This is a genomic window from Prosthecobacter sp., assembly GCF_044232965.1.
In the GTDB taxonomy this organism is placed as follows: Bacteria; Verrucomicrobiota; Verrucomicrobiia; order Verrucomicrobiales; family Verrucomicrobiaceae; genus Prosthecobacter.
Window position 1 is genome coordinate 1 of sequence record NZ_JBIIKX010000018.1, and the last position, 57,671, is coordinate 57,671.

Consider the following 57,671-nt stretch of genomic DNA (forward strand, 5'->3'; position numbering starts at 1 on the left):
TTTGTCATGCATATCCTCGGTTGAGCTGTCAACCAAGACTCCCGGAACAGCATGGGAACCTGATAGAATAAGGGCTCCAAGGCGATTTGATGCCTTGTCCCCGTTGTCGTTTTTGGAAGGCCGTTGGGCTTGGGAGTCGGCAAGTGCCGGGGGCATCTATTTCCGCTCGATCCAGCGATACGCCGCGAGAGACTTCTTCCAGAAGTACTTGTCGCATGCTTCGGAGACGCGTTCGAGGACGAGGTGCATGGTGATGTAACTCATTCACTAGGAACACGAATGATGTCGTCTGGTTCGACGGGCACATCTTTAATCGGATCACGAGTGAGTTCTTTAACATCAAAGGTCATGGTTTTACCACCTCTGATGATTTGCAGTTTGCGAGGAGCCTTCCAAAAGAAGCCTCCCGCTATGGCGACGGCTTTCAATGCTGTTAAACCCTTGGACCAAGGAACGGGGCCGCTGAGTCTCCCTCCAACGTCTATGAAAACCTGTTTAGTAGCATCCTTGCCGGAACGATTGATCCAGCGATACGCCGCGAGTGAGTTCTTCCAGAAGTACTTCTCGCATGCCTCGCTGCCTTTGGAGCGGAAGTATTCGTCCACGATCTTGAAGACGACGTCATACGGAGCGCCTTTGTCGGACACGGGCCAGTTGCTGCCGTAGATGAGGCGGTCGGGGCCGAAGGTTTCCCAGAGGTGATCGAGAATGGGCAGGTAGTAGGCGGTGTCGCGCGGTGCCTGGCCGGGTTCACACTTCACCTGCTCGACGAGCGCGGAAACTTTCATGAAAACGTTCGGCTGCTTCGCGACGATGCGGATGTTCTCCTTCCACTCGGGTTTCAAAGCCTGCGGATCGCCGGAGGCACCGAGGTGATTGATGAGGACGCGCAGGTCAGGAAGATCAGCAGCCAGTTTGGCCGCGTTCGGCAGGTAGGCCGGTGCGCCGTTCAAATCGAGTTCGAGACCGTGCTCAGCGAGCAACTTGGCTCCTGCGATGACGGAGTCGCGTTTCGCCTCATCGAGCAGGAACGCGCCGCTCCAGCGAATGCCCCGGAAGATCGGATTCGCGGCGAAGCGCTTCAAGTTCGCGGCAAACTCGGCCCCAGGATCGAGATGACCGACGAAGCCGACGATGCACTTCTCCTTCGCGGCGAGATCGAGAATCCACTGGTTGTCCTCCACCAGCGGACTGGCCTCGACGATGACCGTTTCCTTCACGCCATGCGGCGCTGCGACGGCAAGCCAGTCGGCGGGCAGCACGGTGCGATAGAGCTTGGTGCCTTTCCCTGGCCACGGCACACCGCCGGGACGCGAGGGATCGTAGAAATGCGTGTGCGTGTCGATGATGCGCGTCGCAGGCGGTGCTGCCTGGGCGGATTCATGGATTGCGGCGAGAGCGGCGGTGGTCTGGAGGAAACGGCGGCGGTTCATGGGAGAAAAACGTTAAACAATATCGATGTGCTGCGGCAAATCGTCCAACGCGCGAGCCAGCGCAGCTTTCGTGCGGGCGTGAATGCGGAGCAGCACATCGCCTGCACGGACCTGGGTGCCGGTTTTGGCGATTTGATCGCAGCCGACGGCGAAATCGACGGGATCGGCGGCTTTGGAGCGGCCGGCACCGAGTTCGAGCACGACGTGGCCGATGCCGCCGGCGTCCATGCGTTGCAGGATGCCGCTGGCGGGTGATTTGAATTCGCCGATGAACGGGGCGCGATGCACGGAGGTGATTTTTTCGAGCGCCTCGACGTTACCGCCCTGCAAGGCGACTATTTGCTGGAATTTGCGCCACGCATCGCCGCGATGGAGCATCTTTTGCAAATCAACGCGTGGTGAAATGGCGACGGCGGAGGCGAGATCGAGCACGATGTCCTCCAAGTCCTGCGGACCACCACCTTGGAGGCAGCGCACGCATTCGGCCACTTCGAGGGCGTTGCCAGCGGATTCGCCGGTGGGTTCGTTCATGGCGCTCAATCGCACGCTGGAACGCACGCCGAGGGCGTTGCCGACGCGGACCATGCTTTGCGCGAGTTCATGCGCCTGCTCCTCGGTTTTCATGAAGGCGCCGCTGCCGTATTTGACGTCGAGGACGAGGCGGTTGAGGCCTTCGGCGAGTTTTTTGCTCATGATGCTCGCGGTGATGAGCGGGATGCTGGGCACGGTGCCGGTGACATCGCGCAGGGCGTAGAGTTTTTTGTCGGCAGGGCAGATGCCGGCGGTCTGGCCGATCATGGCGCAGCCGACCTGATCGATGACGCTGTGGATTTCGACCTCGTTGAGCTGCGTGCGGAAGCCGGGGATGCTTTCAAGCTTGTCGAGCGTGCCGCCGGTGATGCCGAGGCCACGGCCGGAGATCATCGGCACCCAGACGCCGTCGCAGGCGAGCAGCGGGGCGAGGACGAGTGAGGTTTTGTCGCCAATGCCGCCGGTGCTGTGTTTATCGACGCGGATGGGATCGTGTTCGTTCCATGCGAGCATGGTGCCGCTGTGCAGCATGGCGTCGGTGAGCGCAGCGGTTTCCTCCGGCGTCATGCCACGAAAGAAGATCGCCATGGCCAGCGAGCTCATCTGATACTCCGGCATGTCCCCACGCGTGAATGCGGCGATGATGGCGTGGATTTCCTCATCGCTGAGGACTCCGCCGTCGCGCTTGCGCTCGATGATGGTCGGGATGTGCATGGGGCATGCTAGGTTCGGCCATGCATGCTTGGCAACAGTGAACCTGATGGCTTCGTATGGTTTCTGCCTCCGATCATGCGTCTTCTTTGCCTCCTCATCAGTTTCAACTCCGCGCTTTCAGCAGCGACGATTGAGTTCTCGCGCGACATCCAGCCGATCCTCTCGGAGAACTGCTATCATTGCCACGGTCAGGACGCGAACGAGCGCAAAGGCGATCTGCGGCTGGATGTGGAAAAGGAAGCAAAGGCCGCCAAGGCGGTCGTGGCGGGCAAAAGTCACGAGAGCTTGCTCATTGAGCGGATTTTTAGCGCTGACCCCGATGAGGTGATGCCAACGCCGAAGAGCAACCGCAAGCTGACCGAGGCGCAGAAGCAGCTTCTCAAGCAGTGGATCGACGAAGGCGCGAAATGGGGCAAGCATTGGGCGTTTGAGCGGATTGAGCGGACGAAGGTGCCGGCAAATGGCGCGAAGAACCCCATTGATGCCTTTGTGCGGGCAAAACTGGCGGAGAAGGGGATGAAGCCGTCTCCGCAGGCAGAGGCGGAGACGTTGTTGCGGCGTGTGTCGTTGGATTTGATTGGATTGCCGCCGACGTCGGAAGAGATGAGCGAACCTTATGAGAAAGCGATAGAGCGGTTGATGGCGAGTCCGCAATTTGGGGAGCGCTGGGCCTGGGACTGGCTGGATGCTGCACGATATGCGGACACAAACGGCTACCAGGGCGATCCCGAGCGCACGATGTGGCCGTGGCGGGACTGGGTGGTGAAAGCGATCAACGCGAACATGCGCTACGATCAGTTCACGATCTGGCAACTTGCGGGCGATTTGCTGCCGCAGGCCACGCAGGAGCAGAAACTGGCGACGGGATTCAATCGCAATCACATGATCAACGGCGAGGGCGGCCGCATCGCCGAGGAGACGCGGGTGGAAAATGTGATGGATCGCGTGGAAACGACCAGCACGGTATGGCTGGGCCTGACGATGGGCTGCTCGAAGTGCCACGATCACAAATTCGACCCGCTGACGATGCGCGACTACTACGCGCTCTACGATGTCTTCAACCAGACCAGCGAGGATGGCAGAGGTCGCAGCGGCCAGGCGGCTCCAGCGATGGACATTTCGACGCCATCGGAGTTGGAGCGCGTGAAGAAGGCCACGGCAAAGGTGGATGCCATCGCTAAGGAGGTGGAGACGTTTGAACTGACGAAGTTCCCGCGTGCCGCAGGCAAGCCGCTCACTGAATCCGATGCGATCAAGCTGCCGGGCAATCTGCCAAGCTACATCGCAAAGACGGAGCCGAAGAATCGTGGCGTCGATCCGCTGCTGGAGGCGGTGAGCTACTTCAAGGACAAGGACACTGCGTATTCAAAACTGCTGCAGAAGCTCCTCGCCGCTGTGCGGGAGAAGGTTTCAGCCACGAATGGTGTCACCAAGGTCATGGTGATGGACACGCTGCCGCAGCCCCGTGAGACGTTTGCGTTGGAGAAAGGCGCGTATGACAAGCCGACGACCACGAAGGTCAGTTTCTCGGTTCCAGCGGGCCTTCCGGCGATGGAGAAGGACGCGCCGAAGAATCGGCTCGGTCTCGCGCAATGGATCGTGAGCCGAGATAATCCGCTGACGGCGCGTGTCACGGTGAATCGCTTCTGGCAGGCGATTTTTGGCGTGGGACTGGTCAAAACGGCGGAGGACTTCGGTGTGCAGGGCGAGATTCCGATGCATCGCGAACTGCTCGACTGGTTGGCGGCGGAATTCATCGAGAGCGGCTGGGATGTGAAGGCGTTGATGCGGTTGATCGTGACGAGTGAGACGTATCAGCAATCGTCGAAGGTGGCGGATGCGCAGGTTGACCCCGAGAATCGCTATCTGGCGCGTGGGCCGCGTTTTCGCATGCCGTCGTGGATGATTCGGGATCATGCGCTGTTTGTGTCCGGCTTGATGAAGGAGCAACTCGGCGGCCCTTCGGTGAAACCGTATCAGCCAGAGGGCATCTGGGAGGAGGCGACGTTTGGGAAGAAAAGCTACGTGCAGGATCACGGTGACTCGCTTTATCGCCGCACGCTGTACACCTTCTGGCGGCGCATCGTGGGACCGACGATGCTGTTCGACAACGCGGCGCGGCAGGTGTGCGCGGTGAAGACGACGCGCACGAACACACCGCTGCAAGCGCTGGTGACGCTGAATGACACCACCTACGTCGAAGCGGCGCGTGCGCTGGCGCAGCGGGTGCTGCTGGCGAATCGAGGCAATGAAGATGCGGCGCTGGAGCAGGCGTTTCGGTTGGTGACATGCCGCCTGCCCTCAGGGGCCGAAAAAGCGCTGCTGAAGCAGCAGCTTGGCAAATTGCGCGCACAGCAGAGCGCTGATCGTGCGGCGACGCTCAAACTGCTCGCGGTGGGGGAGTCAAAGCGAGACGAGTCGCTTGATCCCGCTCAACACGCGTCCTGGACGAGCCTGTGCCTGATGCTGCTGAACCTGGACGAGACGGTCACGAAGGAATGAAGGCCCGGCTTGACTTCAAGACGGCGAGTTGAAGTCTAGGCGGCCTCATGTCCGACAACTCCAACGAACGCTCCGAACTCCTGCGCCTGCTGGCCGTGCTGGCGCTGGCCGGGGCGCTGATGGTGAGTTTTTTCGGGGACTGGAAGCTGGTGACGACCGGTGGCTCGATTGATTATCGCAACCGCATCACTGGTGCGCGCGTGATGGCGGAGGGACTGGACCCGTTTCACTACAAATGGCGGCGTGGGGCGGCGGAGGAGCTGTGTGATCCCTACAACAACCTGGCGGTCACGGTGAGCCAGACGACGGTGACGCCGACCTATTTGTTTTTGATGCTGCCACTGGCCGCGCTTTCGTATGACACGGCACAGACGGCATGGTTATTGATCGAGTGGGCCTGCCTGCTCGGCACGGGAGTGGTCTGGTGGCGGCTGCTGACGCCGGGATGGAAGCGTTGGGCTTGGGCGGCGATGGTGGCGGGCTTCAGCCACACGCTGGCGTGGAAGCATCATGTGGATCGTGGGCAGATGTATGTGGTGCTGGTTTTTCTGCTGTCGCTGTGGGTTGCGCTGACGCACTCAAAGCGTCCGAACTGGGCCGGTGTGGTGGCGGGGCTGCTGCTATGCGTGCGTCCGCCGCTGCTGCTGCTGCTCGCGCCGTTCATTGGTTTGCGTGACCGGGCGCAGTGGCGAGCGGCTTTGATCAGCTCGATGATCTTCGCGCTGCTGCCGATGGCGCTGCGTGGCGGCATCTGGCAGGATTATCTGAGCGCCATGAAGGAGTGGTCGGCGCTGCACCGGCAGGGGGACCGGCCACGGCCGCCTGCTGAGACTTATCCGGCCACGATTGAGGGCATCGAGCTGGACACGCTGGCGCGTTATCATGTGCGGCAGTACGCGGACTCCTCGATCATCCGTATTTTGAAAGGGCAGGGCATTCTGAATTTCCCTGACTGGCCGCTGGGACTGGCGCTGGCTCTAGGCGTCGGCGTGTGGTGGTGGAGCCGCAGGCAGGCGGATGTGATGGAACTGATGTCCGGTCTCATGGCTTGGGCGTTTTTGATGGACTGGTTCCTGCCGGCTTATCGCAATCCGTACAATGATCTGCTCGTGCTCAGCGTGTTTGCCTGCGCGTTGCTGGCAGGGCGGAGATCGCTGTGCATCGCGTTGCTGGGCATTCCTGCGGGCTGGGTGCTTTATCAGATCATGCCGACGGCGCGGTGGCAGATTCATGTGCCGACGGTGATCATGCTCGTGGCAGGCATTTGCCTGCTGCTGCCGAAACTCTCGCGCGGAAAGGCGGCGAGGGCATGAGGCGCGTGGGAATCATCGGCGCGGGGCCGGCCGGGCTGACCGCCGGGCATGAACTGGCGAGACGCGGCCTGGAGGTGGAAATTTTCGAGGCAGGGCCGCATGTGGGTGGCATGTCGCGCACGATTGAGCTGTGGGGACACAAGGTGGACCTGGGGCCGCATCGGTTTTTCACACGGGATGACAAAGTGCGGCGTTTTTGGACGGAGATGGCCGGTGAGGACCGCCATGTGATCAATCGCCGGACACGGATCTATTTTGGCGGCTTGTTTTATGACTATCCGCTGCGTCCGCTGAACGCGCTGGTCAACATGGGGCCGTGGCAGGCCGCGCGTTGCGTCATGAGCTACGCGGGTGAGAAGCTGCGGCGGAAAAACGAGCCGGAGAGTTTCGAGGAGTGGGTGGTGGGCGCGTTTGGCCGCCGTTTGCATGAGATGTTCTTCAAGTCCTACAGTGAGAAGCTGTGGGGCATCGGCTGCGATGAACTGGACGCTGATTTCGCGGCGCAGCGCATCAAGAAATTTTCCCTTGGCGAGGCGGCGCTCGGCATGCTGCGGCTGAAAAATGGCTCGCATGCCACGCTGGTGGATCAGTTTGATTACCCAGCCGCTGGCACAGGCTCGGTCTATGAGCGCATGGCGGCGAGTTTTCGTCGTCTGGGTGGGAAATTGAATCTTGCCACACCGGTTTCAGGTATGGCGGAGGACGGGCACTCGTTGCGACTCGAAAACGGCGAGGTGCGGCGCTTTGACCACCTCATTTCCACCATGCCACTGACGGCGTTGTGCGCCTCGCTGCCGGACCTGCCGGAAAAAGTGCGCAGCGCATGCACGGGGCTGGCCTATCGCCACACGCTGCTGGTTTACCTGCTGGTGGATCGTGAGGATTTGTTTTCCGACCAGTGGCTCTACATTCATTCTCCGGAATTGCGACTGGGACGTGTGACGAACTTCCGCAACTGGTCGCCGGGCATTCGTGGCGCGGCGGGTCAGAGCGTGCTGGCGCTGGAATACTGGTGCTCGGACGGCGACGAGCTGCATGGCATGAGCGCCGAGGTGCTGCAAAAGCTGGCGGTGAAGGAAATCCGCACGACCGGCCTGATCAATGACGCGCAAGTGCTGGATGCCACGGTGATCCGCATTCCGAAGTGCTATCCGGTTTATCGCAAAGGCTACCGCCGAGATCTGGCGGTGGTGGTGGAGCATTTGAAGTCAGCACTGGCCCATGTCACGGCCATCGGTCGGTATGGGGCCTTCAAATACAACAATCAGGACCACAGCATCCTCATGGGCCTGTTGGCGGCGGAAAATCTGGGAGAAAATGCAGGGCATGACCTGTGGGGCATCAACACCGACTACGGCGTGTATCAAGAGGGCGGGATGTGAGCCCTGCCAAGCGGCTCAGAACTCGATGTAGCCTGAGGGAACCTGGGCGTTGGGCTGCGGTTTGAAGTCACGGTCAATGACGCAGGGCACCTCGTTGATGGCTTGAATTTCCTTTAAGTACTTCGTGTTGCCGACCGGATTGGACTGGGAGAGCAACACGTTTCCGGCGGCGTCGAGGATGAAAAGAATGTAGCCATGGGGCAGCACTCCCGTGCGCGGTCCCTGTCCCTGATAGTAGCTCAGAAACACTTTCTCGGTTGATTGCACGATCTTGGACTGTGCGCGGATGGCGACGTCGAAATGCACTTTTTGCAGCACGATGAGATCTCCGCCGCTGCCCGTGGCGTCTTTGCCCAAGGTCAGAATCATGCCGCTGGCGCCTGCAAGATCGCGCTGCACCTCTCGGTTGTGCAGATGGAAGGCGTAGGAGATTTCGACGGTGCGCTGGCCGCCGTCCGGCGGACCACGGTTGCTTTTGGAGGACTGCACCTCGCAAAGCAGGTTGTATTTTTGCGCGGGCGCAGGAGCGCTGACCGTGGAAGCGGCGGGCGTGGTGGTCTTGTCCGGGTTTTCCGCCACCCAGCGGGTGATGTAGGCGTTATCCTCCTTGCAGAGCGTGCTGCGTTTCACTACGAGCGGCAGGTTGTCGTTGGCGCGTCGCAGCGTGACGTTGTCTCCCGTCAGGGCGGTGATCTCCGCCTCCAGCAGCGTTCCGGCGAGGCTGACGAAGACCCGGGCCTGAAGCTCCGGCGGGGCGCAGGCGAGCAGGATCAACAACGTAAGGAGCGGCGGTCGCATTCGGGTTGGGAATGGATACGGCAGGCGATGGCGGAGATTGCAGCGCGCCGTCATCACGCCTCCCGCAGCAGGATGGCATCGACGTTGACGCCGTCGTAAAGGGCGTCGCTGAGGATGACGAGGGGATCGCCGGGCTTGATGAGGTTTTCCTGGCGCAGGTGGTCGAGGGCGGCGCGGATGCTGGCCTCGGGCTCGCCTTCGGTGAACTGGAGGACGAAGGGCTGGACGCCGCGCGCGGTGACGAGGGTGCGGGAGACGTGCAGGTTCGGCGTGAAGGCGAAGATGGGGGCGAACTCGGGCCGCTGATGGGCCAGGAGATGCGCCATGACGCCGCGCAGGGTGAAGACGAGCAGCTTGGAGCCGGGGATGCTGTTGGCGAGGAGGATGGCGGCCTTGACGGTCTTGTGCTTGTTGGTTTTGAGCGGGGCGTCGCTGGCGAAGCGGCCGGAGGGGTATTTTTGCTCGATGCGGCTGATGACGGTGTCTAGCACCTCGACGCATTTCACCGGATAGCGGCCGACGCTGGTCTCGCCGCTGAGCATGACGCAATCGACCTGCTCGATGACGGCGTTGAAGATGTCGGTGACCTCGGCGCGGGTGGGCACGGGGTTTTCGATCATGCTTTCGAGCATCTGGGTGGCGACGATGACCTTGCGGCCGTGGTAGGAGCAGCGCTCGACGATCTGGCGCTGGATGAGCGGGAGATCCTCGATGGGGCACTCGCTGCCGAGATCGCCACGGGCGATCATGATGCCGCCGCTGGCCTCGACAAGGGCGTCGAGGTTTTGAATGGCCTGCTGGTTTTCGATCTTGGCGATGACGCGGGCCTTGCTGCGCTTTTGTTCGAGCAGGAGCTGGAGATGCTGGATGTGGCCGGGCTCGCGCGCGAAGCTGAGGGCGAAGAAATCGACGCCGAGCTCGACGCCGAGATCGAGGTCGCCGTAGTCCTTTTGGGTGAGGGGAGGCAGGCGCACGGGGACGCCGGGGAGATTGATGTGGCGGCGGGATTTCATCTCCCCCTTGGTCATCACGGTGCCAATGACGCGGGTGATGGAGACTTCGGTGGCCTTGATCTGGATCATGCCGCCATCGACCATGATGGTGTCTCCAGCTTTGAGATCCTTGCCGAGTTCAGCGTAGTTCACTCCGACGGAGTACTGCGTGGTGGCGGGAATCTCGGGCTTGCAGCGAAACTCGACGGTGTCGCCGACCTGAAGCTGCCAGGGCTGCTCGACATCGCCGGTGCGGATGCTGGGGCCGGTGAGGTCCATGAGCACGGCGATCTCGCGCTTGGCGGCGGCGGCGGCTTCGCGGACGCGGGCATAGACGGTGCGCACCCAATCGTGCGAGGCATGGCTCATGTTCAAGCGGATGACGTCAGCGCCTTTGGCGATGAGATTGGCAATGACTTCGGGACTCTCCGTGGCGGGGCCGAGAGTGCAGAGGATTTTGGTTTTGCGCATGGTTGGCATGTAAGAGCAGATGGCGGGCCAGATGAAGGGTGCAAGGAAAGGTTATGCCGCGCCGAAGAGGGCACGGTGATTGGCTGCGATCACGGTCTGGAGCTGCTGAAGCTCAATGCGATGCAGTTTGGCGAGGAGGTCGTAGCTGACAGAGAGGTTGGCGGGATGGTTCAACACAGCCCCGCTGGCAGACGTGAGCGGATGCGGATTCAGCTCCTCCGGCGGCCACATGTCGGGGGCGTCTGTCTCGGTGAGAAGGCGGTGGAGGGGGATTTGGGCGAAGGTGGCGAGCTGCGCGGCCTTGCGCGGATGGGCGAAATACGGGCTGATGGAAAAATAAGCGCCAAGCTTGATGAAGCCGGGCACCATCTCCGCAGGGCCGCCGTAGGAGTGCAGCAGAAATCCACGACGCGGCAGCGGGATCGAGCGGAGGGTTTCATCCAGCAAACCAAAGGCCCGCAGGCAGTGAATCGTGGCCGGCCGGTCCAATCCGACCGCGAGGGCCATTTGAGCACGGAAACAATCGAGCTGGGCGTCGATGTCGGGATTTTCAATCCAGCGGTCGAGGCCGATCTCGCCAACAGCAGCGCTTGGGCAGGCCTCAAGATGACTGCGGAGCGCGGAGAGCCAGTCGGGGCCGCGTTCTTTGACGTACCATGGATGCAGGCCGAAAGCGGGGCGTATCCATGAGTGTTGCCGGGCGAGTTCGGCGACTTGAGGCCAGTCTTCCTCACAGGAGCCATTGACGACCATCTCGGCGAGGCCGGTTTGCGGCATCTCGGCGATGATTTGATCCCGCCAAGGGTCGAGACGTTTGTCCTGGAGGTGATTGTGGGCGTCGTAGAGCATGGGCTGAATGACGAATGCGGAATGACGGATGTCGAATGGCAAAGTGGAGCGCTCGTCATGAGCCATTTACATGAAATCACGGCACAAAAAAGCCCGCGCACACCATTCGGCGTGCGCGGGCTAGAGAATCAACCGCGCATCAATTGTTGCCAATCATAAGCAGCATCGTGTCGCCTTTGCGCCAGACGCGGAGGAGGACGGTTTTATCACTGCCTTTGGCCAGGGTGCGGGCCTCAGCGGCGGTGGCGACGGCTTTGCGATTCACATGGGAGATGACATCGCCTTCTTCGACGCCCATGGCGGCGGCACGGCTGCTAGGATCGACCTTGGTGACGATGACGCCATTGACATCGGCAGGCACATCGTGGCGCTCACGCAGGGCTTTGGAGAGGTTTTGCACGGTGACGCCGGTGACGAGCTCGGAGGTGTTTTCCTGCTGCGGAGGGGCGGAACGCGGGATGCCACGCGACCCCGGGCCAACCTCAGCCAACGCTTCCTCAGGCAGGGCGTCGAGCGTGGCGGTGACGGTCATGGGCTGGCCGTTGCGCAGCAATTCGATGGGGATGGCAGTGCCCGGCTTGGTGCTGCTGACGATGAGGCGCAGGCGGCTGCTGCTGTCCACCTTCTGGCCGTTGATGGCAACGATGACATCCTCAAGCTGCACGCCGGCTTTTTCAGCAGGCGAACCCGCGCCGACCATCATGACCACCGCGCCTCCCTGCTCCTTCATCTTGAGGCGGTCCGCCAGTGCGGAGTCGAGATCGGCGATCTGTACGCCGAGGAAACCGCGCTGTACCGCGCCGTCATCGAGCAGGTCCTCGACGATGTTCATGGCCATGTTGATCGGAATGGCGAAGCCGATGCCCGCGTTCATGCCGGAGCGGGACAAGATCGCGGTGCTGATGCCGATGACGCGGCCCAGGGAATCGACCAATGGTCCGCCGGAGTTGCCCGGATTGATGGAGGCGTCGGTTTGAATGAAGTCCTCGTAGCCGCGCACACGTCCTTTGCCGACGATGCCCTCGTTGCTGCGGCCCAGGGCGCTGACGATGCCCTGCGTGACGGAGCGGCTGAGCTCCATCGGCGCGCCGGCGGCCAGCACGATGTCTCCCACACGAAGCTGGGCGCTGTCGCCGAGTGTGGCAGGCTTGAGGCCGATGGCATTGATCTTGATGAGTGCCACGTCGGTAAGCGGATCTGCGCCGATGACCTCGGCGGTATAATTTTTCGTGCTGCCACCATTATCGACGGCCACCTCGATCTTCTTCGCGTCGGCGATGACGTGGTTGTTCGTCATGATGTAACCGTCGGCGGTGATGATGACACCCGAGCCGACACCGCGCTGCTGGTGCTGCTCATCTTCCGGCGGAGTCTGCGGGCGCTGGGGCTGGCCGCGCCGGCGGGGATTGGGGCTCTGCTCCTCATCACCTTCGTTGCCGAAATCCTCAGGCGCGCCGAAGAAGCGGTAGAAGAACGGGCGGAGCTGCGGGGGGATCTGATCGATCTCCGGCGTCTTGATCGGCGCGGAGGAGTAGATGGTGACGACGCTGGGGAGGATTTTTTCCACCACCGTGGCGTAGCTCATTTGAAGCTGGCCGTTGTTTGGCAGCGGGCTGGTGTCCTTGGCGATCTTGGCCTGGAACTCGGCCGGGTTCACCTTGGGCGGTGTGGTTTCAGCGAGGGCTGGATGCCATCCTGGGGCCAGCATGCTGGCGCAGGTGAATGCGGTGCAGATGCGAGAGCGAGCGTTCATTGGAGTGTTTTGGGTTGGTTTTTTGGAATGCGCACGTTGGGCGTGGGCACGCCATACAGACGAGTCAGCGCCGGGAATGTTGAAACAATTTTGAGGGAAAGAAAGGGCGGGTTTTCCCTGGAAAAACTTACATACAAAGCCTCGGAACAGCATCGTTTACGCGTGTCATGCACCGCAGAGACGCATGCAACGCCGCTGCCTCATTTACGCGCCTCGGCTAGCGCCTTGTCCATCACTTCCTTGATCGTCACATCGGCTCCGTTGCGGCGTTTGCTTTCATCCGCGGCTTCCATGAAGGCATAAATCTCCAGCGTCTCCTCCGGCGTCACGGGCGTGATGCCAGTGCGGAAGAAATGCACGATGGAGAAGAGCAGGGGATCATAGCCCTCGTATTTGCCGACGGTGGCGTCCTCACCCTTGTCTCCCACAGCCTTGCCGCCGTAGCCTTTGGACTCGGTAAAGGTGCCGGTGCGCGCGCCCTCCCAGGTGCCGGTGACGGTGATCTTGCCGTCGGCGGTGGTGCCGCGTTTCACGCCCTGGCAGCCGGTGCCCATGATGGTGAAGAGAGATTCCACGCCGTGAATGCCATACCAGAAGAGATCAGGATGGTGTTCTTCGAGACTCGCCGGGCTGGTAGTCTCTGCTTTGCTGACACGGCCCACGCTGCCATTCCGCACGGCCAGGGTGGACTTGCCAAAACGCAGCGAGGAGGAGGAGAAGATCGGGATGCCAGCCTTTTTCGCGGCATCGAAGATTTTGATCGCATCGACGAGCGAGCCTGCGATTGGCTTGTCGATGAAGACCGGCTTATGCGCCTCAAGACAGGGCAAAATCTGCTCCAGGTGTGGGCGGCCGTCGTTCGTCTCCAGGAAGACGACGTCCACCTTGTCGAGCAACGCGTCGATGCTGGGCACGATCTCGACACCGAGTTCCCTCACTTTTTCGGTGTATTCCGGCACACGTTGCGTGCTGGACGGGATGTCTTTGGAACCCTGGGGATAAGCGGCGACGACACGCACGCCCATCACTTCCGGCTTCTGCGGCGTGGCGTTCAGCGTCTTCGTGAATGCGAGCACATGCGAGGTGTCGAGGCCGATGATGCCGGCGCGGATGTTTTGGGCGGCGGCATTGAGGGAGAAAAGCGCCAGGGCGCTGAAGGCAAGAAGCAGGGAGCGAGTCATGGGCCGATGACTACGCTTGCCGTGGCACGGCCTTTCGTTGTGGCGCGTCTTACTTCATGCCGATGCAGTAAACAGCCTTGTCGCTGCGCAGGAGGAGCTGATCTCCACTGACCGCTGGCGTGCCGTTGAACTGCGAACCATCGAGCGAGAGCACGTTGTGGCCAATGAGCTCGTATTTCGGCTTCGCGGCCAGGATGTAGGCTCCGTTTTTGCGCGAAACGCAGACGAGCTTGTCGCCAATGAGCACGGGCGAGGCATAAAACGGCTTGCCTCCGCCACGGCGTCCGCCTCCACCACCGCCATTGTTTTCGATGACACGCTCACGATACACATCGGCCCCGGTCTTGGCGTCGATGCAGGTGGCGAAGCCCTGGTCGTTCACGACATAAAGATGACCGTCCTTGAGGATGGGCGTGGGCACATACGAGCTCGTGTTGCTGCTCCAAAGGATCGCATTGGCCGTGATGTCGCCCTTACCGCCGAGTTTGATGGCGGTGCTGCGCGTGGCCGGATAACCGCCGAAAACATACGCGGTGTCGCCGCCAGGAATGACGCTGGGAGAAACGTTGCCGCTGAGGCCGTGCGTGGCATACCAGCGCAGCTTGCCAGTTTCGGGATTCAATCCCCACAACTCCTGCGGCACGGCGATGACGAGATCGGTCACGCCCTCGCGCTGAAACACATTGGGCGTGCCGTAGGCCATGCCAAACTCGCCCTCGGCCTTCCATACAATTTTTCCGCTCTTCTTGTCGATGCCGATGATGGCCTGCGCTTCATCGCTGGCGTTCACAATGAGCAGATCGCCCACCAGAACCGGACTCGCGCCCGAACCCCAGCGCATGCGGCCGGAGCCGGTGCCGCAGGAGGTCTGCCAGAGCTGTTTGCCCGTCATGTCAAAGGCCAGTGCCCCGCTTTTGCCAAAGAACACATACACATGCTCACCATCCGTCACCGGCGTGTGTGTGGCATAGCCATGCTCGGTGATGAAGCCCTGCCACGGATCTTCGGCGGCTGCGGTGGGCACTTTCGCGTCCCAGACGATCTTGCCATCGGCACGATTGAGACAAACCAGATGCCGCGTGAGTTTGCCGATGTCATTTGCGCCCTCTTTGTCGCCATAACCTGTCCAGCAGGTGATGAAAACTTTGTCGCCAAACACAACTGGGCTCGATGAACCCGGGCCGGGCATCTCCGCCTTCCACACGATGTTCTCCGAGTCGCTCCACTTCAGCGGTGTCTTTGACTCTGCGACGATGGCGGCCCCTGTGGGCCCCAGAAAGCGCGGCCAGTCGGTGGATGTGGCGGCATGCAGCGAAACGGAGGTGAAGACGAGAGCGAGAAGGGATTTCATGGCGACGGGGAAACCCCGTGTGACGGGAAAAGTTACGCGACACGCTTCCACCACAGCACATAGCCGCTGAGGATCTGCAAAACCAAGGCGAGACAGACGAACAGCGCGATCCAGCGCGTGGCTGCGCCACCCACGGCCCCGATGTGCAGCGAGAGCTGGAGGTTGTCATAGCGCTCCATGAATCCGCCTTCGCGTGCGCTGTGAACGGCGAGCGATTGGCCGCTCCACTGATCGACAAACACTACGCTGCGGCCTGCGGGCGTACCATCCTCAGGAAAAGCGAGCTGGATGCGATAGTTGGCATGCGGGTTCGGCGGTGGCATCTCCACAGCGGCCGCCCTGGCGCCTGGGAGCGCTTTTTCGGCGGCTTGGACCGCATGGTCGGCGCTGATGCGTTCTGCTCCAGCCTGGGGCGCATGTGAGCCAGGCGAACGCGGATGTTCCAGATGCAGATGCCGCATGGTGAGGCCGGTGATGCAGACCACGAGGAGAAACAGCGATGAGCACAACCCGGCCACGCTGTGCAAATCGAGGTTGAACCGGCGAAAGCCCGCCCCCTTGCGGAATCCGAAGATGCGCAAGGGCCACCACAGCCATAAGCCGAGCATGAGGTTCAGATGCAGTTTTACAAACGTCTGCCACCACAGTCCCCTGCGCGGCCGGGTGCCAAGCACCTCGCCGTTTTGCGGGTCGCAATGCACCATGAGATTTCCACCGGTCAAGACCAGCGCATCCTGCCCGTCACGCGGCATGCGGAGGCCCTGGATTCGCATGGAGGGAAATTTCTGGCTCACTTTGTCCAGCGCTATCGAGATGGGCGCGTGATTATCAAGGGAGGAGCTCCATTGTGGGTAAAGATGCGGATTCAGTCACCGGTCCTGTGTGTTTCGAAACACCAGCGCCCCACCCGTGACTGCGGTAAACAAAATGATCAAGCCTGCGGCAACGCCTGCCCAACGGTGAAGCTAAAGGAGAATGCGACGGAATTTCATAAGGGGGAAGCCGTTTGCATGAACCATTGTCTCGGAGCCATTTGCCGTGCCTTGTCCATCCATGATCGCGAAACTTGAAGAATTGCGTGCGTGGCTCGTGCCTGCGTGATGGCTGCGTGAAGGCAAGAACAGCTTCGAAGTCACGCAGAAGACCGGGAGGCTGGTTTCCGTCGTGTTTGTCGATCTGACGATGGAGGGGTGACAACCATGCATGTTTTCAAAGTGCTGGAAGGTGGAGCCTTCAAAATGGTGGATTGTCGTATGGCTGTGTTGTTGAAATTGGTTGCCAATGCGAAGGCTGGCCGCCTGTTCTCAAGTGTCTGACCCCGCTTCCTCACCCAGCCGATGAAAAATCCCACATGTGTTCAGTTTTGGGGGACGCGGGGTTCCATTCCGAGACCTGGCCGCAGCACGCTGCGATACGGCGGAAACACCTCATGTGTGCAGGTCACCTCACCGGGCGGCGCGGTTGTGATCATTGATTGCGGCAGCGGCGCGCATGATCTCGGGCAGCATCTTGTGGCACATGCCGCAGGCCCGCTGCGAGGCAGCATCCTGATCAGCCACACGCACTGGGATCACATCCAGGGATTTCCGTTTTTTGCGCCTTTGTTTGTGCGGGGTGGGCACTGGGACATCTACGGGCCGGCCGGCCTGGGCCAGTCGCTGCGTGAAACGCTCGCGGGTCAGATGCAGTACTCTTATTTCCCAGTCACGCTCGACGAACTGGGGGCGAGCATCCGCTTTCATGATCTGGCCGAGGGCAGTTTTGAGATTGATGACATCCGCATCAGCACGCGCTTTTTGAATCATCCGGCGCTGACCCTTGGCTATCGGCTGGAGACGAAGGATGCCTGCGTGGTGTATGCCTGCGATCACGAGCCTTACTCGCGCACCCCGGGGAAGTCCGCGCCGCTTCATGAGGATGACCGGCTGCACAGCGAGTTTCTGGCAGGGGCCGATTTGGTGATCCATGACGCGCAGTTCACCGATGCCGAGTACTCCAGCAAGAAGGGCTGGGGTCACAGTCCGGTGGAGTACGTCGCTGAAATCGGACGAATGGCGGGTGTGACGCAGATGGCTTTCACCCATCATGACCCAAGCCGGACAGATGCCGATCTCGACAAGATCGTCGAAGCCGTACGCTCCGACCTGAAAAAGGCTGGATCAGAGATGGAAGTCTTTGCCGCTGCCGACGGGCAGTTGGTGCAACTTCACAGTTCCAGCAGGCATGGCGAACGTGGAGCGGGCTCATCCAAATCTGCCGCCGCGCCCGCGATCAAAGACTCAGCGGTGTTGTTGGGGATTTCGGACGCTGGTCTGGCGGCGGTGCTTGCCGAGGCGGCTTTTGCAGAAGGAGTGCGCACGGTGCATGTCTCCAATGGAGCGGACACCATTCAGTCGGCGAAGTCCTCGCCACCGTCACTGATCATCGTCGAAGACAACCCGCCGGACATGGACGGTCTGAGTGTGTGCCGAAGCCTACGCATGGATGGTGATCATCGTCTCACCGATGTCCCCATCGTCATTGTCGGAAAACAGGAAAAAGAGCGTGAGGCCATGTCCGCAGGCGTGACAGGATGGCTGACCACGCCTTTCTCAGCCCAGTATGCCAAGGCGCAGATCCAGGCCTGGCTCATGCGTTCCGCCTGCCGCTGGCTGCGCGCCCCGCTGCCGCAGGATGAAGACATGCGACTGACCGCGCTGCGTGAGCTTTCGATCCTGGACACGCCTCCTGAGGAGCGGTTTGACCGTATCACACGGGTGGCGGCCGCGCTGGCGGATGTGCCCATCGCCTTGGTCACGCTGGTGGACGAGCACCGTCAATGGTTCAAGTCTTGCGTGGGGCTCGATGTGAGCGAAACTTCACGTGAGGTCGCATTCTGCGCCCATGTCGCCTTGAGCCGCAAACCGATGATCGTGCCGGACACACATCTGGATGAGAGGTTTGCTGATAGTCCACTGGTCACAGGCGGACCGCGCATTCGTTTTTATGCGGGGTTTCCGCTGTTTCACCAAAAGGGAGGCTGCCTGGGCACTCTTTGCCTGATCGACACGCGTCCGCGTCAGTTTTCCGAGACCGCAATTCAACGCTTTGCCGACCTCGCCAACGTGGTGCAGCAGGAGCTTAATTCCAGTCCGAGACAGGCGGCATCAAGCTGAGTGCGCTATTTGGGGATTTCGTTCAGCGTGTAATAACCCACGTTGTGCAACAGCGGCAGTTTTTCAGCGCTGCGGACGCCGTCGAGGTGGAGCTCGTGGATGTGGCCCTTGGTGAGCGGTGAGATCGTGAGGCGGACGGATTTACCATCTGCGGCGACTTGGGCGGCGGTGATATGCGGGAGGATCTCGTCGATCTCGTCGCCGCCGTATTGCTCGCGGTAGGCGTAGGTGAACTCGCGCATTGAGTAGCTCTTCACGTCGCCTGCGGTGGTCGGATCGACCGCGTGGGTGAAGGTAAGCTCAAAGCCGTCAGGCTTAGCTCGCATCTCATGCACCTCGAAGGGCGTTTTGCCGGTCCACTCGCATTTTTCAAAGCAGAAGGGCTTCCCACCACGCGCACCCCAGCCGCGGTCACTGCCGCCGACAAAGACGCGGCCTTCTTCATCCATGCGCCCGCCGATGAGGCCGCTCTGGAAGCCGCTGCGGAAGGGAAAGACGACGCCCTGCTTGATGCCGTTGATGGTTTCGAGGAAAACGCGGCTGAGATTGCTGTGGGACTGGTCGGCGACGAAGAGCTGCTTGCTGAACGGGCCGAATTTGCCGCCGCTGGTGTCGCAGATGATGGCGGTGGCGGAGTTGCCGATCTTGCCATGCACGAGATACACGGCGGGCGGCAGGAGTTCTTTGATGCGCTCTCGCTCCTTGACCATGCGGCCAGGATCACCACCGGGGCGCGCTTCTTTTCGGCCACGGTCGCCCTGAAATGCTTCGGGGATGGGGTCGATGGGCTTGGGTCCCATGTTCGGAGCTTGATCATACCAGACATTGCCGCCGGGATGGCCTTGGAAGGAGCCGGGGACGAGGTGCTGGAGCGTGCATGAGCCATGCCACGGGCCTTGGTTGTCGCAGTAATAGACCTCTCCATCGGCATCGAATCCCATGCCGCCGGGGCTGCGGATGCCGCTGCATGTAGGGACCATTTTGCCATCCGGCTTGATGCGCAGCGCCCAGCCACGGAAGGGAACCGCGCTGCTAAAGGAGCCGGTGAGACAGAGGGTGACCCAGAGGTCGCCCGCCTTGTCGAAACGGCTGCCGATGGCGTATTCGTGGTAGTCGCCGGAGACGCCCCAGCCATCGTTCACGTTGTCGAAGACGTCGGCGCGTCCGTCGCCATCGACATCTTTGAGACGGGTGATCTCGTAGCGTGTGGTGGCGTAGATGTTTTTATCCTTCGGGTTGTACGCGATGCCGAGAACCTCGTGCAGGCCGCTGGCGAAGAGTTTGTAGCTCACGCTGGAGGGATCATCGCTGCCTGCACCGCTGACGATCCAGATTTCGCCGCGGCGCGTGCCCATGACGAGCCTGCCATCTGGCAGAAGGTCGATGGAGCCGACTTCGAGCGCGGTTTCCGTTGGTGTTTGGAAGCTAGTGATCTTGTAGTAGTCGGCTTCGACAGGATCAGCGGCGAAAAGCGGTGCGCTGATGGCGAGTAGCAAAGAGAGAAGACGGTTCATGCGAGGTCGATGGCGAAGGATTATTGGGCCCACTGGTAGGTGATGGTCATCGTGCCGGGTTTGGCGGGGATGACGAGGTTGGAACCTGCGAGCTGTGCGTCTTTGGAGGCGATGCTGTATTTCTGCGGGCCTTTGAAGGTGAAAACGCCCTCCTTGGCTTCAAACGCGCCGACGCCGAGGCGATACCAAGCGTTTGCCGGCAGCTTGCCGTTGATTTTCACGGTGCGGATGAGTTTGGCGTTGCCGTCGGGCTTGTTGCCGTTGCCTTCGGCGGTGAAGGTCTCCTCGATCTCGGCTTCCTGCCAGGTGTAGCGGAAGGTCGGGGCGCGTTTGGTGTCGAGTGTGTAGCCTTTCCATTCAAAGCCGGCATGGCGTTTCGCTTTGTCGTAGGCTGGCCAGGCGGTCTCGGGCTTGTCAGTGATGTGGAACGCGGGCGTGACCTCGCCGGTGGGCTGGAGCACGTCGTAGCCGAGCGGGGCCTGATGGCCGCCGCCACGCGAGTTCCAGTGCTTGGCGGCGTCGATGAAAGCGCCGCGCCAGATGAGGACGAGGTTCATGCTTTCGGCGCTCCACGCAAGGTTGATACCGCCAGGATAGCCGACACCGATGCCGCGATTGCCCGCGCCCTGGATGAAGTTGCGGTAGATGACCGCCTCGTCCTTCACAACGAGGGGAATGGGATCGAATTCCTTCTGCTTTTTGGCTCCGCCTTTCCAGTTCGGATGCAGCCATTTCGACAGCGGCGTGATCTGGAAGTCCGCGCCTTTCCAGGCGGCGTAGAGTTCAATGTTGCCACCGCCCTGGAAGTATTCGAGGCGGAAGGTGTGCGCCCCTTTGTCGAGCGGGATGCCCTTTTCCTTAATATCGCCGGCGGGATGGATGCCGTCATAGGCGACGACTTCCTTGCCGTCGATGAGGATGCGCGCGCCGTCGTCGCTGGAGAGGAAGAAGCGATACGAACCTTTTCTTGGGGCGATGATCTTGCCGGTGAAGACGACACCGAACTCGTTTTTGTAGTCGTCGAGTTTCACCTGGATGAGGTTGTCATCGACTTGGCCCTCGCGGTGTGGCTTGAGCTTCGAGAAATCGGGCAGTTGGGACCAGTTGCCGAGGTAGAGGGCGAATTGGAGATATTTGAGGCCCTCGCCCATCGGGGCGACCTTCATCTCGCCACGCATGGTAAGCGCGTGGCCGGGGAAGGTGCAGACGTAGGGGTAGGTGCCTGGCTTTTCGGGCGCGGTGAAGGTCAGATTTTCCTTTTCATGAGGGTTGAGCATCTTCGAGTGCAGCCAGATGCGCGGGTCATCGGGCAGCCAGTTGCGCTTGAGCGCCTCGTCGGGCTTTTCCATCTGCTTCATCGCCATGGCGGCGGTGTCGGTGCCGGGTTGGCAGAAGACGAGGTTGTGCGGGAGGTCATCGCCATTCTCAAAGAGGATTTTCACCGGCTGGCCGGGCTGCACGAGCAGTTCGGCGGTGTCATACTTCATTTGCGCGGTCATCGTTTTAATCGTGAACGCGGCGGGTTCGATGGCGCGGCATGCGAGGGCGAGAAACAGGAACAGCAATGGGCGGGTCATGGGGGCGCGGAGTTACGGCAATAATGTGCCCGTCTTGCTTGGAAAAGAGGGCTTCGAGGGATTTCGTCCACTTTGGACTTGGCGAGGCGCGGCAAATTTGATTATCTCTGCGCATGCACGACCGCACCTGGCATCTGCTCAAGGCCTCCGACAAGGAAATCTTCGGCCCCACCGATCTCGAAACTCTGCGTGGCTGGGCCTCGGAGGCGAAAATCTCGCCACTGGACAAGATTTCGAGCGACAATCGCATGAGCTGGCAGCGAGCGCCGATGATCCCTGAGCTACAGATGGATTTGCTGGTGCAGATGCCGGACAACTACCTCTATGGGCCGACGAATGTGGCCACGATCCAGGAATTCCTCGCGACGGGCGAGATCGACGAGAATGTGACGATCATCAACTGCCTGGACAACACGGAGAAGCGTCTGGCCGATCTGTCCTGGTTTCAGGCCAGTCCGCAGCACATGCGCAGCGCGGCCACGACCTTTGTCGGCACCCAGTGGCCGGATGATAAAAAACTGCCGGGGGATGCCTCGCAGCAGTCGCGTATCGGTACGCTGGAGCGTCAGGTGATGGAACTACAGCGCGTGGTTGATGAATGGCAGCATGCCTACAACAGCCTGCGCCAGCAGTTCATTGAGGCGACAGGGCGGGAGCCGCTTTAGGCGAGGTCACGCGTTTTCTTTGGTCTCATCTCCGTTCAACCCTGGCAGCGACCTGGCTTTGTCAGCGTAGCGGTCGAAGCGGTTGGAGAGAATCAGCAACGTGGGCGCCCACAGGCCGACGAAAATGCCGAAACGTTCGGCGTGCGCCTGCTCCTCGGGAGAGTCGCCATTGAGGAACCACCAGATCCAGATGGAGAGCAGGATGGACAGGATGCCCCCTTGGAAACAAATCGTGCTGAGAGTGCGGCAGATGGAAGGATTCATGATGGAAAAACTGCCATGGTTTCCCGTCCCAAGGCAAGCATTCAGTGCCGCAAAGCAACGCACGCGGATGAAATCGCACTCATAGGCGTGCGGGGTGGCGCTTGAGAGAAGACGCGGACAGGGCATAATAGGAGGAGATGCCCTCCTCTGTTGAAATCCGCAGCGCACCGCCCGCGCCGCCCCGGCCCCGGGTGGCCCCGCACAAGCCGCGCTCGCTGCCGCAGACCGCGCCGCCTGCGTTGGAGCCGCCATGGCATGTGATCCTGTGGGATGACGATGTCCACACGCATGAGTACGTCATCGAGATGCTGGGCGCCATTTTCGGCCATGCGCAGGGACTGGCGCTGAAAATGGCGAAGGAAGTGCATGCCAGCGGGCGTGTCGTCGTTGCCACGGTTCACAAGGAGCTGGCGGAGTTGCGTCAGCAGCAGGTCGAGGAATACGGGCCCGACAAACGCGTGCCGGAGTGCCGAGTCTCGATGCGGGCGACCATCGAGTGCTCGGAGTGATTAGATTCTCCCGCTTTCACCACGCGGCTCGGCGATTCCGCGCAGGATCAAAATCGAAACCAGGGAAAACACCGCTGCGAGCGCCGCGACGAGGTGAAACGAGCCGCTGAGCGAATAAATCACGCCGCCCAGGCTCGTGGCCAGCAGCAGCGCCCACACGTTGCAGAAACCGAGCATGGCTTGAAGCGTGGAACGGCGTTCTGGCGGGCAAAGCTCGGCGGTGAGCGTCAGATCTCCCACACGGTCGAGGAACAGGCCGAAACCGAGCACGAAATAGGCGGCGGTGAAGCCGCTGAATGAATGCGTCAGGCACACCCAGGCGCAGAACACCACGCAGATGATGCGGGAGAGGATGAGCAGCACTTTTCCACCGCTGTGATAGCCCAGCCACGCGGCCAGCAGGCTGCCGAGGATGGTGCCGATGTTTTGAAACGAGACGAAGTGCCCCTCGTCCGCCTCCGGCCGGCCGGTGGTGTGCAGCGCATGCAGGGTGAGAAAAGAGACGACCATGAGATACCCCATGCCGGTGAAACGGACCGCGATCAGCCGTAGCAGTCTTGGCTGGGCTTTCAGCAGGCCTGGCAGGCCTCTCAAATAGCCCCAGTAGGAGCCAACGTGCGGGTGGTAATGATGCGCTGCGGGCAGTTCCCGCATGAACGCCTGCGAAACCCAAGACAGCAGAAGGAACGCGAAGGTGATGAGGTGCAGCATCGCGTAGCCGCGCTGCCCCGGTGCATGCGTGAGCACCTGCTGGATTACCGCGCCCGCTCCCATGCCGATGCATGCCTGGGTGATGTAGCGCGCCGCCCAACCCGCCGCACGAATACGCTCCGGTACCATGCGGGTGACCATTTCCATCCACGCCACGACACCCACACCGCCGATGAGGCCGGAGATGACCGGCGTGAGCACCACCACTGGCAGCAGCCACGGTCCCGCATCCTGCATGAACCACAGCAACAGTCCCGCGATGAGATACGGCAGCCGCTGCAACAGGCCAAAGGTCATCACCCAGGGTTTGAAGTTGGTCAGCCGCTCCACCAAGGGGGAGACAAACAGACCCGCCATCGCGAAGGCGGCAGGCAGGATTGCCGGCATGATGGCGATGATGGCCGAACGGCCGCCGAGCTGCTCCACCATCTTGGGCATGACCGTCTCCGGCTGGAGAAACGCCACGCCGCCCATGTACAAGCCGCCCTCCAGGCAGTGGCAGATGAAATTCCGCCGCACGACCTGGGGGTGATGTGTGTGTGGTTGGGAGGCGGTGTCGGCAGGCATCGCAGATGACGTTTATCGTGGCGCGGAGCGGCCCAAAGGAAAGCGATTCGTCCGTTACTCTGTCTTGCGGCGGTTCTTGAGCTGCAATAAAACCATCCGAGCAGCCTTGCTTTGCGTTCCCACTGCTGGTTCAATCACGCCACACTCAACCCAACGCACGTCATGACACTCAATTCCAAACTCACCAAGCTCCTCAACGAGCAGATCAACAACGAGATGAGCTCCAGCTATGTTTACCTCGCCATGGCAGCGTGGTTTGAGCAGACGCCGTATGCAGGCTTTGCCCAGTGGATGTTCACCCAGAGCCGCGAGGAAACCATGCATGCGCTGAAGTTTTACCAATATCTCGCCGACCGCGACGCCAAGGTCGAGCTGGAGCCCATCGCCAAACCGAAGGCGGACTTCAAGTCACCGCTCGATGTCTTTCAACAGAGCCTGAAGCAGGAGGAGAAGGTCACCCAGCAGATCAACGATCTCTACGAGGTCGCCGAACAAGTCAAAGACCACGCTTCGAAGAATCTTCTGCTTTGGTTCCTCAACGAGCAGATGGAAGAGGAGAAGATCGTGCGCGACATGCTCGACCGTCTCAAACTCGCCGGCAACGATCCCGCCAGCCTCCTCGTCCTTGACCGCGAGGCGGGCAGTCGTCCCGCTGGCGGCGGTGGCGGTGCTGATGCGGGGCGGACGGCCAGATAACCGACGCGGCTATGCCTTCAGCGCCCAGTCGAGCAGGGACTGGGCGTCCTTCCAGACGCCTTCGCTGGTGTCGTTGAGCACCACGACGATGCGGCGTCGTCCATTGCGCTCGCCAGTGGCCACGAGACAGTAGCCCGCGGCGTCGGTGTAGCCGGTTTTCATGCCGTCACAGTAGCTGGCGGTGCGCAGCACCCGGTTGGTGTTGGCCAGGTCGATGGATTTGCCGTCAGGTTTGGTGAACTTGTAGTTCTGCAGCTTCACGATCTTGCGGAGATCCGGCAGCTTGTCGGCCGCCTTGGCGATGGCGGCCAGATCGCGCGCGCTGCTGTAAGGATCCTTGTCGGTCGTGGAGGGAAGACCGTGCGGATTGACGAAGAAAGTGTTCTCCAGGCCGAGCGCCTTGGCGCGCGCGTTCATCTTGTCGGCAAACGCGGCGACGCTGCCGGCATTGTCACGGGCGAGCGCCTGGGCGATGTCGTTGGAGCTTTTCACCATCATGGCGGTGAGAAGCTGGCGGCGCGTGTAAGTCTCGCCGACTTTGAGGCCGATGCGCACCGGGGCGCACTGCGTGTCGCTCAGATCGACGGTGATGATCTTGTCCAAATCACCCGCCTCGACGACGAGAAGCCCGGTCATGATTTTCGTGGTGCTGGCGATGGCTCCCTTCTGATCCGGGTTCTTTTCAAACAAAACATCGTCACTCTCGGCGTCGATGACGATGCAGCGCAGGGCGGTGATCTGCGGGATGGGGCCGCGAAGGTTTTTGATCTCGATCTCGCGGCGGACTTTCTTCGTTTTCTCCAGTTCCTCGGCCAGTTGCGTCTTGAGTTGTTCCACCAGGGCCTCACGCGCGGCGATCTGGGATTTCTCCTGCTCGATGCGCTGGCGTTCGGCCGCCATGGCTTGCTCGCGCTTTGCGACGGTGGCGATTTTGGCCTCAGCCTCCTCCTCGCGCCACTGGAGCTGCTGTTCGCGCTTCGGGTCATCGCAGCCGGCAAGGGCGGCGCAGAAAAGACCGGCGGCCAGAACACGGCCTGCGTTTTGAAGAGGGAGGGGGAGAATCATTTTAAAGTTCGAGAAGAAGTTCCTTCAGGCGGGCGGCAGACCATTGGCCGGGCGCGTTTGATGTGCCAATGAAGCCGTAATTCAGCAGGCTGCCACATTTTGCCAGCACCAGTCGCGACACACGGCCCCACGGCCCCATGCCCATGACGGACAGGCGCAGGCGGTGCGTGCCTCCGGCCAGCCTCATGAGGCGGATCAAATCATTCTGCGTGTTCAGGTAGGTGGCGAACTTCACGGCATCGAGGCCGGCCTGTTGGGCGAAACTCACCGCGCCCAGCAGAACGTCATCGGAGGGGGTGGCCTGGAAATCGTGAAAGGAGCCAATGACCGGCACGCCAATAGCCCGCGCCTTCTGAATCGTGCCCTGCATCTGCATGACGCTGCGCAGTTCCAGGTCGATGAGCGCGGCGAGATCGAGCAGCGGCTCGATCATGGCGGCGCGGCCGGCCGGATCTTCCGGTCCTTGCCCGCCTTCTGCGGGATGTCGCGCGGTTAGCAGCAGCGGCACCTCGTTGCCAGCTAGTTGGGCACGCAAGTCCGCCGCAGGCAGCTTGAGCAGATCCAGCCGCAGTTCCGCCACATCACACAGCGCCGCCCGTGCGGTCGCATCTAGCGTGCAGAAGTGCTCCAAGCCCGCAGCATCGGAGATGGCCCCCACGGCAAGAGGCCGAGAGGACATGAGCAAGTTTTTGGAGGAAACGAGTTGTGCCATTGGCTAGGCTTAATATAATTTTAACACTAACTGACAAATTTTAAGCAGTAGTCTTCTTCACTATGCTTGGCCGGAAGCAAGAAATCAATTTGCAGCTCACTGAACTGCTCGATAGCGCCCTTCTGGCGTTTTGCTTGTGGTTTGGGCATTTCCTGCGCTCTGCGGTTGTTCCGGTGTTCATGCCGGAGGTCGAGGCGATTCCGCCGTTGGAGAAATTCTACTGGGTGATCGCGGTCGTGGCACCTTTCATGCCCATCGTGTTGGAGTCGCGGGGTTTTTACTCGAACATCCATCACAAGACGGTCGGCAGGTCGGTGTGGCAGCTCGTCGAGGGGCTGGTCATCATCGGGGTGGCGGTGGCCTTTTGCGTGGTGTTCTTCAAATGGTCGGTGGAAAGCCGGGCCGTCGTGGTTTTCTCAGTGGCTCTGGGTGCGCTGTCCCTGCTCTTGCGCGAATCTTGGCAGCGTGAGGCCTTGCACCGCCGCATGGCCTCCGGAAAGGGCCGCGAACGCGTCATCATCGCCGGGGAAAAGGAGGATATGGCGGCTTTTCTCGCGGGCATGGAAGCCGACCAGTGGGCCGGGATCGACGTTTTTGACCAGATCGATATCATGCAACGCCCCATCTCGGACTTGGTGGCGGCGCTGCACGAGCACTCGGTCAGCCGGGTGCTGTTTGCCGCGCAGCATGTGCATTTCAGCAAGATCGAGGAAGCCGTGCAGGCCTGCGAGACCGAGGGCGTCGAGGCCTGGATCGCCGCTGATTTCTTCCAGACCGCCATCGCACGGCCGACGTTCGACATGCTGGGAGGACGTCTCATGCTGGTGTTTCACACCACACCCCAGGCCTCTTGGGAGCTGCTGTGCAAGGCGATCGTTGATCGTGTGGGCGCGTTCGTCCTGCTATTGCTGTCGCTGCCGTTCTGGCTTGTCGCCATGGCGGGCATCCGCCTCAGTTCGCGTGGGCCGGTGTTTTTCCGGCAGGAACGCGCCGGGCACTATGGCAAGCCGTTCGTCATGTGGAAGTTCCGCACCATGCATGTGGATGCCGAATCTCAGCGCGCCGGACTCGAAGCGCACAACGAGATGGACGGCCCCGTTTTCAAGATCACCAACGATCCCCGCATCTTCGCCTTTGGACGCTGGCTGCGTCGCACCAGCATTGATGAGCTGCCGCAGCTCATCAACGTGCTGCGCGGAGACATGAGCCTCGTCGGCCCGCGACCACTGCCTGTTTATGAGATTCAGCGCATCGAAAAGCACGCGCAGCGCCGTCGCCTGAGCGTCAAACCCGGCCTTACCTGCTTGTGGCAGGTCACCGGACGCAACGGCATCAAGAACTTCGAGGAGTGGGTCGCGCTCGACCTCAAGTACATCGACAACTGGTCCTTCTGGCTCGATTTGAAGATCCTCGCGCAGACACTTCCCGCCGTGATTCGCGGTAGCGGCGCGAGTTGAGCGCAGAATTCACTGTTCTCGTCGTCTGAACTGCGGCACTGACGACGCACATGAAAGTAGAACGCCTCAAATACGTCATCTGGGCCGCCGACATGAACCGCGCCGTGAATTTCTACGCGCAGGTCTTCGGTGGCACCATTCTCAAGCAGAACGACATCATCAGCGAGGTGTCCATCTGCGATGGCATCATCGGCATTCACGGCGGCGGCGAAGGCAACCGCACCTGGACGGGCCTGAGCTTCCAGGTGCCGGATGTGATCGAAGGCGCACGCGAAATCGTCGCCGCAGGCGGCCAGCTCACGCGTGAGCCGCAGCCCGAAAACGGCGAGCCTCCGCATCTGGCGATGTGCGTGGACCCCGAGGGCAATGAGATCATGCTCACGCGCAAACGCGCTCATTGATTTCCGCGCATTGTAGTTCCGCGCATTGTAGTTCCGCCTTCAGGCGGTCAGGCGATGCGCCCGGAGCCGCCTGAAGGCGGAACTACAATACAAAGAACTTACGCCAGCGACGGCACGCGGACGTTCACATCGACATCCGCCTCGTAATCCACGCCTTCGAGACCGAAGCCGAAGAGACGCAAGAAACTGGACTGGTAGCCTTCGAAATCGCCGAGTTCGGCGAAGTTTTCGGTATTCACCTCGGCCCAGCGTTTGCCGACGAGTGCTTGCACGGCAGGAGCCATCTCCCAGTCATCGACACGGATGCGGCCGGCCTCATCCGGCTGCGGATTGCCGTTGTAGAGGCGCTCGCGGAAGAGGCGGTCCATCTGCTCCATGCAATCCTCATGAGTGCCGTCGGCCTTCATGACCTTGTAGAGCAGCGAGATGTAGAGCGGCACCACAGGAATCGCGGAGCTGGCCTGCGTGACGAGTGCCTTGTTCACGGAAACCCAGGCCTTGCCCTTGATGGCGGCCAGCTTGGTGTCGAGCACGCGCTGCACACGCTCCAGGTCTTCTTTGGCGCGGCCGATGGTGCCGTTCTTGTAGATCGGCCAGGTCACTTCTGGTCCGATGTAGCTGTAGGCCACGGTTTGTGTGCCTTCGGCGACCACGCCGGCGGCAAGCAGCGCATCAATCCACATCTCCCAGTCTTCACCGCCCATGACGGCGATGGTTTGGGCGATCTCGTCGTCGTTGGCAGGCTCGATGGTCACTTCATTGACCACGCCGGTGCCGGTGTTGAGGTTCTTGTTCGTGTAGGACGCGCTGCCGATGGGCTTGAGCACCGACTTGAAGACCTCACCGGTCTTCGGATGCGTACGACGAGGCGAGGCGAGGCTGTAAACGATGCAATCGACCTGTCCGAGGTCCTGCTTGATCGCTTCAATGACTTCCGCCTTCATCGCATCGGAGAAAGCGTCGCCGTTGAATGAACGCGCATACAAACCGGCGGCCTTGGCCTCGTTTTCAAAGGCGGCGGAGTTGTACCAGCCCGTGGTGCCGCAGCGATCAGCTTCTGCGGGTTTTTCAAAGAACACACCGATGGTGGCCGCGTTTGACCCAAACGCCGCCGCGATGCGAGAGGACAGGCCGTAGCCGGTGGAGGAACCGATCACGAGCACCTTCTTCGGCCCGTTGGCAATGGGGCCGCGTCCTTTGACGACAGCGATCTGGTCAGCGATGTGTTTGGCACAACCGGTCGGATGCGCGGTGGTGCAGATGAATCCACGGATTTTGGGGGCGACGATCATAGTTGGATGATTTGAGCGTTAGCAGCCGCGTGGGGGCTGGCAACTTGTTTTCCGGCCCACGCCCGCCATCGTCGCAGCATGCAAAGTCCCGAGCAACGCTTCTCCAGCCGCGTCGAGAACTACGTCCGTTATCGGCCCAACTACCCGCAGGAGATCATCGCGATGCTACAACGTGAGGCTGGCCTCACACCCGCCACGATCATCGCCGATGTCGGTTCCGGCACGGGCATCTCAACGGACTTGTTTCTGCGTTTTGGCTGCACCGTGCATGCCGTGGAGCCAAATCGCGAGATGCGCGAGGCGGCGGAGCGTCTTCTTAGCCACCATGGGGGCTTTCACAGTGTGAATGGCAGCGCCCAAGCCACCACGCTGCCGGACCACAGTGTTGATTTCGTCGTGGCGGCGCAGGCTTTTCATTGGTTCAACACACCCGAGACCCGTGCCGAGTTCAGCCGCATATTGAAACCACAGGGACACATCGTGCTCATCTGGAATGAGCGCAAACTCGACGCCACGCCCTTCCTGCGCGCCTACGAGAACCTGCTGCTCACTTTTGCCACTGATTACGCCCAGGTGCGGCATGAGAACATCGACGCAGGAGCGCTGGGCCGGTTCTTTGTGGGGCCACATGCCACCCACACGTTTCCGAATGAGCAGCACTTCGACTTCGAGGGCCTCAAAGGCCGTCTCCTCTCCAGTTCCTACGCTCCTGCCGAAGGTGGGCCGCGCCATGATGAGATGATCGTCAGGCTGCGCCGTATTTTTGACGCGCATCAGGTCTCTGGCCGGGTGTGCTTTGAATATGACACCCGGGTGCATGTGGGGCGCTAACCAGAGTCGGATTCTGTCTCTGGCATCGGCGGCACCTCTTCATGAAAGCGGTGCCGCAGCACATGGGCGCACTTGGCGTGGAGCTTGTCGTCCCCGAGCTTCTTCGCCACCTCCAGCAGCTCCACATAAGCGTCATGTTCCTGCGGATGGTAATGGATGATCTTTTCGTATTCGGCTGCGGCCTCCTCGAAACGCCGCGTGCTGGCATAGCGGCGGGCCATCTTGTAGGACAGCGGCGGCTTCTTGAATTCTTCGCTTGGAAAGAACAGCTCCGCGAACGGGCGGCTGATCCATTCGGCAATGCGGAAGGCCGTTTCAGGCGCGATCAGCAGAACCGCCATGATGAAGGCGGTCATGCTGAAGATGATGTGCCCCGCCGCCCCAAGGCCGTTGATCTTGAACGCGGCGGTCATGAGCCAGATGCTGACCAGCAGGCTCAGCAGGGCGAAGATCCAGCGCGTGCGAACGAAACGCATGACCATGGGATAGCGGAAGCAGGAAGCGCCGCAAGCGGAGGCTTCTATTTCACCCCGCGAACTTCAAAACCTTCAGCTTCGAGCACCGCACGAATTTTGGCGGGCTGATCGCCTTGAATCTCAATGCGCTTGTCCCGTACGGTACCCCCGCAGCCGCAGGCAGCACGCACGCGTTTGGCAATGGTCTCGATGACGGACACCGGCAGGTGCGTGGCGAAGTCTTTGATGACGATGACCGTTTTGCCGCCGCGATGCGCGGTTTCACGCTGGAGCACCACACGGCCCATTTTCCACAGGCGCTGTGGGGAGTCGGGATCGGCGTTCGGGTTCATGGGGCCTCAAAAAGCGATCAACTCGCGCTGACGTCTTTGTTGTAATAAACCTTCACGAACTTCATGCCCTTTTTGTCGTCGTAACCGCGTTCGATTTGGGGATCGGCGTCGCTGCTGCCGGGCTTGATGTGGATTTCGACGCCGGTGTCGAGGCGGAGGACGGCGGCGATGCGTTTTTTGGCCTTGGTGAGGTCTTTCTTGGAGATTTCGAAGCTGGTCTCCAGAGGTTGGCCTTGCTCTTCCTCGACGCGGGCGCGGTGCTCCTGGAATTGGGCGATGGCGTCGGGAGATTTGAGGACTTCCTGCTCGAACTCCTGGAGCTCGAATTTTTCGCGGTCTTCGAAGTAATCGAGCGCGTCTTTGGCGGCGTTCGCGGTTTCCCAGGGTGGTGTGTCGTCATCGGCGGCCTTTTGCTCTTCGAGGAAAGAGACGGCCATCTTCGCGTAGGCATTGGTGAGGAAGGCGGCGTCTGGCACGGCCTCCACGCCGAGGAATTCGCGGACCCAGAAGCGGGAGTCGCTGCCGCTGCGGTCGAAGGTGAGGACGTAATAACCTTTTTCGGCCCAGTGATCGAGGATGAGGCAGCCTTTGTCGATCTTGTCGGGATTGATGCCGTGCTCGGTGCTGAGCTGGAGGTCGCCATTTCGCGGCGTGATGGTGAGGAAGGGCACCACGCTGTCGCTTTTTAGGATGCAGAGGCCATTCACCAACTCGCCCTCGATGTGGACTTCCTTGAGCATGGCGATGCAGAGATCGCCGGCTTTGATGTTGGGGTGATTGGACTTGGCGTAGAGCCGCTGGGCGATTTCGACGCCTTTGGCGAGGAGATTGTCCTCGTCGGCAAAGATGGCCTTGGCGCAGTTGTTCACCTCGTGCTGGGCGAGCGAGGTGTGATGCGTGAAGCGATGGGCGATGCAGGCTTTAAAGGGCTTGATGAAGAGCGCGGTGAGGTTTTCTTGGTCTTCTTCGGCGACCTTGAAGACTTCGCGGGAGGTTTGCAGCGGCTCTTCGCGCTGAGGATTGCCGACCTTGGCGAGGACGACGTTGGTGACGGTGGCGGTGTTGAGGCGGAGCTTGACGGACATGCGGGGCGCGGAGGGTAGAAAGGGAATGGGATTCGCCAAGGATTAATGGCACCTGCTTGCACTGACCGTGTGCCGAGGCGAGTGCATGGGCACATGACGAACGCTGCCAATAACGAAGCCACTCATCTGAAGCCCTGGCTGGTGCGCATCCCGGAGATTTTTGAAGGGATCGCGCCGGAGGTGTTGCAGCGGTTTGGAGCGGTTTCGAGCACGCGGCTGGGGCAGGACTATTATTTGATCAAGACGGCGACGCCGGAGGCGGTTCAGCGCTCGGAGGCGGCTAAGTTTGCGCGGTGGAACCTGCCGATGGACCACACCTGGCCATGCAATGCGCAGAAGATGGACGGTTTCATCGAAAAGGCGGCGCAAACGCTCCTCAAGAAGTTTGGGGACAGGAATCCGCAGGGCATTTTCATCGGCACGCTGCAGCCGACGTCGCCGGACAAGTATTACAAGGGCCTGGCTTCGAATCTGCGTGGTCGCGTGCTGCAATTGTTCTCGAAATTGGCCGCAAACACGGTGGAGGAGCAGGATGCGACGGCGGAGACGCTGTTCTGCCTACTGGGCAAGGAGGGATTATTTTGCGGCATGCAGAGTCCGCGTGCCTCGAATGGACTTTATGCCGGCGGCAGCAAGTACATCGACCAGGACGCGCCGGACACGATCAGTCGTGCGGGCGCGAAGATCGCCGAGGCGCTGCATTACCTGCTGCTCTACCGACCGCCGCTCAAGGAAGGCAGTCATTGGCTCGAACTGGGAGCTTGTCCGGGCGGGATGACTTCCGAACTGCTCGCACGCGGCCAACGGGTGACGGCGATTGATCGTGCGCCGCTGGACAAGCGGCTGGATAACCGCCCGGGATTGAAGTTTGTGCTCGAAGACGTGGCGACGTTTCAACCGCGAGCTGGAACGACCTTTGACGCGCTGCTGTGTGACATGAACGGGCCGCCGGAGGAGTCCATCGAACAGGTCATCCGGCTCTCACGCTCGCTGAAGAAAGGCGGGCTGGTGGTCTTCACGCTGAAAGTGCCGCGCATCGAGAATGTGGAGGAGCCGTGCGAGCTGTTCCGGCTGATCGTGTCGATGTCGAAAGCGGCAGGGCTGAAGCCCTTTGCGCAGACGCACCTGACTTACAACCGGCATGAGTTCACGCTGTTCTTTGAGACGGTGTGATCAGAATCGCCTGCACAGGCCGATGATTCACTTGATGAACTCCATCAGCCATTCGGCATGCTTTCGATGTTTGAAATCGGAGCGGCTCATTAACTCGACGAGCTTCTGCCGGCATTTTTCCGGGTTCTGCTCGGCAAGCATGATGAGGCTGGTTTGAAGACCATCATTGTCGTGTCCTTCGGCGAAACCTTTGGAGAGAGCCGCAATCAACTCTTCCAAGCAGGCGACACCGCCAAGTCTGGCGACTGGCTGCGCGATGAGTTCACGCGTCCAAAAGTTGTTTTTTGGTGACTTGAGCGCGTTCAAGAGGTCTGGCAGGTCTTTTGGCGCAGCCGCAGCGTCAAGTCGGTTAAACGCTTCCAAGACGACATCCACATCACCTTCGTTGTTAGCATCGAAGATCAGTTCCAGATCGATGCGAATGCTGTTTTCTGGAGGAGGCATGACTTCTGAATGCTGGCGACCGGATTTACCGCAGGACAGGGCGGCAAAAATGAGGACGAACAGCAGGGGTGAGAGTTTTCTGGGCATGCGGGGCGTCCTGAGTGATGCGCAAAAAAATTGAGACGGTGGAGGCTTCTTGTCGAGATTTTTCATCCGTCCATCTTCATAGATTGATGAGACCGCAAGAACCGGGTGGCCTGGGCTTCGGGTCTCGTCACATTCGGCGCATGAATGATTATGAACGTGTGGCGGAGGTGATCCGCTATCTGGACGCGCATCACCTGGAGCAGCCGGGGTTGGAGGTGCTGGCGCAGGTGGCGGGGCTGAGCGAGGGACATTTTCACCGTTTGTTTTCACGCTGGGCGGGGGTGACGCCGAAGGATTTCCTGCAATGTCTGACGGCCGAGTTTGCACGGGAACGGCTGCGGCGGGGCGCGAGTGTGCTGGATGCAGCGTTGGACGCGGGTTTGTCATCGCCTGGACGGCTGCATGATCTGTGTGTGACGCTGGAGGCGGCGACGCCGGGGGAGATCAAGGCGGGCGGGGAAGGGTGGACGATTGACGCAGGCTTTGCGGAGACGCCGTTTGGGCTGTGTTGTCTCGGGAACGGGCCGCGTGGGGTGTGCCACCTGGGTTTTGTCGAAAATGAGGAGCGCGGGGAGATCGAGCGTGCGTGGCCGAGGGCGAAAGTGCGCTGGGACGATGCTTTTGCGCGGGAAATGGCGGCGCAGGTGTTTCAAATGGGGCAGAGGGCGGATTTGAAGGCGCTGGTGCGGGGAACGCAGTTTCAGGTTCGGGTCTGGCGTGCTCTTTTGAAGGTGCCGCCCGGGGCGGTGGTCAGTTACGGCCATCTGGCGGCGGCGATTGGGCAGCCGAGTGCGGCGCGGGCGGTGGGAACGGCGGTGGGGAGCAATCCGCTGGCTTTTTTGATCCCGTGCCATCGGGTGATCCGGGAAACCGGGGTGATGGGGCAGTATCGGTGGGGATGGGAGCGGAAACGGGCGCTGCTGGGGTGGGAAGGGGCGCGGCGGAGGTGAAAAGGACGAGGTGAGAGACGCAGGGCGCTGTGGGTAAGTAAATATTTAGGGTTGGAATAACAATTCTCAAAAGTGGCTTGTATCCAGTCTGCTTGTTATTATAATTATAATATACATGGATTATTTTGGCATTGCTCTGACCCTCAAGAGGATGGCTACGGCTCTCTCGATGGCTCTGTGATGCGATTTTCCACCCGATCCCGCCTTATGAAAACACGCTCCTACCTCAAACCCTTCCTCGCCCTGAGTCTGGCGCTGGCCTGGATGTGCGGCACCGCTGGTGCGGGCACCATCTTCTGGGGCAGTCCGTTTCCTGCCGGCCCCCCGCTGCTGCTGGACAGCAACGGCCAGCCGCTGGATGGAGGCTATTCTTTTGAGATCGGCTCCTTCGGCTCTTTCGTGCCGACGTATCAAAACATCGATCAATGGGTGGCGAACTGGAAGGTCTTTGACCGTGCGTATGATCCGACGCCAGCCGATGCTTTTGATGGAGATCCCGAGGGCTGGAACACCGAGTTCGGGTTCTTTGCCGGCACGGTGAACCACAATGCCTCCAGCGGCTCCGATTCGCCGGACGCCAACCCGCTGGATCAGTTTGCAGATGGCGAAAAGGTCTATCTCTGGGCTTACAACTCCAAGACCATCGTGCCCTCCAGTGAGTGGGCGCTGGTGACAGACTCCAATCCTGCGGGGAACTTGAACAGCAACTGGCTGTTTCCTGATCCGAACGGAGTCACGCCTGACAGCGACTATCAACTGGCGGATGCCGACGAGGCGATCATCGGCGGCGTGAACAATGTGCAGGGAGCGGGCGGGTTCTCCGCAGTGCCGCCCAGTTTCAGCCTGCAAACGGCTGTGGTGCCGGAGCCCGGTTCCGCATTCCTGCTGTTTGCCGCCGCCGCCGCCCACCTCATCCGCCGCTCCCGCCATCTGACACGCTCGACTTTGTCCTGAACCGCCTCTCATGAGGGAAAACACATCACGAACCGACGCTCCGGCGTGCCGTTTGCCCACGGCACGCTTCGTCGTTTCATTGTGCGGCGCTTTGATGAGCCTGTTTTGGGCGAATGGGACGGCGCAGGCGCAGACGGCGGACTTTGGCGACTACAACGCTTTCAGCTCGGCTAGTAGCACGGTGGTGACGACGTTGAAGATCGGCGCGACCACGGACAAAGAGTCCGCAGCGACGACGAACGCGACGGCGACCGGTGACGACACGACCGGCACGGATGACGAGGATGGTGTGACCTTGCCCGCCTCCATCACCGGAGGCACGGCCAATTCGTTGACAGTGAATGTTACCAACTCCTCAGGCCTTACCGCTTACCTGAATGTGTGGATCGACTTTAATCGCAACGGCTTGCTCACCGATGCGGGGGAGCAGATCGCGGTGAACACCACGATCGCGACGGCAACTTCGAACTCGAATCGCGTCATCAACTTCACCCCACCCGTGGGGGCCAGTCCTGGAACAGCGGGCGTCCGAGTGCGCCTGACTTCGACTAGCAGCCCTGGACCAGTATCTGTCAGCGGCAATGGTGAAGTCGAGGATGGCATCATCACCATCGCGCCAAACACGGACTTCGGAGATTACGTTTCCTTTGCTTCGGCAACGCAGGTGGCGAACTCAATCATCAGGATCGGAACGAATGCGACAGACACTGAGGCAGTCAATCCCACGACCGGATCCGCCACCATTGATGACACGACGGGCACGGACGACGAAGATCTCACGATGCCCGCGTTCACCGTCGGCACTGGCACCACGCTGGCCATCCCCGTGACGGTTACCGCCGCCAGCCTTTCGGGTGCCACAGCACGCCTGAGTGTCTTCGCTGATTGGAACGGTGACAATGATGCCTCGGACACGAACGAGACGCTCGCGGTGCAGACAGTCAGCGCCACAGGGACCTATAATTTTACGCTAACACCTCCTGCCGGAACCACCGCAGGCATCAAATATCTCCGCATCCGCATCACCGAAGGTGCTACATCTCCCACTTTCAGCGGGGCTTCGACGCTCAAAGGAGAAGTGGAGGACTATGCCATCAATGTGGCCACCAGTGATTTCGGCGACCACTCACTCTTACCCGGCGCCAGCAGTATGATGAATGCCACCCTGCGGCTGGGGGCAACGGTGGATGCGGAAGTGAGCGCCACCACGAATGCCGCCGCCACAGGTGACGACACCACCAACACCGGTAGCGCGGATGATGAAGACGGAGTCAACGTGCCAGCTAGTTTGATGCAGGGCACTTCAGGCTCATTGATTGTGAATGTCACGAATACCTCTGGGGCGTCTGCCTACCTGAACGCCTGGATTGATTTTAACGGCAATGGCGTTCTCACGGACAGCGGCGAGCAAGTGGCCGGGAACACGGTGATTGCGACCGGCACCTCGAACACCAACAGGACGGTGCCCTTTAACGTGCCAGCCTTGGCCACAGCAGGCACGGCAGGCGTGCGTGTGCGCCTCACCTCAACCAGCAGTCCAGGACCGACCGGTGCCAGCGGCAACGGCGAAGTCGAGGACTACACCACCAGCATCCTCAGCGGCAGCTCGGTGTTGAGTCGGTTCAACATCATCAGTAAAAACGCCATCAGTGTGAACAGCTCATCGCTGAGTGCCGGTCGAGCGATCGCGAATACCCTTTCTCTCAACAGCACCACCATGAACGTGGGTGGTACGGCAAGCGCACCGGATGCAGGAACCTCTCCCCTACAATACAGCATGGCGTTGCAAACGGCGCTGACTTTGACCAGTTCCACCATCCGCACCTACTCTGGCAGCATCTATCTTTCTCCCAGCATAAGCTTCACCAGTAGCAATCTGCAATATCCTTCTGGCGGCGGCAGCACCGTCACGAGCACCAGCCCCAGCCCCGACTTCAGCGCCATCTATGCGGCGATGAACTCCGAGTCCGCCAGCTATGCAAGCCTGACGGCCAACAGCTCAGCTGTCATCAGTGGTAGCACCTACACCCTGCAAGCAGGAGCCACTGTGGGCACAGGCGTGGCGGTTTTTAATCTTACGGTTGCGGACATCAACAGTGCGCGGTTCGTCCTGAATGCGAACGGCCAGAATCCACGGGCCTGGATCGTGAATGTCAGCGGCACGGGCAACGCCACCTTTACCAGCACCACCGTCGGCTCCGAGAATCAGTGGCAAGATTTGCTATTCAACTTTCATCAGTGCGCCGGCACGGTTGCCATCAACAGCACCACGATGAACGCCTCTGTGCTCGCTCCGTCCGCCACCATCAGTATCGACAGCACCACGAAAGAGGGAAGCATCGCAGGCAACCAAATCAACATCAACAGCAGCACGATAGGCTTTCCCATGTGGACCGGTGACTATAACGGCACCACGGTTGGAGTCGGGAACCTCATCTACCTGGATGCCAACAACGACGGCATCTACACCACTGGCGAAGGTGTCAACGGGGTCACGGTGCAACTCTACAAAGAAGGTGACACTGTCGGAAGTTCCACGCCCACCGCCACCACCACGACGGCCAATGGAGGAAAATACCTTTTCAGCGGTCTGCGTGGCGGCAGTTACTTCGTTCATGTGCCTGCGTCCAACTTCAACACTGGCGGTGCCTTGGTTGGCAAAGCTTCTGTTCTCGGCACTAGCTGGCTCGACGATGCGGATCACGGTGGCGACGGTGCCTCACCTGCCACTAGCGGCGTCAGCACTCGTCTGCTCGTGCTCACTCCGGGCAGCCAGCCCACGGATACTACGGGTGAGACCGGCTTTGATGCCGCCTCAGACAATGCGTTAGATGACGACATCAATCTCACGGTTGACCTGGGCTTTGCGACACCGACGGCCGATTACGGTGACTTTTCAGATTTCTCGAGCGCGAGCAGCAACATGCTGGCCACGCTCAAAATGGGGGCGACGACAGATGTTGATTCTGCGCCAACCCCAGATGCCACCGCCACCGGTGACGACACCGTCGGGCTTGATGACGAGGACGGCGTGACGGTTCCTTCTCAGCTCATGCGCGGAAGTGCCAGCACACTCACCGTGAATGTGACGAATACGAGCGGTGCCACCGCCTATCTGAACGTCTGGATCGACTACAATCGCAATGGGGTGCTGACGGACAGTGGCGAACAGGTCGCCGCCAACACGGTGATCGCCACTGGCACCTCGAACTCGAACAAAACAGTGAACTTCACGGTGCCTGCCACCGCGACACTCGGAACGGCTGGCATCCGTGTGCGTCTTACCTCCACCAGCAGTCCAGGAGCCACCGGAGCAAGCGGCAATGGTGAAGTCGAAGATTATACCGTGGCGATCACTCCGAGCCTCGGCATCGGCAACATCGTCTGGAACGATGCCAACGAAAACGGACTGTTCGATCCTGAGGAAAGCGGCATTAACAATGTGTTGATCGAACTCTGGACGCCGGGTGCCGACAACGCCATCGGCGGCACCGCTGCCAATGCAGACACCAAGGTCGCCTCCTTGAACACCGCAGGCGGAGGCTTGTTCAATTTCTCCGGCCTCGCCGCAGGCTACTACTACGTCAAGGTGCCCACACCACCGCTCTCACGCACGAGTCTTGTCGTAGACACGACGGACAACGGTCAGGACGGGGACAACAACGCGGCACAACCCGGAGGATCAGGCACGTCTGCATACAGCCCGGTCATTCAGCTTTCTCCCGCTACCGAGCCTGGCTCCACCGGCATTGGCAACATCGACAACACCGTCGATTTCGGCTTCGCATCCAATATCGGTTCTCCCTTCGTTTGTGATAATCGCTTCTGGATCGTCCAAAACGCCGAAACCAGCGCGGGTTCTGGAGTGTGGGACGCGACGCTGTATTATGTGGGCGACGGCCCCTCGCTCGTGCCGACTTTCTTCTTTGACGGCTACAAACTCAACGGTCTCGCAGCCTATGGGGGTTACTTGTATTGCGTCGATCAAAACGACAATCATCTCTACCGCATCAATTCCCAAGGCGTGCTGGTGGACATGGGGGCTATAGCAGGCCTGCCCTCGCCTGGAGCCAACGGACAGTGGTCGGGTGCCACCGCGCTGACCAACGGGCGGATGATTCTGAACTTGTACAATTTCAGCCCCGCTTCGACTCAGCTTTACACTATTGACCTGACCTCGGCGACGCTTGTGGGATCACCCGTCACCGTCACCAACACCGGAACCGGCACGACTTACGGTGGTAATTTCGGAGACATCGTGTGGGATCCTCTCACTAGCAAGGTGTACGGCTACTCCACAGTTGAAACAAGCTGGCTCGGCCTTTTTGAAATCAACCTCACCACCGGCGCAGCCACACGTGTGGCATCTGCGGTTCCGGGTGCTTGGGGTTCCATGATCATTGATGCCAACGGGCTGACCTATGGCTTCGGTAGCGCTGGCGCCTCGGGCAACCAGGACACGCTATATGTCTTCAACCGAACCAGCGGCTCATTAAACGGCAGCATCACTGCGGTGGGCACCGGCCCTGCTGTGTCAAACTCCGATGGTGCCGCCTGTCCGGGTGCCGCTCCATCCATGAAACTGGGCAATACCGTGTGGAATGATGTCAATAACAACGGCCTGAAAGACGCAGGGGAAGCAGGCATCGACGGTGTGACCTTGCAGCTCTTCCTGGGGGGGCAGAATCCACTCACTGCTGCCCCAGCGGCCACAGTCACCACCGCAGGTGGCGGCCTCTATTCCTTCAACAATCTCTCACCCGGCCAGTACTTCATTTACATCCCCACGGCTCCTGCATCTTTCCCATTGAGCAGTGCCTCGGCGGATACCGCAGACAACGGTCAGGACAATGATGACAACGGCATCCAAACCGCCCAAGGGCAGCCGATCACCAGTCCTCTCATCGCGCTCGCAGGTGGCACCGAGTCGATCACCGATGGCGACACCGATCCAAACTCGGACCTGACCCTCGACTTTGGCTTCCTGGCCTGCCCCGCAATCACAGTCAGCCCCACGACACCGGCGGCAATGACGTTCGGCTCCGTGTACACCCAAACCTTCACGGCCACTGGCGGCATATCACCTTACACATGGGCGATCAGCGCCGGGGCATTGCCTGCGGGACTGAGCCTGAACACCAGCACGGGTGTTGTCAGCGGCACACCCGCGAGTGGCGCGAGCGCTAGCTTCACACTTCGTGCCACTGACTCGCGCGGCTGCGCTGGCACACGCGCCTACACCGTCACACCTGCCTGCACCACAGTCTCGGTGACCACCAGCACGCTGCCAGATGCCATCCTCGGGACCGCTTACAGCCAGACACTGGTCGCCACAGGAGGCACCGGGCCTTACACTTGGGCCATCACTTCAGGCACAATGCCCGCTGGTCTCACACTGAGCAGTGCAGGTGTCATCAGCGGCACGGCAACCACTGCCAATGGCGTTGGTGTGAACGTGACCTTCAGAGCCACGGATGCTCTGAGCTGTCAGAGCACGAAGACCCTCGCAGTACATGTTTGCCCGACGGTGACGGTGAATCCGATCACATTGCCTGCCCCCACGGTTGGAACTGCTTACAGCCAGACCTTCACAGCCACGGGCGGCACATCACCCTATGTGTATGCCGTTGCCACAGGTGCTCTGCCTACCGGTCTGGTGCTCAATACCAACACCGGGGTGATCAGCGGTATCCCGAACAGCAACGCGAGTGCCACGTTCACGATTCGTGCTACAGATGCCAATGGTTGCCAAGGAACCCGGCCTCACAACGTCACACCTCTGTGTCCAACCATCACGGTGAACCCCGCCACATTGCCGAATGGCATAGCAGGCCTCGCCTACAGCCAGACCGTGAGCGCGAGCGGCGGCACCACACCTCACGGCTTCGCTGTGGTCAGCGGTTCGCTGCCTTCAGGGCTGAGTTTGAACCCCAGCACTGGAGCAATCACTGGCTCCGCTGTGGACGGAACTCCGGCCACCTTCACCATCCGTGCCACGGACAACTATGGCTGCACCGGCACACGTGACTACACGATCACTCCGGTGAACAGTGACTTCGGCGACTGGAATGGTGGCGGCGCAGCGACGGCGGCCGCCAGCACCAAGAGGACTACCAACATCCGTCTCGGCAATACCGTGGACGCCGAAGCGAGCGTTATCCCGGATGCGATGGCGACTGCCGATGGTGCCGATGACGATGGTGTGGTCATGCCAGCGAGCATTGCCATCGGCTCAAGCGTGACTATTCCTGTCAGCGTTTTCAACTCTAACACCGCCGGACGTTACCTTCAGGGATGGATCGACTTCAACAACGACGGCACATTCAGCAATGCGGACGTGACTGGGGGAGGGGAACGAGTTTACAACGCTTCCGTGCCAGCGAACGCCTCGTCTCAAACGGTCAACGTCACCTTCACGGTTCCATTGAATGCACGGCTCGGCTCACAGTGCGGCGTTCGCTTCCGTTTCACGGACAATATCTCCACAACTCCCACCAGCAGTGGTGCTAACGGCGAAACCGAAGATTACGTGGTGGTCATCAGTTGTCCGGCCATCAGCATCAGCCCGCCGACGCTCCCAGCCGCTGTCGTCGGCACCTCGTATTCGTCAAATCTATCGGCATCCCCTGCCAATTCCTATTCCTGGCAGGTTGTCCAAGGTTCACTGCCCTCTGGTCTTTCGCTGAACTCCACTAGCGGAGCCATTTCTGGGACTCCCACGCTCCTCGGTAAAAGTGACTTCACGGTTCGGGCCACCACTGGAGCCGCCTCCAATCCAGAGTTGGAATTCACGACTTACAACCTCGATCTTAACCCCGGTGACACCTTCAACATACGCAACTACGTGCGTCCCAAAGACGGCACCACCAAGCCCATTGATTGGAGCGCGGTGCGCTTCACTTACACCGACGCGGGGGCCAATGATCCGACGACTCCAGCGAATTGGAATCTGACTGCATTCAACGCCGGACAGCCAGTGACCGTTACTTCGACGGATGCCGCGCTCGGCGGCAACTCGAGCGTCGGCAGTTTCCGCATCTACATCGTCCGTGATGGTCAGAGCCTTTTCGATGACCACATGGAAATTCGTGTCGATTCCTCGCGCACGAGCGTGGTGGACTCAGCCAAAGCCATTCCATCCATCGGTGAGGCCTGCTCCGCGACTCGCGATTACAGCATCAATGTCTGCCCGGCCATCACGCTGAGCCCGGTCACATGGACTCAACCAATGTTTGGTTTCGCCTACAGTCAAACCGCCTCGGCTACTGGCGGAACTGCGCCTTATGTCTATGGCATCGCCTCTGGCAGTCTGCCCGCAGGGCTGAGCTTTGATTCAAGCACGGGTGTGCTCAGTGGCACACCTGCAAGCACTACAGCGGCAACTTTTACACTGACAGCCACTGATGCCAACGGCTGCGTCGTTTCCCGAGACTACACGATCACCCCGCTGGCAAACACCGACTTCGGAGATCTGAGCACCCTGCCAAACGCCAGCAGCACGTTCAATAGCAGGCTGAAAATGGGAGCGTTGCTCGACACCGAAGTCTCGGCCACGACAAACACGGCCGCTACGGGCGATGACATCACTGTCAGCGATGACGAGGACGGCGTGACGGTGCCTGCCTCCATCACCGCAGGCTCGACGGTGACGATTCCCGTCGTTGTGAACAACACCACCGGCAGTTCAGCGTATCTCAATGCCTGGATCGACTTCGGTGCCAATGGCGATCTTTCCAATGCTGGGGATCAAATCGCCACCAACATCGTCATCCCGAACGGCACCAACGCAGGCACGTTCAATGTGACCTTCACAGCGCCGGTGGCAGCCTCCGTCGGCGCGGGACGTAGTGTGCGTTTCCGTCTCACAGACATTCCAACTCCCGGTTTCTCCACCAGCAACAGTGTGGGTGAAATTGAGGACTATGTAGTGGCCATCGCGGCACCGACGCTCGACTTCGGCGACTTTAATCTCTTCCCTTCTGCCACTAGCGTCGTGAACAATCGACTGCGCATCGGTGCCCTGGTGGATATGGAAGGTCAGGCCACGACCAATGCCACCGCCACAGGCGACGACACGACTGGTAGCGATGACGAAGATGGTGTGACCGTGCCCGCTGCCATCACCCAGGGCACTTCCACTAGCCTCACCGTGAACGTCACCAACACCATCGGTGCTACCGGCTATCTGAACGCCTGGATCGACTTTAATGGCAACGGTGTGCTCACCGATGCGGGCGAACAAATTGCCAGCAATACCGCCATCGCCAACGCCACATCCAATTCGAACCGCGTGGTCAACTTCACCGTGCCTGCGGTCGTCAAAACAGGAACGGTCGGTGTGCGCGTGCGTGTCACCAGCAACAGCAGCCCCGGGCCGGATGGTCAGGATGGCAGCGGGGAGGTGGAAGACATCACGACCAGCATCGTGGCCAACACGGACTTCGGCGATTACTCCAGCTTCCCCAGCGCGAGCAGTAAGGCGAATGGAACGCTGCGGATCGGCGCTCTGACGGATTCAGAAGGCGGCCTCGACACCAATGCCAATGCTGCGGCTGACGATTTGACCGGCAGCGATGACGAGGATGGTGTCACGGTGCCTGTGAGCATCGCCCAAGAAGGCGCAAGCAGTCTGACAGTCAATCTTACCAACACCAGCGGCAGCACGGCTTATCTGAACGCCTGGATTGACTTCAACCGCAATGGCGTCCTCACGGACTCGGGTGAGCAGGTCGCGGTGAACACCTCCATCGTCACCGGCACTTCGAATGCCAGCAATGTCATCAATTTCACCGCGCCTGTGGCCGCAAGTTTGGGCGCGGTCGGCATCCGCGTGCGTCTGACAAGTGTCACCACACCGGGGATTGACGGTCTGGATGGAAATGGCGAAGTGGAAGATCACATGACGACGATAGTCGTGCCTACGACCGATTTTGGCGACGAACTCGACTTGGCGAATGCCAGCAGCACAGCCAATAGCAATCTCCGCCTCGGCGCGTTGGTGGATGTTGAAGGGTCTCCCACCAAGACAGCCAACGCGGATGGTGATGACACCGTCGGCCAGGATGACGAGGACGGACTATCCTTTCCATCCGTCACCGCCGGCCAGCCGGTGACGCTGCCCGTGGCAGTGACCAACCTCACGGGTGCGGCGGGTTACCTCAATGCCTGGATCGACTTCAACAACAACGGCGTGCTCACCGACGCGGGCGAGCAGGTCGTCACCAACTTGCTGGTGCCAGCAGGCACGAACAACGTCACCCGGAATCTCGATTTTGGCATCCCGACGAACGCCGTCACAGCCGCTACCAGCCTAGGCACACGCTTCCGCCTTACAGACATCCAGAATCCCGGCCCCACCGGCCAGGCAGGTGTCGGCGAGGTGGAGGATCATCCCATCATCATCCTCGCTCCTTTGACCGACTTTGGCGACTTCAACGGTGCGCCGGAGGTTTCCAACACCGCTAGCACGAATCTGCGCCTCGGCGCTTTGGTGGACACGGAGTACGCCTCCACTCGTAACGCCACCGCCAGCGGCGATGATAGCAGCGGCGTGGATGATGAAGACGGTGTGACGCTTCCTTCCATGATCGCTGGCGCACCTGCGACGATCACCACCGTGGTGACGAATAACACGGGGCTGTCAGCCTACCTAAACGTCTGGATCGACTTCAACAACAACGGTGTTTTCACTGACCTCGGCGAGCAGGTTGCCACGAACACCGCTATCGCCAACGGCACCAGCAATGCTACACGGGGGGTGAATCTCACGGTGCCTTCAACCGCTGTCACCGGCACCAATCTAGGGGTGCGTGTGCGCATTTCGAATGACATCTCACCCGGCTCCACCGGCGCGGGTGGTGTCGGCGAAGTTGAGGATTATGTCATCAATATCGGCGCTCCCACCACGGATTTTGGTGACTTGACCAGCTTTGGAAGCGCCAGCAGCACAGCAAACGGGGCCATCCGCCTCGGCGCGTTGGTGGACACCGAGTACACTGCCACCACCAATGTCACCGCCAGCGGGGATGACAGCACCGCGCAGGATGACGAGGATGGTGTGGTCTTCCCCACCATGATAGCCGGTGCACCGGTCACTCTTCCTGTGGTGGTGACCAACACCTCCGGCGCGAGTGCTTATTTGAATGCCTGGATCGACTTCAACAACAACGGCAGCATCGCAGACGCGGGCGAGCAGGTCGCCACGAATGTGCTGATAGCCACCGGAGCGAACAATGCCACCCAGAACCTGAACTTCACTATTCCCGCCACGTCACTGACGGGCGTGAGTCTTGGAGCGCGCTTCCGCCTCACCAGCACCGCCAGCCCCGGCGTCTCTGGCGTCAGCGGGAATGGTGAGGTGGAGGACCACCTCGTCAGCATCCAGGCTCCCACCACGGATTTTGGCGACTTCAGCGGCTTTGCCGATGCCTCGCAAGGCGTCAATCCCGCCTTGCGCTTGGGTGCCTTGCAAGATCCTGAATTTGCCCCCACTCGCAACGCTGCGGCCTCGGGCGATGATACCAGTGGAGTGGATGATGAAGACGGCGTGACGCTGCCTTCCATGACGGCCGGTCAAACCGTCGATATCCTTGTCAGCGTGACCAACGGAACCGGCGCGAACGGGTTCCTCAGCCTCTGGATCGACTACAACAACAACGGCGTGCTCACCGACATGGGTGAGCAGATCGCCACCAATCAAATCATCGCCACCGGAACGACCAACGGCTCTTTGACCTTCACCATCACCGTGCCGCCGACCGCCACCACCGGCGTGCCGCTTGGCATGCGTGCACGGCTTTCCGCGCCTAGCGGCCTCGGCCCAGTCGGCAACAACGCGCTCGCTGGTGAGATCGAGGATTATGCCTTCACCATCGCCGCGCCAACGACTGACTTTGGCGACCATTCCGTCCTCGCCGCTGCGAGCAGCACGATGAATGCAAATCTGCTTCTAGGTGCCATCGCCGACGCGGAGTATGCCGCCACCACGAACATGAACGCCACAGGAGATGACTCCACCGGCCTTGATGATGAAGACGGCGTGGTCGTGCCTGCCAGCCTGGATCCAGGTGCCAGCGTCACTCTGCCGGTCACGGTGAAGAACAACACCGGTGCCAGCGCCTGGCTGCATGCCTGGATCGACTTCAACAACGATGGTGTGCTCAACAACGCCACTCTTGCCAGTGGCGGGGAGCGTTTGGAAGCAGCCCGTTTGATCACCCCCGCGACCACCGGCACCATCCTGCGTGAGTACTGGACCGGCATCGCCGGCAGCAGCGTCTCCAATCTAACAAGTTCCGCCAGCTACCCTAACAGCCCCACAGGCTCCGACTATCGCACCAGTTTCACCGCTCCCACCGACTGGGCGGACAACATGGGACAGCGCATGCGCGGCTGGGTTTATCCGCCCGTCAGCGGTGAATACACCTTCTGGGTTTCGGGAGATGATGAAACGCAGCTCTTCCTCAGCACGGACGCGACTGCGGCCAATGCTGCGCTCATCGCACGGGTGCCGACCTGGACCAGTTCTCTGGCGTGGACGACATTCCCCGAGCAGAAGTCGGTTAAAATCACCCTGGAGGCAGGGAAGCCCTATTACATCGAGGCTTTGATGAAGGAAGGCTCCGGCGGGGACAATCTTGCCGCTGCTTGGGAGCTGCCGGGCACCAGCACCGGGCCTGTCGTCATCGCAGGCCAGTACCTAGCTCCCTGGAGCGCGACTCCGCCCTTCAACTCGGTGCAGCAGTTGAGCTTCACGGTACCGCTGATTGTCAATCCAGGTTCGAATCGCGCTGTGCGCTTCCGCCTGACGGACTCATCCACCACCACGTCCACTGGAGCCTCTGGCATCGGTGAGGTTGAGGACTATGTTGCGGTCATCACCTCCGCCACGAACGATTTTGGTGACTGGAGCGGTGCGGCTGTCGCCTCCAACGGCGTGAGCAGCAACATCTTCCTTGGCGCACGGGTGGACGCGGAATACCTCGCCACCACCAACGCTATTGCGACGGGAGATGACACCACTGACACCGATGACGAGGACGGCGTGGCGTTGCCCGCTCTCACTGCGGGCGGTTCATTCAATGTGCCTGCCACCGTGACCAACCTCACCGGCGCGGCGGCTTCGTTGAACGCGTGGATCGACTTCAACAACAACGGCGTCTTCACCGACACGGGCGAGCAGGTCATCGTCAATCTGGCCGTGGCGAACGGCAGTTCCGGCCTCGTGCTCAATCCAAGCGTCAGCGTGCCCACCACGGCTGTGACTGGCACGAATGTCGGCGTGCGTTTCCGTCTCACAACCACGAGCACACCGGGCGCCACCGGCAGCGGTGGCGGCGCAGGTGAGGTGGAGGACTATGTGGTCAACATCGCCGCTCCCACGGCGGATCAGGGTGACAACTCACGTTTTGCCGCCGCCAGCAGCACCTCCAGCAATGCCCTGCGCATGGGAACCTTGGTGGATGCCGAATACATCGCCATCACCAACCTCACCGCCAGCGGAGATGATACCACGGGCGTGGATGACGAGGACGGTGTCACGTTGCCTTCCCTGATGGCAGGCGCTCCGGCCACGCTGCCGGTGGTCGTCACCAACAGCACGGGTTCCACCGCTTATCTCAGCGCGTGGATCGACTTCAACAATAATGGCGTGCTCACTGACTCGGGAGAGCAGGTCGCCGCGAGCGTGGTAGTCGCCACCGGAACATCCAATGCCACCCGCAATCTCGCCTTTACCGTGCCGCCCACGGCTTTGACGGCTGTCTCGCTCGGCGTGCGCGTCAGGTTGACCTCTATTTCCACTGCCAGCGCCACCGGCCAGTCTGGCACTGGTGAGGTTGAGGATTATGTGACCACCATTTCGCCTCCGCCGCTCGACTACGGTGACTGGAGCGGTCTGGCGGATGCCGCGTCCACGGTGGATACAGGTTTGCGCCTCGGAACGCTGGCGGATACGGAATTTGCCTCCACACCCAACGCGACTGCCTCCGGTGATGACAACACCGGGAGCGATGACGAGGACGGCGTCACCTTCACCGCCATGACCGCTGGTGCTCCGGCCAGCATCACCGTCACCGCCACGAACACCACTGCTTCACCGGCCTATCTGAATGCGTGGTTTGATTTCAATAACAATGGCTCTGTTGCCGATGCGGGAGAGCAGGTCGCCACGAACCTCCTCGTCGCCGCTGGCACTAACAACGCCACGATCACGCTCAACCTCACCATTCCAGCGAGTGCGGTCACTGGCGCGAGCCTCGGCACACGTTTCCGCCTGACGAACCTTTCTTCTCCAGGAGTCACTGGCAATGTCGGCGTGGGCGAGGTGGAGGATCATCCGGCCACGATCGCCGTGCCTGTGACCGATTTTGGCGACTGGAATGGCGCGGCTGACGCGTCCAACCTGGCCAGTTCCGACCTCCGCATGGGTGCTTTGGCTGACGCCGAGTATCTGCCGACGAAAAACTCCACCGCCACAGGTGACGACACCACCGCTAGCGATGACGAGGACGGCGTGACGCTTTCTGTTCTGATGCCCGGCACCTCCAGCAGCGCAGGTGTGGTGGTGACGAACAACAGCGGCGCCGCCGGTTATCTCAACGCGTGGATCGACTTCAACAACAACGGCTCCTTTGCGGATGCGGGAGAGCAGATCGCCACAAATCTCGCCGTCGCTCATGGAACGAACGGTGTTTCTCAAAACATCGCCTTCAACATTCCAGTGAACGCCATCCCAGGCATTCGTGGGGCTCGTTTCCGCCTGACTGCGGCTCAAAATCCAACGTCCGTCGGTGCTGGCGGACTCGGGGAATTGGAAGACCACATGGCTTCGATCAGTTGCGTGCCGTTCGCCATCAATCCCGCCTCGCTGCCTGCCGCCTCGGTTGGGAGTGCCTGGACGCAGACACTCACCACGACTGGCATTCACTCGCCCTTTATCTTCAACGTCAGCACTGGCGCTTTGCCTGCTGGTCTGGCGCTTAACAGTGCCACTGGCGTCATCAGCGGCACGCCAACGAGCAGTGCGCCAGCCAGTTTCACCATCACAGCCACGGATGCGAACGGGTGCACGGGCACACGCGATTACACCCTGACGCCCGTTTGTCCGGCCATCGGCATCACGCCGGTGTCGCTGGCCCAGGGCACGGTGGGAACGTCCTTCAACCGGACTCTGACCGCTACGGGTGGAACCTTGCCTCACAGCTCGTGGACGATCACCAGCGGTGCGTTGCCCGCCGGATTGAGCCTCAATGCCAGCACAGGCGTCATTTCTGGCACACCCACCGCTGCGGCTAATCCGGCCACCAACATCGTGGTGCGCGTCAATGATGCCAATGGCTGCCAGGGCACGCAGGCGATCAGTCTGCACATCTGTCCGGTCGTCACGCTCAGCCCGGTCAGTCTGGCCGCCAGCACGGTCGGAACTTCATACAGCCAACCTATTACCGTCAGTGGTGGGGTCGCTCCACACACCTTTGCCGTGAGCAGCGACAATCTGCCTGCCGGACTGACCTTAGATCCGAACACCGGCGTGATCGGCGGCACGCCGACAAACGCCATCTCGGCCACTTTCACCATCCGTGCCACGGACGCGCACGGCTGCTCCGGCACGCGCAACTACACGCTCGCGCCGACTTGCCCAGTGCTCGTTCTGTCGCCTGCGGCGCTGCCTGTCGGTTATCTGGGGGCTAGCTACAGTGCCACGCTTTCCATCAGTGGCGGCACCGCGCCGCACACCTTCACCATTCAAAGCGGCAGCTTGCCCGGCGGGATCAGCCTTAGCTCTTCGGGTGTCTTCAGCGGCATTCCGACCTCCGTCGGTGCCTACAATCTCGTGGTGCGTGCCACGGACTTATATGGCTGCACGCGCAACTTTGATCTCACGCTTCAGGTAAGCACGCTCAGTCTGGGCAACCTGGTGTTTGAGGACGCCAATCGCAACGGCCTCAAGGATGCTTCGGAACTCGGCGTCTCAGGTGCGCTCGTGCAGCTCTTTGGCACCGGCGGTGACAATGCCATCGGCGGTTCTGGTGCCTCGGCGGATTTCCAGGTCGGTGCAGATGTGACGACTGGCTCCACTGGCGCGTACCTCTTCGCCGATCTGCCTGCGGGCAACTATTACGTCAAGGTCACATCGCCCGTTGATTATCTGGAAGCTGGGGGCACAGCCTCCGTCACTGACGACAACATCAATAACAACAATGACGGCTCTCAGCCCGGCGGCTCCGGCACACCTCTTTACAGCCCGGTCGTCAACCTCACCGGCGGCGCTGAATCCCTGGCGGATGACGATGCGGATGCCGACACCAACCTGAGCATCGACTTCGGTCTTTGGAGCAGCGTGGCTGTGGGCAACTTCGTCTTCATCGACATCAATGGCGACGGCGTCCGCAACGAGGGTGAAAGCCTCGGCAACATCTTCGTCGAATTGTATGCCGAGGGCGCGGTTCCTGGGGTGGACGAGCCGGTCAGCGTGGGTTCCTCCGGCTGCAGTTGCAAAGGTCGCTACTACATTGAAGGCCTCAACCCAGGTAACTACTTCCTGCACATCCCGGCCTCGCAGTTTGTCACCGGCATGGCGCTGGAGGGCTTGCTGCCCATGTCTGTCGCCGTGCCGGGAGATGACAACGTCGGCCAGGATCTCCTGTTCAACAACAATCCCACCCTCAACGGTGCCAGCACGGCGGTCTTCACCCTGCGGCCTGGGCTTTGCCCTGTCGGCAGCGCCGAATCGGGTGGTGAGGGCACTTTGGATGACTCAATCGACGGACGTGTCGATCTTACCCGCGACCTTGGAGTCGTCGCCCCCGCTGGCAGTGGCTTCGCCGCTGGTGAACGTGCCCGCCGCTGGCTTGTCATGGATGGAACCTCCGGCTCCGTGCAGACCAACGCGAACACCTTCGCCACCTGGAGCCAGACCCATGCCTTGGGCGGTCCTAATGATGATGCGGATGAAGACGGCGCCGCCAACCTGCTCGAATACGCTCTCGGAACTGATCCGTTCAGCCCGTTGCAGCCGAACCGCTTCAATCTTTTCCACGACGGTGCCGCCGGTGTTGTCTCCCGCATTACCCAGCCAGTTGTCTCGCGTGACGATCTTATCGTGCATGTTGAAACACTCACCGACATCACCCTGGCCAACGATCCTGCTGCCTGGAAGACTCTGAACCTCGCCAGCACCACCACCTTCAACGGGGATGACACCCTGACTCGTCATTACTCCGGTTTGGAACGTCTGTTGGTCTTCAAGGGCCGCGATACTGGCTTCATCCGTCTTAAAGTCAGTCTCGATGCCGACCGCAACGGCGTTCCCGAGGCCTCCACCGCTACTCCCGCCCATGCCTGGAGCCGCCAGACCTTCGCCACCGGCATGCGCACCTTCAGCATGCCACTCATGAAGCCCGCCGTCTTCACCGGGCGTGTCAGTTCCGTGCTCGCCAACGAGGTCATGCTGCCTGCCATCCTCACATTGCCTGCCGGATCGCTTTATCTCGAAGCGCTCGACGGCGCTCTCGTAGGACAGCGCTTCGAAATCGACTCCGCCCTCAGTTCTGGCAACACCCTTGTGCTCCACGAGGACGGCAGGTTGCTGAATGGCCTGGCCGCCTCACGCGTTGTCATTCGCCCGCATCACATGCTGGCTGAACTGCTGCCTTTGGCCGCGTTCACCACCGGAGACCGTGTGCTGGTCTTCGACACCGCCATCAACAACTTCACTCCGCTTGTTCAGAACGGTGATGCGTGGTCTGACGGAGTTCTCAGCATGAACACGCGTCCGTTTGCTCCGCATGAGGCTGTCTTGGTCGATGTGCGTGGCGAAAGCGCCTCGCTCTTCCTCACCGGCGAGGTGCGCGGCGCTGATTTCGTCATTCCGCTGGTTCCAGGTGCGCAATTGAACGGCTCCGGCTGGCCTGCGGCACGCTCCGCGCCTGTCACCGGCCTGCGCTCCGGTGCCACATCCGACACGGCGGATCGTCTGCGCCTTTGGAATGGCGACATCGCAACTGAAGTCGTTGGCTACAGCGGCTACTACCTCGACAACAGCACCAATCCGCCCTCATGGCAGCCTCAGGAAGCCGCAACAGCTCCGTTGCCGTCCCTGCCGCCCTTCCACGGCTTCTTCCTCATCCGCGAGGAGCCGCTGCTGCTGAAATCCGTCGTGCCTTGGTGACTTGGCGCGAGATCACTCTGGTCGGGTGAGGTCCCATTCTTTTTCAGGGGGCGCCTCAGATGATTCGGCCGGTGTGGCGTGCTTGTACTTGCCAGGGTTGAAGACCTCGCTGTGGGCGTGCTTGTAGCCGGCGGGGTCAACCTTTCTCCAAATATTGTCACGGCTTTCGCTTGAGCATCCTGGCAGAAAAGCCAGGCCCATCAGCCACATCAGCGGATGGCAAATAAACGAGGGGGAGGGATTGTTTTTCACGAGCTTCTGAATCGAGGTTATTTCTGTCCGTAATACGCGCCAGGTCCGTGTTTGCGCAGATGATGTTTCTCCAAAATGTGCGCAGGAATCGCCTGCAAGGCTGGATTGAGGGAAAAGGAGCCGAGGGCCATCTGGGCGCACATTTCGAGGGCGATGCTGTTATTGAGCGAATCCAGCGCGCTTTTGCCGAAAGTGAAGGGCGCGTGGTGAAGCTGCAGCACGGCGGGCATTTCCAGCGGATCGAGCTTCAGTTCCCGCAGGCGCTCCACGATGGCCACGCCGGTGAAGTGCTCGTAATCTTCCGCCACCTCTTCCTGCGTGAGGGCTCGGACGATAGGCACCGTGCCGTGAAAATGGTCCGCGTGCGTCGTGCCGAAGCAGGGCAGCTCACGCCCGGCCTGGGAGAACATCGTGGCATGCACGCTGTGCGTGTGCGTGACGCCGCCGATCTGCGGAAACTCGCGGTAGAGCACCAGATGCGTCTTGGTGTCGGATGAAGGCCGCAGTTTGCCTTCCACGACTTTCCCTTCGAGATCGAGCACCACGATGTCCGCCGGTTTCAGCTCCAAATAATCGACGCCGCTCGGTTTGATCGCCCACAGGCCCGATTCGCGGTCGATGCCGCTCACATTGCCCCAGGTCAGGCGCACGAGGCCGCTGGGTTCGAGGGCGCGGTTGGCCTCGCAGACTTGTTCACGCAGTTCATTCAGGGTCATGCAGGCGATCAAAGACCAATTCGCCCTCATTTCCAGCAACATAAACAGGGGCGGGCGGCGTTTAACCTGTGATCCTTGAAGGTTGACGCGGAATGCCGCCCCGTTGACCAGTACCGCACTCTCACATGCCCGCCTCCGCCGCCTCCCCCTCTGTCCCTGACAATGAAGCCATCGTCCAAGCCTCCTCCTGGGTGGCTCCGCTTCGCACCGAAATCGCCCGCGTGCTCGTGGGCCAAAACATGCTGGTGGACCGCCTGCTCGTGGCGCTGCTGACCAACGGCCACGTTTTGCTCGAAGGCGTTCCTGGCCTGGCCAAGACCCTCGCCGTGCGCACGCTGGCGGGCACTTTGCAGGCCAAGTTCCAGCGCATCCAGTTCACACCGGACCTTCTGCCGGCGGATGTCATCGGCACCATGGTTTATCACCCGAAGGACGGCACCTTCACGCCGCGTCTCGGGCCGATCTTTGCCAATCTGGTGCTGGCGGACGAAATCAACCGCGCTCCGGCCAAGGTGCAAAGCGCCCTGCTTGAGGCCATGCAGGAACGCCAGGTCACCATCGGCGAGAACACACACAAGCTGCCAGACCCCTTCATGGTGCTCGCCACGCAGAACCCCATCGACCAGGAAGGCACCTACACGCTGCCGGAAGCCCAGCTCGACCGCTTCCTGCTCAAAGTCCGCGTGACTTACCCGACGCCGGTCGAAGAGCGCATGGTGCTCGATGCCATGGCCACCTCCGCGCCGAAGCTCGATGTGAGCCAGATCACCGATGTCGCCGCCATCTCCGCCAGCCGTGTCGTGGTGAACAAGATCTTCATGGATGAGAAGATCCGCGACTACATCGTCGCCATCATCAATGCCACCCGCCATCCCGAGACGCTCGCGCCGCATTTGAAGCTGCTCATCCGCTGCGGCGCCTCGCCGCGTGGCACGATCAATCTCGCCCTCGCCTCCAAGGCCCTCGCCTTCCTCAACGGCCGCAACTACGTCGTGCCGCAGGACATCAAGGATCTCGCCCCCGACATCCTCCGCCACCGCATCCTTCTCTCTTACGAGGCCGAGGCCGAGGGCGTCACCACCGAGGACGTGGTCAAGACCCTGCTCGACAAGCTGCCGGTGCCGTGAAAGGCGAGTTGCGACTCCAGCACGACATCTTATATTTGCCCAGCGTCACAAACCCCTCGCTCATTTCATGAACACGCCCCTGCTCGAAACCGCGAATGCCTCAGTCAAAGATTCGACGGAGCAGCGCCGTCACCGAGTGGACCCGCGGACTCCTGAGTTCACCCACGTCTTAATGCGGTGTTTCAATGAAGGCCGGCAGATCGCCATCCGGGAGTATCTCGATGCGCAGGCCGGCAAGGCCAGCATTCCAGCGACCGACGCCAATGCCCAAGCCTGAACTTTGGATCATCGCTGGGCCGAACGGGGCCGGAAAGACCACCACGGTCAGTTATCCGCCCTTTCGGGAGGCGCTAGCTCACTGCGAGTTCATCAACCCTGACGCCGTCACGCTCGGCTTTCTGAACCAGCTTGGCTATCCGACCTGGGAGAGTGTCCCTCCCGGTCTTTTGAAGGACACTTTCATTCGTGCTGCCAATCAGTGCGAGGAGCATATCATGCAGCGCATCGAGGCCGGTGCCGCCATCGCGGTGGAAACCGTCCTGAGCACTCAAAAATACTGCGCCACGGTCGAGCGCGTGCTTGAGCTTGGTGGCGACTTCTTCCTCGTTTATGTGGCGCTGAACTCACCTGAACTGTCTGCGCAACGTGTGGATCACCGCGTCAGGACGGGCGGCCACGGTGTCCCGGCGGACAAGCTGGCGCCGCGTTGGAAAGCTTCTTTGGAGTTGCTGCCTTGGTTTGCGCTTAGGGCGACCAGTTTTTGGATCGTTGACAACTCGGACACACTGCTCGGAGAGCCGGGCAGCCTCATGATCTCGGGCATAGAGCGGCAGATGGTGCTTCATGGTGTTCCTGCCGGACCGATGCGCAGCATTGTTGGCAAGTTCATCAAAGACTTCGACTTGCTCGATCAAGCCCGCTGCTGGCGTTTGGAGATAGACAATCATTACATTCAGCCCTGCGATTGATGCCCGCCCCCACCACCAGCGACAACGACGCACGCCTCACGCGCATTCTGAAGCGTGTGCGGCGCATTGAACTGCTGACGCGCGGCATGGTGAAGGAGATGCTTGGAGGGCAGTATCACTCGCGCTTCAAAGGACAGGGGATCGAGTTCGATGACTTCCGCGAGTATCAGCCCGGCGATGATGTGCGTTTCATCGACTGGAACGTCACCGCGCGCATGAACGACCCCTTTGTGCGCAAGTACGTCGAGGAGCGCGAGCTGAGCGTCATGCTCTGTGTCGATGTCAGCGGCTCCGGCGACTACGGCAGCCAGGACGACTCAAAACGCGAGCGTGCGGCGGAGATCGCGGCGGTGTTTGCCTTCAGCGCCGTGCAAAATCAGGACAAGGTGGGCCTCACGCTGTTCTCCAGCGAGGTGGAGCAGTATCTGCCCGCCCGCAAAGGAGCGCCGCATGCGCTGCGGGTGCTGCGTGACATTTTGAACAACGAGCCGAAGCAGCACGGCACCGATCTCAAGCCCGCGCTCGATTTGGCGCTCAACCGCATCGCGCATCGCGCATTGGTGATCTTGGTCTCCGACTTCATCACCACCGACAGCTCGTGGGAGAAAAGCCTGCGCGCTGTGGCGGCGAAGCACGACGTTGTCGCGGCGCAGATCATGGACCCGCGTGAGATTGAGCTGCCAAATGCCGGGCGTGTCTGCCTCGAAGATCCTGAGACGGGCGAGCAAATCCTCGTCAACACCTCCCACCCCGCCGTGCGCGAGCAGTTTGCGGCCCGCGTGGCGGAGCGGCAGATGGCCTTGGAGCATTTGCTGCGTCGTTGTGGCGTCGAGCGCATCGCCATCCGCACGGACCAGGACTATGTGCCGGCCTTGAAGGCGTATTTCCGCACTCGCAAACGAAGGAGGCGCGGATGAAGGCGTTGTTTCTCTTCGTTTTGGCGCAGGCACCCGCGCCCGTTCCACCGCCTCTGCCGCATCCTGAGCTGCCATTGCCGGAAAGCGTGCCGCTGCCGCCGCCTTGGTGGATTTGGTGGGCCGCCGGACTGCTGCTGGTGCTCTTGATCGCTCTCATCGTCTGGCTGCTGCTGCGGCCCAAGCATGTGCCGGTCGCGCCGTTGCGCCAGCCGTGGACTTCCGCGTTCCGTGCGCTGAACGACCTGCGTGCCCGTATGGCGAGCATTCCGCCGCAGGACATGAGCCATCGTGTGTCACAGATCCTGCGGCGTTATTTGATGGAGCGCTACTCCGT

Annotated in this window: 41 protein-coding genes (1 of these 41 running past the window's edge); 19 read left to right on the forward strand and 22 right to left on the reverse strand. The window is 60.7% G+C overall.

The window, feature by feature from the left end; translation table 11 throughout:
• Positions 1-260: 260 nt before the first annotated feature.
• On the reverse strand, positions 261-1,433 hold the full coding sequence (locus ACILSI_RS09825; protein WP_395721699.1) for an amidohydrolase family protein: 1,173 nt from the start codon (positions 1,431-1,433) through the stop codon (positions 261-263).
• A 12-nt stretch (positions 1,434-1,445) separates the two neighbouring features.
• Positions 1,446-2,678 carry a thymidine phosphorylase gene (locus tag ACILSI_RS09830; protein ID WP_395721700.1) on the reverse strand — a complete coding sequence of 411 codons (1,233 nt, stop codon included), beginning with the start codon at positions 2,676-2,678 and terminating at the stop codon, positions 1,446-1,448.
• A 75-nt stretch (positions 2,679-2,753) separates the two neighbouring features.
• On the opposite strand from ACILSI_RS09830, the gene ACILSI_RS09835 reads away from it, so the two are divergent.
• From ACILSI_RS09835 to ACILSI_RS09845, 3 genes are read left to right on the forward strand one after another with little or no spacing between them, the layout of a single operon-like run.
• Positions 2,754-5,180, forward strand: coding sequence for a PSD1 and planctomycete cytochrome C domain-containing protein (locus tag ACILSI_RS09835; RefSeq protein ID WP_395721701.1), 2,427 nt, complete (start codon positions 2,754-2,756; stop codon positions 5,178-5,180).
• A gap of 47 nt (positions 5,181-5,227) precedes the next feature.
• The gene (locus ACILSI_RS09840; protein WP_395721702.1) at positions 5,228-6,493 is read left to right on the forward strand and encodes a glycosyltransferase family 87 protein; all 1,266 of its coding nucleotides are present in this window, start codon (positions 5,228-5,230) and stop codon (positions 6,491-6,493) included.
• Positions 6,490-7,875 carry an FAD-dependent oxidoreductase gene (locus tag ACILSI_RS09845; protein WP_395721703.1) on the forward strand — a complete coding sequence of 462 codons (1,386 nt, stop codon included), beginning with the start codon at positions 6,490-6,492 and terminating at the stop codon, positions 7,873-7,875. Before ACILSI_RS09840 ends, ACILSI_RS09845 begins: the two co-directional genes overlap by 4 nt.
• Positions 7,876-7,890: 15 nt before the next feature.
• On the opposite strand, the gene ACILSI_RS09850 is transcribed toward ACILSI_RS09845, so the two are convergent.
• From ACILSI_RS09850 to ACILSI_RS09880, 7 genes are all read right to left on the reverse strand, one after another.
• Entirely contained in the window at positions 7,891-8,673 is a 783-nt protein-coding gene (locus ACILSI_RS09850) for a hypothetical protein (protein ID WP_395721704.1), read from the reverse strand.
• A 53-nt stretch (positions 8,674-8,726) separates the two neighbouring features.
• Positions 8,727-10,136 (reverse strand): pyruvate kinase, encoded by a 1,410-nt coding sequence (gene pyk, locus ACILSI_RS09855; RefSeq protein ID WP_395721705.1) that lies wholly within the window; start codon positions 10,134-10,136, stop codon positions 8,727-8,729.
• 51 nt (positions 10,137-10,187) lie between these two features.
• Positions 10,188-10,985 (reverse strand): TatD family hydrolase, encoded by a 798-nt coding sequence (locus ACILSI_RS09860; RefSeq protein ID WP_395721706.1) that lies wholly within the window; start codon positions 10,983-10,985, stop codon positions 10,188-10,190.
• 139 nt (positions 10,986-11,124) lie between these two features.
• A complete protein-coding gene (locus ACILSI_RS09865; protein ID WP_395721707.1) occupies positions 11,125-12,738 on the reverse strand; it encodes a Do family serine endopeptidase in 1,614 nt (537 codons plus the stop codon).
• A gap of 200 nt (positions 12,739-12,938) precedes the next feature.
• On the reverse strand, positions 12,939-13,919 hold the full coding sequence (locus ACILSI_RS09870; protein ID WP_395721708.1) for a Gfo/Idh/MocA family protein: 981 nt from the start codon (positions 13,917-13,919) through the stop codon (positions 12,939-12,941).
• Positions 13,920-13,968: 49 nt separating this feature from the next.
• A complete protein-coding gene (locus ACILSI_RS09875) occupies positions 13,969-15,270 on the reverse strand; it encodes a PQQ-binding-like beta-propeller repeat protein (protein WP_395721709.1) in 1,302 nt (433 codons plus the stop codon).
• Positions 15,271-15,302: 32 nt separating this feature from the next.
• The gene (locus tag ACILSI_RS09880) at positions 15,303-16,043 is read right to left on the reverse strand and encodes a PepSY-associated TM helix domain-containing protein (RefSeq protein ID WP_395721710.1); all 741 of its coding nucleotides are present in this window, start codon (positions 16,041-16,043) and stop codon (positions 15,303-15,305) included.
• Between the two features lie 660 nt (positions 16,044-16,703).
• On the opposite strand from ACILSI_RS09880, the gene ACILSI_RS09885 reads away from it, so the two are divergent.
• Positions 16,704-18,425, forward strand: coding sequence for a GAF domain-containing protein (locus ACILSI_RS09885; protein WP_395721711.1), 1,722 nt, complete (start codon positions 16,704-16,706; stop codon positions 18,423-18,425).
• 5 nt (positions 18,426-18,430) lie between these two features.
• Here ACILSI_RS09885 and ACILSI_RS09890 read toward each other — a convergent pair whose 3' ends face one another.
• Together ACILSI_RS09890 and ACILSI_RS09895 are read right to left on the reverse strand one after the other, a co-directional pair.
• Positions 18,431-19,939, reverse strand: a complete 1,509-nt coding sequence (locus ACILSI_RS09890; protein WP_395721712.1) for a hypothetical protein — start codon at positions 19,937-19,939, stop codon at positions 18,431-18,433.
• Positions 19,940-19,959: 20 nt separating this feature from the next.
• Positions 19,960-21,516 carry a PA14 domain-containing protein gene (locus ACILSI_RS09895; protein WP_395721713.1) on the reverse strand — a complete coding sequence of 519 codons (1,557 nt, stop codon included), beginning with the start codon at positions 21,514-21,516 and terminating at the stop codon, positions 19,960-19,962.
• A 113-nt stretch (positions 21,517-21,629) separates the two neighbouring features.
• On the opposite strand from ACILSI_RS09895, the gene ACILSI_RS09900 reads away from it, so the two are divergent.
• Entirely contained in the window at positions 21,630-22,181 is a 552-nt protein-coding gene (locus tag ACILSI_RS09900) for a hypothetical protein (protein WP_395721714.1), read from the forward strand.
• Positions 22,182-22,187: 6 nt separating this feature from the next.
• Here ACILSI_RS09900 and ACILSI_RS09905 read toward each other — a convergent pair whose 3' ends face one another.
• Positions 22,188-22,445, reverse strand: a complete 258-nt coding sequence (locus tag ACILSI_RS09905) for a hypothetical protein (RefSeq protein ID WP_395721715.1) — start codon at positions 22,443-22,445, stop codon at positions 22,188-22,190.
• 137 nt (positions 22,446-22,582) lie between these two features.
• Here ACILSI_RS09905 and ACILSI_RS09910 point away from each other — a divergent pair, with 137 nt between their 5' ends.
• The gene (locus ACILSI_RS09910) at positions 22,583-22,954 is read left to right on the forward strand and encodes an ATP-dependent Clp protease adaptor ClpS (protein ID WP_395721716.1); all 372 of its coding nucleotides are present in this window, start codon (positions 22,583-22,585) and stop codon (positions 22,952-22,954) included.
• Here the strand turns inward: ACILSI_RS09910 and ACILSI_RS09915 are convergent, their stop codons facing one another.
• Entirely contained in the window at positions 22,955-24,232 is a 1,278-nt protein-coding gene (locus ACILSI_RS09915) for an MFS transporter (RefSeq protein WP_395721717.1), read from the reverse strand. It abuts the gene before it with no gap.
• A 162-nt stretch (positions 24,233-24,394) separates the two neighbouring features.
• Between ACILSI_RS09915 and ACILSI_RS09920 the strand changes: the two genes are divergently transcribed.
• The gene (locus ACILSI_RS09920) at positions 24,395-24,928 is read left to right on the forward strand and encodes a ferritin (RefSeq protein ID WP_395721718.1); all 534 of its coding nucleotides are present in this window, start codon (positions 24,395-24,397) and stop codon (positions 24,926-24,928) included.
• Between the two features lie 9 nt (positions 24,929-24,937).
• Here ACILSI_RS09920 and ACILSI_RS09925 read toward each other — a convergent pair whose 3' ends face one another.
• Together ACILSI_RS09925 and ACILSI_RS09930 are read right to left on the reverse strand one after the other, a co-directional pair.
• Positions 24,938-25,993: a serine hydrolase gene (locus ACILSI_RS09925; protein WP_395721719.1), complete on the reverse strand. Its 1,056-nt coding sequence runs from the start codon at positions 25,991-25,993 to the stop codon at positions 24,938-24,940.
• A 1-nt stretch (position 25,994) separates the two neighbouring features.
• A complete protein-coding gene (locus ACILSI_RS09930) occupies positions 25,995-26,672 on the reverse strand; it encodes a type I 3-dehydroquinate dehydratase (RefSeq protein ID WP_395721720.1) in 678 nt (225 codons plus the stop codon).
• 122 nt (positions 26,673-26,794) lie between these two features.
• Here ACILSI_RS09930 and ACILSI_RS09935 point away from each other — a divergent pair, with 122 nt between their 5' ends.
• On the forward strand, positions 26,795-28,162 hold the full coding sequence (locus tag ACILSI_RS09935) for a sugar transferase (RefSeq protein WP_395721721.1): 1,368 nt from the start codon (positions 26,795-26,797) through the stop codon (positions 28,160-28,162).
• 50 nt (positions 28,163-28,212) lie between these two features.
• A complete protein-coding gene (locus ACILSI_RS09940) occupies positions 28,213-28,563 on the forward strand; it encodes a VOC family protein (RefSeq protein WP_395721722.1) in 351 nt (116 codons plus the stop codon).
• Between the two features lie 98 nt (positions 28,564-28,661).
• Here ACILSI_RS09940 and fabV read toward each other — a convergent pair whose 3' ends face one another.
• Complete coding sequence (fabV, locus tag ACILSI_RS09945) at positions 28,662-29,855, reverse strand: enoyl-ACP reductase FabV (protein ID WP_395721723.1); 1,194 nt, start codon at positions 29,853-29,855, stop codon at positions 28,662-28,664.
• A gap of 78 nt (positions 29,856-29,933) precedes the next feature.
• Between fabV and ACILSI_RS09950 the strand changes: the two genes are divergently transcribed.
• Positions 29,934-30,686 carry a class I SAM-dependent methyltransferase gene (locus tag ACILSI_RS09950; RefSeq protein WP_395721724.1) on the forward strand — a complete coding sequence of 251 codons (753 nt, stop codon included), beginning with the start codon at positions 29,934-29,936 and terminating at the stop codon, positions 30,684-30,686.
• Here ACILSI_RS09950 and ACILSI_RS09955 read toward each other — a convergent pair.
• Genes ACILSI_RS09955 through ACILSI_RS09965 form a run of 3 tightly spaced genes read right to left on the reverse strand, consistent with a single transcriptional unit; the run spans position 30,683 to position 32,579 of the window.
• Positions 30,683-31,162: a hypothetical protein gene (locus tag ACILSI_RS09955; protein WP_395721725.1), complete on the reverse strand. Its 480-nt coding sequence runs from the start codon at positions 31,160-31,162 to the stop codon at positions 30,683-30,685. The genes ACILSI_RS09950 and ACILSI_RS09955 overlap by 4 nt on opposite strands.
• Before the next feature lie 44 nt (positions 31,163-31,206).
• Positions 31,207-31,494 carry a translation initiation factor gene (locus tag ACILSI_RS09960; protein ID WP_395721726.1) on the reverse strand — a complete coding sequence of 96 codons (288 nt, stop codon included), beginning with the start codon at positions 31,492-31,494 and terminating at the stop codon, positions 31,207-31,209.
• 17 nt (positions 31,495-31,511) lie between these two features.
• Entirely contained in the window at positions 31,512-32,579 is a 1,068-nt protein-coding gene (locus tag ACILSI_RS09965; protein WP_395721727.1) for a nucleoid-associated protein, read from the reverse strand.
• A 93-nt stretch (positions 32,580-32,672) separates the two neighbouring features.
• Here ACILSI_RS09965 and ACILSI_RS09970 point away from each other — a divergent pair, with 93 nt between their 5' ends.
• Entirely contained in the window at positions 32,673-33,752 is a 1,080-nt protein-coding gene (locus ACILSI_RS09970) for an SAM-dependent methyltransferase (protein ID WP_395721728.1), read from the forward strand.
• Between the two features lie 27 nt (positions 33,753-33,779).
• Here ACILSI_RS09970 and ACILSI_RS09975 read toward each other — a convergent pair whose 3' ends face one another.
• A complete protein-coding gene (locus tag ACILSI_RS09975) occupies positions 33,780-34,349 on the reverse strand; it encodes a hypothetical protein (protein ID WP_395721729.1) in 570 nt (189 codons plus the stop codon).
• A gap of 74 nt (positions 34,350-34,423) precedes the next feature.
• Here ACILSI_RS09975 and ACILSI_RS09980 point away from each other — a divergent pair, with 74 nt between their 5' ends.
• From ACILSI_RS09980 to ACILSI_RS09990, 3 genes are all read left to right on the forward strand, one after another.
• A complete protein-coding gene (locus ACILSI_RS09980) occupies positions 34,424-35,233 on the forward strand; it encodes a methylated-DNA--[protein]-cysteine S-methyltransferase (protein ID WP_395721730.1) in 810 nt (269 codons plus the stop codon).
• A gap of 207 nt (positions 35,234-35,440) precedes the next feature.
• Entirely contained in the window at positions 35,441-36,187 is a 747-nt protein-coding gene (locus ACILSI_RS09985) for a PEP-CTERM sorting domain-containing protein (RefSeq protein ID WP_395721731.1), read from the forward strand.
• A gap of 94 nt (positions 36,188-36,281) precedes the next feature.
• Complete coding sequence (locus tag ACILSI_RS09990) at positions 36,282-53,357, forward strand: GEVED domain-containing protein (RefSeq protein WP_395721732.1); 17,076 nt, start codon at positions 36,282-36,284, stop codon at positions 53,355-53,357.
• A gap of 12 nt (positions 53,358-53,369) precedes the next feature.
• Here ACILSI_RS09990 and ACILSI_RS09995 read toward each other — a convergent pair whose 3' ends face one another.
• Positions 53,370-53,609, reverse strand: a complete 240-nt coding sequence (locus tag ACILSI_RS09995; protein WP_395721733.1) for a hypothetical protein — start codon at positions 53,607-53,609, stop codon at positions 53,370-53,372.
• A 17-nt stretch (positions 53,610-53,626) separates the two neighbouring features.
• Positions 53,627-54,325 (reverse strand): L-ribulose-5-phosphate 4-epimerase AraD, encoded by a 699-nt coding sequence (gene araD, locus ACILSI_RS10000; protein WP_395721734.1) that lies wholly within the window; start codon positions 54,323-54,325, stop codon positions 53,627-53,629.
• Positions 54,326-54,450: 125 nt separating this feature from the next.
• On the opposite strand from araD, the gene ACILSI_RS10005 reads away from it, so the two are divergent.
• From ACILSI_RS10005 to ACILSI_RS10025, 5 genes are all read left to right on the forward strand, one after another.
• Positions 54,451-55,452 (forward strand): AAA family ATPase, encoded by a 1,002-nt coding sequence (locus tag ACILSI_RS10005; protein ID WP_395721735.1) that lies wholly within the window; start codon positions 54,451-54,453, stop codon positions 55,450-55,452.
• Between the two features lie 67 nt (positions 55,453-55,519).
• A complete protein-coding gene (locus ACILSI_RS10010; protein ID WP_395721736.1) occupies positions 55,520-55,729 on the forward strand; it encodes a hypothetical protein in 210 nt (69 codons plus the stop codon).
• On the forward strand, positions 55,716-56,420 hold the full coding sequence (locus ACILSI_RS10015) for a hypothetical protein (RefSeq protein WP_395721737.1): 705 nt from the start codon (positions 55,716-55,718) through the stop codon (positions 56,418-56,420). Before ACILSI_RS10010 ends, ACILSI_RS10015 begins: the two co-directional genes overlap by 14 nt.
• Positions 56,420-57,337 carry a DUF58 domain-containing protein gene (locus ACILSI_RS10020; protein WP_395721738.1) on the forward strand — a complete coding sequence of 306 codons (918 nt, stop codon included), beginning with the start codon at positions 56,420-56,422 and terminating at the stop codon, positions 57,335-57,337. Before ACILSI_RS10015 ends, ACILSI_RS10020 begins: the two co-directional genes overlap by 1 nt.
• A protein-coding gene (locus ACILSI_RS10025; RefSeq protein WP_395721739.1) for a DUF4381 family protein crosses the window boundary here: on the forward strand, positions 57,334-57,671 show its 5' portion. Its footprint extends 223 nt past the window's final position; the window shows 338 of its 561 coding nt (coding positions 1-338); it begins with the start codon at positions 57,334-57,336; its stop codon lies beyond the right edge, outside the window. The genes ACILSI_RS10020 and ACILSI_RS10025 overlap by 4 nt, the downstream gene beginning before the upstream one ends.

Bases quoted from the DNA above. Each gene is read 5' to 3' on its own strand.
- ACILSI_RS09825 (WP_395721699.1), bottom strand. From the start codon at position 1,433: ATGAACCGCCGCCGTTTCCTCCAGACCACCGCCGCTCTCGCCGCAATC.
- ACILSI_RS09830 (WP_395721700.1), bottom strand. From the start codon at position 2,678: ATGCACATCCCGACCATCATCGAGCGCAAGCGCGACGGCGGAGTCCTC.
- ACILSI_RS09835 (WP_395721701.1), top strand. From the start codon at position 2,754: ATGCGTCTTCTTTGCCTCCTCATCAGTTTCAACTCCGCGCTTTCAGCA.
- ACILSI_RS09840 (WP_395721702.1), top strand. From the start codon at position 5,228: ATGTCCGACAACTCCAACGAACGCTCCGAACTCCTGCGCCTGCTGGCC.
- ACILSI_RS09845 (WP_395721703.1), top strand. From the start codon at position 6,490: ATGAGGCGCGTGGGAATCATCGGCGCGGGGCCGGCCGGGCTGACCGCC.
- ACILSI_RS09850 (WP_395721704.1), bottom strand. From the start codon at position 8,673: ATGCGACCGCCGCTCCTTACGTTGTTGATCCTGCTCGCCTGCGCCCCG.
- pyk (WP_395721705.1), bottom strand. From the start codon at position 10,136: ATGCGCAAAACCAAAATCCTCTGCACTCTCGGCCCCGCCACGGAGAGT.
- ACILSI_RS09860 (WP_395721706.1), bottom strand. From the start codon at position 10,985: ATGCTCTACGACGCCCACAATCACCTCCAGGACAAACGTCTCGACCCT.
- ACILSI_RS09865 (WP_395721707.1), bottom strand. From the start codon at position 12,738: ATGAACGCTCGCTCTCGCATCTGCACCGCATTCACCTGCGCCAGCATG.
- ACILSI_RS09870 (WP_395721708.1), bottom strand. From the start codon at position 13,919: ATGACTCGCTCCCTGCTTCTTGCCTTCAGCGCCCTGGCGCTTTTCTCC.
- ACILSI_RS09875 (WP_395721709.1), bottom strand. From the start codon at position 15,270: ATGAAATCCCTTCTCGCTCTCGTCTTCACCTCCGTTTCGCTGCATGCC.
- ACILSI_RS09880 (WP_395721710.1), bottom strand. From the start codon at position 16,043: ATGCGAATCCAGGGCCTCCGCATGCCGCGTGACGGGCAGGATGCGCTG.
- ACILSI_RS09890 (WP_395721712.1), bottom strand. From the start codon at position 19,939: ATGAACCGTCTTCTCTCTTTGCTACTCGCCATCAGCGCACCGCTTTTC.
- ACILSI_RS09895 (WP_395721713.1), bottom strand. From the start codon at position 21,516: ATGACCCGCCCATTGCTGTTCCTGTTTCTCGCCCTCGCATGCCGCGCC.
- ACILSI_RS09900 (WP_395721714.1), top strand. From the start codon at position 21,630: ATGCACGACCGCACCTGGCATCTGCTCAAGGCCTCCGACAAGGAAATC.
- ACILSI_RS09905 (WP_395721715.1), bottom strand. From the start codon at position 22,445: ATGAATCCTTCCATCTGCCGCACTCTCAGCACGATTTGTTTCCAAGGG.
- ACILSI_RS09910 (WP_395721716.1), top strand. From the start codon at position 22,583: ATGCCCTCCTCTGTTGAAATCCGCAGCGCACCGCCCGCGCCGCCCCGG.
- ACILSI_RS09915 (WP_395721717.1), bottom strand. From the start codon at position 24,232: ATGCCTGCCGACACCGCCTCCCAACCACACACACATCACCCCCAGGTC.
- ACILSI_RS09920 (WP_395721718.1), top strand. From the start codon at position 24,395: ATGACACTCAATTCCAAACTCACCAAGCTCCTCAACGAGCAGATCAAC.
- ACILSI_RS09925 (WP_395721719.1), bottom strand. From the start codon at position 25,993: ATGATTCTCCCCCTCCCTCTTCAAAACGCAGGCCGTGTTCTGGCCGCC.
- ACILSI_RS09930 (WP_395721720.1), bottom strand. From the start codon at position 26,672: ATGTCCTCTCGGCCTCTTGCCGTGGGGGCCATCTCCGATGCTGCGGGC.
- ACILSI_RS09940 (WP_395721722.1), top strand. From the start codon at position 28,213: ATGAAAGTAGAACGCCTCAAATACGTCATCTGGGCCGCCGACATGAAC.
- fabV (WP_395721723.1), bottom strand. From the start codon at position 29,855: ATGATCGTCGCCCCCAAAATCCGTGGATTCATCTGCACCACCGCGCAT.
- ACILSI_RS09950 (WP_395721724.1), top strand. From the start codon at position 29,934: ATGCAAAGTCCCGAGCAACGCTTCTCCAGCCGCGTCGAGAACTACGTC.
- ACILSI_RS09955 (WP_395721725.1), bottom strand. From the start codon at position 31,162: ATGCGTTTCGTTCGCACGCGCTGGATCTTCGCCCTGCTGAGCCTGCTG.
- ACILSI_RS09960 (WP_395721726.1), bottom strand. From the start codon at position 31,494: ATGAACCCGAACGCCGATCCCGACTCCCCACAGCGCCTGTGGAAAATG.
- ACILSI_RS09965 (WP_395721727.1), bottom strand. From the start codon at position 32,579: ATGTCCGTCAAGCTCCGCCTCAACACCGCCACCGTCACCAACGTCGTC.
- ACILSI_RS09970 (WP_395721728.1), top strand. From the start codon at position 32,673: ATGACGAACGCTGCCAATAACGAAGCCACTCATCTGAAGCCCTGGCTG.
- ACILSI_RS09975 (WP_395721729.1), bottom strand. From the start codon at position 34,349: ATGAAAAATCTCGACAAGAAGCCTCCACCGTCTCAATTTTTTTGCGCA.
- ACILSI_RS09980 (WP_395721730.1), top strand. From the start codon at position 34,424: ATGAATGATTATGAACGTGTGGCGGAGGTGATCCGCTATCTGGACGCG.
- ACILSI_RS09985 (WP_395721731.1), top strand. From the start codon at position 35,441: ATGAAAACACGCTCCTACCTCAAACCCTTCCTCGCCCTGAGTCTGGCG.
- ACILSI_RS09990 (WP_395721732.1), top strand. From the start codon at position 36,282: ATGAGCCTGTTTTGGGCGAATGGGACGGCGCAGGCGCAGACGGCGGAC.
- araD (WP_395721734.1), bottom strand. From the start codon at position 54,325: ATGACCCTGAATGAACTGCGTGAACAAGTCTGCGAGGCCAACCGCGCC.
- ACILSI_RS10005 (WP_395721735.1), top strand. From the start codon at position 54,451: ATGCCCGCCTCCGCCGCCTCCCCCTCTGTCCCTGACAATGAAGCCATC.
- ACILSI_RS10010 (WP_395721736.1), top strand. From the start codon at position 55,520: ATGAACACGCCCCTGCTCGAAACCGCGAATGCCTCAGTCAAAGATTCG.
- ACILSI_RS10015 (WP_395721737.1), top strand. From the start codon at position 55,716: ATGCCCAAGCCTGAACTTTGGATCATCGCTGGGCCGAACGGGGCCGGA.
- ACILSI_RS10020 (WP_395721738.1), top strand. From the start codon at position 56,420: ATGCCCGCCCCCACCACCAGCGACAACGACGCACGCCTCACGCGCATT.